Origin of the sequence: Tenacibaculum amylolyticum (assembly GCF_964511145.1) — a bacterium.
GTDB lineage: Bacteria > Bacteroidota > Bacteroidia > Flavobacteriales > Flavobacteriaceae > Polaribacter > Polaribacter amylolyticum.
This window is the reverse complement of sequence record NZ_CAZEFZ010000063.1, coordinates 296098-353768: the sequence shown is the minus strand read 5'-3', so window position 1 is coordinate 353768 and position 57671 is coordinate 296098. Positions and strand designations below refer to the sequence as shown.

At 31.0% G+C, this 57671-nt stretch carries 50 protein-coding genes (1 of these 50 running past the window's edge); 14 read left to right on the top strand and 36 right to left on the bottom strand.

Annotated elements, in window-relative coordinates; translation table 11 throughout:
• The 10 genes from ACKTTC_RS14640 to kynU all read right to left on the bottom strand — a co-directional run.
• Positions 1-350, bottom strand: the 5' portion of a protein-coding gene (locus tag ACKTTC_RS14640) for a 3-hydroxyanthranilate 3,4-dioxygenase (RefSeq protein WP_408040588.1). 166 nt of this gene lie to the left of the window's left edge; the window shows 350 of its 516 coding nt (coding positions 1-350); the start codon lies at positions 348-350; its stop codon lies off the left edge, out of view.
• A 196-nt stretch (positions 351-546) separates the two neighbouring features.
• Complete coding sequence (locus ACKTTC_RS14635) at positions 547-1323, bottom strand: SDR family oxidoreductase (RefSeq protein ID WP_408040587.1); 777 nt, start codon at positions 1321-1323, stop codon at positions 547-549.
• A gap of 410 nt (positions 1324-1733) precedes the next feature.
• On the bottom strand, positions 1734-3176 hold the full coding sequence (locus ACKTTC_RS14630) for an aldehyde dehydrogenase (protein ID WP_408040586.1): 1443 nt from the start codon (positions 3174-3176) through the stop codon (positions 1734-1736).
• Positions 3177-3201: 25 nt separating this feature from the next.
• The gene (locus ACKTTC_RS14625) at positions 3202-3873 is read right to left on the bottom strand and encodes a DUF6090 family protein (protein WP_408040585.1); all 672 of its coding nucleotides are present in this window, start codon (positions 3871-3873) and stop codon (positions 3202-3204) included.
• Positions 3874-3895: 22 nt separating this feature from the next.
• Positions 3896-4606 (bottom strand): phytanoyl-CoA dioxygenase family protein, encoded by a 711-nt coding sequence (locus tag ACKTTC_RS14620; protein WP_408040584.1) that lies wholly within the window; start codon positions 4604-4606, stop codon positions 3896-3898.
• 6 nt (positions 4607-4612) lie between these two features.
• Positions 4613-5017, bottom strand: coding sequence for a RidA family protein (locus ACKTTC_RS14615; protein ID WP_408040583.1), 405 nt, complete (start codon positions 5015-5017; stop codon positions 4613-4615).
• A 3-nt stretch (positions 5018-5020) separates the two neighbouring features.
• Entirely contained in the window at positions 5021-5545 is a 525-nt protein-coding gene (locus ACKTTC_RS14610) for a DUF1697 domain-containing protein (protein ID WP_408040582.1), read from the bottom strand.
• Positions 5546-5583: 38 nt separating this feature from the next.
• Positions 5584-6996 carry an FAD-dependent oxidoreductase gene (locus ACKTTC_RS14605; RefSeq protein WP_408040616.1) on the bottom strand — a complete coding sequence of 471 codons (1413 nt, stop codon included), beginning with the start codon at positions 6994-6996 and terminating at the stop codon, positions 5584-5586.
• A 24-nt stretch (positions 6997-7020) separates the two neighbouring features.
• On the bottom strand, positions 7021-7494 hold the full coding sequence (locus ACKTTC_RS14600; protein ID WP_408040581.1) for a VOC family protein: 474 nt from the start codon (positions 7492-7494) through the stop codon (positions 7021-7023).
• 207 nt (positions 7495-7701) lie between these two features.
• On the bottom strand, positions 7702-8964 hold the full coding sequence (gene kynU / locus ACKTTC_RS14595) for a kynureninase (RefSeq protein WP_408040580.1): 1263 nt from the start codon (positions 8962-8964) through the stop codon (positions 7702-7704).
• Positions 8965-9325: 361 nt separating this feature from the next.
• Between kynU and ACKTTC_RS14590 the strand changes: the two genes are divergently transcribed.
• Complete coding sequence (locus ACKTTC_RS14590) at positions 9326-10690, top strand: hypothetical protein (RefSeq protein ID WP_408040579.1); 1365 nt, start codon at positions 9326-9328, stop codon at positions 10688-10690.
• A 104-nt stretch (positions 10691-10794) separates the two neighbouring features.
• Here the strand turns inward: ACKTTC_RS14590 and serA are convergent, their stop codons facing one another.
• The 5 genes from serA to ACKTTC_RS14565 all read right to left on the bottom strand — a co-directional run bounded on the left by serA (position 10795) and on the right by ACKTTC_RS14565 (position 16399).
• The gene (gene serA / locus ACKTTC_RS14585) at positions 10795-12678 is read right to left on the bottom strand and encodes a phosphoglycerate dehydrogenase (RefSeq protein WP_408040578.1); all 1884 of its coding nucleotides are present in this window, start codon (positions 12676-12678) and stop codon (positions 10795-10797) included.
• Between the two features lie 238 nt (positions 12679-12916).
• Positions 12917-13375 (bottom strand): hypothetical protein, encoded by a 459-nt coding sequence (locus ACKTTC_RS14580; RefSeq protein ID WP_408040577.1) that lies wholly within the window; start codon positions 13373-13375, stop codon positions 12917-12919.
• 276 nt (positions 13376-13651) lie between these two features.
• Positions 13652-15343, bottom strand: a complete 1692-nt coding sequence (gene ettA / locus ACKTTC_RS14575) for an energy-dependent translational throttle protein EttA (protein ID WP_408040576.1) — start codon at positions 15341-15343, stop codon at positions 13652-13654.
• A 73-nt stretch (positions 15344-15416) separates the two neighbouring features.
• The gene (locus ACKTTC_RS14570) at positions 15417-15593 is read right to left on the bottom strand and encodes a CAL67264 family membrane protein (RefSeq protein WP_408040575.1); all 177 of its coding nucleotides are present in this window, start codon (positions 15591-15593) and stop codon (positions 15417-15419) included.
• A 215-nt stretch (positions 15594-15808) separates the two neighbouring features.
• A complete protein-coding gene (locus tag ACKTTC_RS14565) occupies positions 15809-16399 on the bottom strand; it encodes a hypothetical protein (protein WP_408040574.1) in 591 nt (196 codons plus the stop codon).
• Positions 16400-16555: 156 nt separating this feature from the next.
• On the opposite strand from ACKTTC_RS14565, the gene ACKTTC_RS14560 reads away from it, so the two are divergent.
• Positions 16556-17527 (top strand): pepsin/retropepsin-like aspartic protease family protein, encoded by a 972-nt coding sequence (locus ACKTTC_RS14560; RefSeq protein WP_408040573.1) that lies wholly within the window; start codon positions 16556-16558, stop codon positions 17525-17527.
• A 4-nt stretch (positions 17528-17531) separates the two neighbouring features.
• Positions 17532-18494 carry a glycogen-binding domain-containing protein gene (locus ACKTTC_RS14555; protein WP_408040572.1) on the top strand — a complete coding sequence of 321 codons (963 nt, stop codon included), beginning with the start codon at positions 17532-17534 and terminating at the stop codon, positions 18492-18494.
• A 1-nt stretch (position 18495) separates the two neighbouring features.
• On the opposite strand, the gene ACKTTC_RS14550 is transcribed toward ACKTTC_RS14555, so the two are convergent.
• Both ACKTTC_RS14550 and ACKTTC_RS14545 read right to left on the bottom strand, forming a co-directional pair.
• Positions 18496-20523 (bottom strand): oxidoreductase, encoded by a 2028-nt coding sequence (locus ACKTTC_RS14550; RefSeq protein WP_408040571.1) that lies wholly within the window; start codon positions 20521-20523, stop codon positions 18496-18498.
• A 125-nt stretch (positions 20524-20648) separates the two neighbouring features.
• Entirely contained in the window at positions 20649-21590 is a 942-nt protein-coding gene (locus ACKTTC_RS14545) for an NAD(P)H-dependent flavin oxidoreductase (RefSeq protein ID WP_408040570.1), read from the bottom strand.
• Positions 21591-21719: 129 nt separating this feature from the next.
• Here ACKTTC_RS14545 and ACKTTC_RS14540 point away from each other — a divergent pair, with 129 nt between their 5' ends.
• A complete protein-coding gene (locus tag ACKTTC_RS14540; protein ID WP_408040569.1) occupies positions 21720-23483 on the top strand; it encodes a T9SS type A sorting domain-containing protein in 1764 nt (587 codons plus the stop codon).
• Positions 23484-23557: 74 nt separating this feature from the next.
• Here ACKTTC_RS14540 and ACKTTC_RS14535 read toward each other — a convergent pair whose 3' ends face one another.
• The 5 genes from ACKTTC_RS14535 to ACKTTC_RS14515 all read right to left on the bottom strand — a co-directional run bounded on the left by ACKTTC_RS14535 (position 23558) and on the right by ACKTTC_RS14515 (position 26271).
• Positions 23558-24046, bottom strand: a complete 489-nt coding sequence (locus ACKTTC_RS14535) for a hypothetical protein (RefSeq protein WP_408040568.1) — start codon at positions 24044-24046, stop codon at positions 23558-23560.
• Positions 24047-24149: 103 nt separating this feature from the next.
• Positions 24150-24866 carry a pirin family protein gene (locus ACKTTC_RS14530; protein ID WP_408040567.1) on the bottom strand — a complete coding sequence of 239 codons (717 nt, stop codon included), beginning with the start codon at positions 24864-24866 and terminating at the stop codon, positions 24150-24152.
• Between the two features lie 2 nt (positions 24867-24868).
• Positions 24869-25309, bottom strand: coding sequence for a MarR family winged helix-turn-helix transcriptional regulator (locus ACKTTC_RS14525; RefSeq protein ID WP_408040566.1), 441 nt, complete (start codon positions 25307-25309; stop codon positions 24869-24871).
• Positions 25309-25842, bottom strand: a complete 534-nt coding sequence (locus ACKTTC_RS14520; protein ID WP_408040565.1) for an NADPH-dependent FMN reductase — start codon at positions 25840-25842, stop codon at positions 25309-25311. The genes ACKTTC_RS14525 and ACKTTC_RS14520 overlap by 1 nt, the downstream gene beginning before the upstream one ends.
• A 69-nt stretch (positions 25843-25911) precedes the next feature.
• Positions 25912-26271, bottom strand: a complete 360-nt coding sequence (locus ACKTTC_RS14515) for a DoxX family protein (protein ID WP_408040564.1) — start codon at positions 26269-26271, stop codon at positions 25912-25914.
• A 143-nt stretch (positions 26272-26414) separates the two neighbouring features.
• Between ACKTTC_RS14515 and ACKTTC_RS14510 the strand changes: the two genes are divergently transcribed.
• Positions 26415-27368, top strand: a complete 954-nt coding sequence (locus ACKTTC_RS14510; protein ID WP_408040563.1) for a bifunctional helix-turn-helix transcriptional regulator/GNAT family N-acetyltransferase — start codon at positions 26415-26417, stop codon at positions 27366-27368.
• A 201-nt stretch (positions 27369-27569) separates the two neighbouring features.
• The gene (locus ACKTTC_RS14505; protein ID WP_408040562.1) at positions 27570-28475 is read left to right on the top strand and encodes an EamA family transporter; all 906 of its coding nucleotides are present in this window, start codon (positions 27570-27572) and stop codon (positions 28473-28475) included.
• 66 nt (positions 28476-28541) lie between these two features.
• Here ACKTTC_RS14505 and ACKTTC_RS14500 read toward each other — a convergent pair whose 3' ends face one another.
• The 12 genes from ACKTTC_RS14500 to ACKTTC_RS14445 form a co-directional block, all read right to left on the bottom strand.
• Positions 28542-29153: a hypothetical protein gene (locus ACKTTC_RS14500; RefSeq protein WP_408040561.1), complete on the bottom strand. Its 612-nt coding sequence runs from the start codon at positions 29151-29153 to the stop codon at positions 28542-28544.
• Between the two features lie 55 nt (positions 29154-29208).
• A complete protein-coding gene (locus ACKTTC_RS14495; RefSeq protein ID WP_408040560.1) occupies positions 29209-29988 on the bottom strand; it encodes a hypothetical protein in 780 nt (259 codons plus the stop codon).
• Between the two features lie 102 nt (positions 29989-30090).
• The gene (locus tag ACKTTC_RS14490) at positions 30091-31791 is read right to left on the bottom strand and encodes a hypothetical protein (RefSeq protein WP_408040559.1); all 1701 of its coding nucleotides are present in this window, start codon (positions 31789-31791) and stop codon (positions 30091-30093) included.
• Between the two features lie 106 nt (positions 31792-31897).
• A complete protein-coding gene (locus ACKTTC_RS14485) occupies positions 31898-32320 on the bottom strand; it encodes an STM3941 family protein (protein ID WP_408040558.1) in 423 nt (140 codons plus the stop codon).
• Between the two features lie 60 nt (positions 32321-32380).
• A complete protein-coding gene (locus tag ACKTTC_RS14480) occupies positions 32381-32902 on the bottom strand; it encodes a hypothetical protein (RefSeq protein ID WP_408040557.1) in 522 nt (173 codons plus the stop codon).
• A 52-nt stretch (positions 32903-32954) separates the two neighbouring features.
• On the bottom strand, positions 32955-34196 hold the full coding sequence (locus ACKTTC_RS14475) for a DUF6638 family protein (protein ID WP_408040556.1): 1242 nt from the start codon (positions 34194-34196) through the stop codon (positions 32955-32957).
• A gap of 43 nt (positions 34197-34239) precedes the next feature.
• Complete coding sequence (locus ACKTTC_RS14470; RefSeq protein WP_408040555.1) at positions 34240-34863, bottom strand: hypothetical protein; 624 nt, start codon at positions 34861-34863, stop codon at positions 34240-34242.
• 66 nt (positions 34864-34929) lie between these two features.
• Positions 34930-35700: a YwqG family protein gene (locus tag ACKTTC_RS14465; RefSeq protein ID WP_408040554.1), complete on the bottom strand. Its 771-nt coding sequence runs from the start codon at positions 35698-35700 to the stop codon at positions 34930-34932.
• 67 nt (positions 35701-35767) lie between these two features.
• Positions 35768-37726 carry an AAA family ATPase gene (locus ACKTTC_RS14460; protein ID WP_408040553.1) on the bottom strand — a complete coding sequence of 653 codons (1959 nt, stop codon included), beginning with the start codon at positions 37724-37726 and terminating at the stop codon, positions 35768-35770.
• Positions 37727-37855: 129 nt separating this feature from the next.
• The gene (locus ACKTTC_RS14455) at positions 37856-38440 is read right to left on the bottom strand and encodes a hypothetical protein (RefSeq protein ID WP_408040552.1); all 585 of its coding nucleotides are present in this window, start codon (positions 38438-38440) and stop codon (positions 37856-37858) included.
• A gap of 49 nt (positions 38441-38489) precedes the next feature.
• On the bottom strand, positions 38490-39536 hold the full coding sequence (locus ACKTTC_RS14450; RefSeq protein ID WP_408040551.1) for a hypothetical protein: 1047 nt from the start codon (positions 39534-39536) through the stop codon (positions 38490-38492).
• Between the two features lie 89 nt (positions 39537-39625).
• The gene (locus tag ACKTTC_RS14445; protein WP_408040550.1) at positions 39626-40966 is read right to left on the bottom strand and encodes a coiled-coil domain-containing protein; all 1341 of its coding nucleotides are present in this window, start codon (positions 40964-40966) and stop codon (positions 39626-39628) included.
• A 318-nt stretch (positions 40967-41284) separates the two neighbouring features.
• On the opposite strand from ACKTTC_RS14445, the gene ACKTTC_RS14440 reads away from it, so the two are divergent.
• The gene (locus tag ACKTTC_RS14440; protein ID WP_408040549.1) at positions 41285-43987 is read left to right on the top strand and encodes a T9SS type A sorting domain-containing protein; all 2703 of its coding nucleotides are present in this window, start codon (positions 41285-41287) and stop codon (positions 43985-43987) included.
• 181 nt (positions 43988-44168) lie between these two features.
• On the opposite strand, the gene ACKTTC_RS14435 is transcribed toward ACKTTC_RS14440, so the two are convergent.
• Both ACKTTC_RS14435 and aceB read right to left on the bottom strand, forming a co-directional pair.
• Positions 44169-45797, bottom strand: coding sequence for an isocitrate lyase (locus tag ACKTTC_RS14435; RefSeq protein WP_408040548.1), 1629 nt, complete (start codon positions 45795-45797; stop codon positions 44169-44171).
• A gap of 288 nt (positions 45798-46085) precedes the next feature.
• Positions 46086-47681, bottom strand: a complete 1596-nt coding sequence (aceB, locus tag ACKTTC_RS14430) for a malate synthase A (RefSeq protein WP_408040547.1) — start codon at positions 47679-47681, stop codon at positions 46086-46088.
• Between the two features lie 127 nt (positions 47682-47808).
• Here aceB and ACKTTC_RS14425 point away from each other — a divergent pair, with 127 nt between their 5' ends.
• The 7 genes from ACKTTC_RS14425 (at position 47809) to ACKTTC_RS14395 (ending at position 57417) form a co-directional block, all read left to right on the top strand.
• A complete protein-coding gene (locus ACKTTC_RS14425) occupies positions 47809-49293 on the top strand; it encodes a helix-turn-helix domain-containing protein (protein ID WP_408040546.1) in 1485 nt (494 codons plus the stop codon).
• 72 nt (positions 49294-49365) lie between these two features.
• A complete protein-coding gene (locus ACKTTC_RS14420; protein ID WP_408040545.1) occupies positions 49366-51009 on the top strand; it encodes an acyl-CoA carboxylase subunit beta in 1644 nt (547 codons plus the stop codon).
• A gap of 206 nt (positions 51010-51215) precedes the next feature.
• Positions 51216-52526 (top strand): OmpA family protein, encoded by a 1311-nt coding sequence (locus ACKTTC_RS14415; RefSeq protein ID WP_408040544.1) that lies wholly within the window; start codon positions 51216-51218, stop codon positions 52524-52526.
• 151 nt (positions 52527-52677) lie between these two features.
• Complete coding sequence (locus ACKTTC_RS14410) at positions 52678-53109, top strand: hypothetical protein (RefSeq protein WP_408040543.1); 432 nt, start codon at positions 52678-52680, stop codon at positions 53107-53109.
• Positions 53110-53294: 185 nt separating this feature from the next.
• The gene (locus tag ACKTTC_RS14405) at positions 53295-53831 is read left to right on the top strand and encodes a helix-turn-helix domain-containing protein (protein WP_408040542.1); all 537 of its coding nucleotides are present in this window, start codon (positions 53295-53297) and stop codon (positions 53829-53831) included.
• Positions 53832-53943: 112 nt separating this feature from the next.
• A complete protein-coding gene (locus ACKTTC_RS14400) occupies positions 53944-55746 on the top strand; it encodes a formylglycine-generating enzyme family protein (RefSeq protein WP_408040541.1) in 1803 nt (600 codons plus the stop codon).
• Between the two features lie 219 nt (positions 55747-55965).
• Positions 55966-57417 (top strand): serine hydrolase, encoded by a 1452-nt coding sequence (locus ACKTTC_RS14395; RefSeq protein ID WP_408040540.1) that lies wholly within the window; start codon positions 55966-55968, stop codon positions 57415-57417.
• Positions 57418-57671 lie beyond the last annotated feature (254 nt).

Genomic DNA, 57671 nt, shown 5'->3' with positions numbered 1-57671 from the left:
AGCATACCTTCTGCACGCGGATATTCGATTACCAATCCTACAGTATTTTCTTTTCTTTGAGGTGAATGTGGTACTTTAGCAGGTAATAAATAAATATCTCCTTCATTAATTTCTACATCTACCATCGCTCCTTTATCATCTATTATTTTTAGCACCATATCTCCTTCTATTTGATAAAAGAATTCTGGTGTTTCGTTGTAATGGTAATCTTTACGATTGTTTGGTCCTCCTACTACCATTACAATATATTCTCCATTGTCCCACACTTGTTTATTTCCTACTGGTGGTTTTAATAAATGACGATGTTCGTCTATCCATTTCTGAAAGTTTATAGGCTGTACTAAATTCATTTTTCTCTATTTTAGGTTAGGGTATCGCGTATAGATTTTATAAAGTTACTAAAACATTCTATGTAACTTTAATCTTACTTGAACTAAAAATATATACAATGCTAATCTTATATTTGGCATAAAAAAATACTCTCCTTATATTTTTCTTGATAAAAATACTTCGATAGACTCAGTATAGAAAAGCAAAGATCAAGACTTATAAAGATTTTGTTCTTCCTCCGTCTACAGGCACATTAATACCATTGATAAAGCTAGCTCTTTCACTAGCTAAAAACACCACGGCATTTGCTACTTCTTCTGGTTGTGCAAAACGTTTTGCTGGAGAAGCATTTTTCATTATTTCTGAAACTTCTTCCACAGATTTACCTGTCTTTTTCGCTTTGTTATTGATAATTTCATTTAGACGCTCTGTGGCTGTTGCGCCTGGTAATACATTATTTACCGTAATTCCAAACTGCCCTAATTCATTTGCCATTGTTTTAGACCAATTTGCAACTGCTCCACGAATGGTATTAGAAACTCCTAATCCATCTAAAGGCTGTTTTACAGACGTAGAAATTACATTGATTATACGTCCATACCCTTCTGTTTTCATAAATGGAACAACTGCTTGTACCAATACATGATTACATTTTAAATGCATGGTAAATGCTCGTTCAAACTCATCTAATTGTGCATTAAAAACTGGTCCTCCAGCTGGTCCTCCCGTATTATTAATTAGCACATGAAATTTACTTCCTGAAGCTACTAATTTCTCTTTTAAATCTAATGGGTTGGTAAAATCTGCAACAATGTATGAATGCAATTGATTTTCATTTGGCAGCTCTGCTAAAACAGCTTTCAATTTCTCTTCATTACGAGCTACTAAAGTCACATTGGCTCCTTCTGCTGCTAATTGTATTGCCGAAGCTTTCCCTATTCCTTGTGTGCTTCCGCAAACTAATGCGTTTTTATGTTGTAATCCTAAGTTCATTATTTTATAGATAGATAATATTCAAGAAACAAGTAAAGATATTTACTGTTTTCTTTTACTTTTTTATTAATTTAAAGTTACTAGGTAAACAAATATATAACTAACTTCTCTTTCTTTTCCTTGATAAAAAGAAACAAAAATCAAGACTTCGAATAAAAACTTAAGAAAATACTACAGAACCTTCCACTGATAAAAAGAACTCGCTCGCGCTCAAACAACTTTTTATCTTTCAGCCAACGCGACTTCCTTGATTTTCAAAATTTTGATTCAGAGGTCGACTTTTTCAGGGTGCTATCATTTAGATTATCTCTTAAACGAATTAGCGTTAATACGTGAAATTTTTACACTAGATAATAAAACTTATCAAAGACCTCAAATTGATAACATTATACCGTAAATACCCTAAGGCTTTAATTATATTGTATACAAACATTTTTAGGTTCTGTAAAGAATCTTAATGCTTCTAATCCTCCTTCTCTTCCTACTCCACTAGCTTTCATTCCTCCAAACGGTGTTCTTAAGTCTCTTAACAACCATGTATTTACCCAAACGATTCCAACTTGTAATTGCTTACTAAAATTCATTGTTCTATTCAGGTTTTGTGTCCATAAAGTAGCTGATAACCCATACCTAACATCATTGGCCATTTCTAATACCTCTGCTTCTGTTTTAAAAGGCATCATTGTAACCACAGGTCCAAATATTTCTTCTTGATTTAATTTACATTGATTACTCGTAACTTCAATAATGGTAGGTTGCAAGTAATATCCATTTTCAAAATTCTCTACTTCTATTTCTTCACCTCCAAATACTATTTTCCCTCCTTCTTCCTCTGCAATAGCTATATACGATTTTACTTTTTCTAAATGTGCTTTAGAAACTAAGGCTCCCACGTTTGTGTCTGTTTCAAATGGGCTTCCTACTTTTAGTTCGGCTACTTTTTTAATGAAGTCTTTCTTGAATCGTTCATAGATACTTTCTTCAACAAAAATCCTGCTTCCACATAAACAAATTTGCCCTTGATTTGCAAATGACGAACGTACAGTAGTTACTAGCATTTTGTCATAATCGCAATCGGCAAAAATGATATTTGGATTTTTTCCTCCCAATTCTAATGAAAGCTTCTTAAACATAGGAGCTGCTGTTCTAGCAATATGCGCTCCTGTAGCTGTTCCTCCTGTAAATGAAATTGCTTTAATTTTTGGATGCTCTATAATTGCTTGTCCTGTAGTAGTACCTAAACCGTGAACGATATTTAACACTCCTTTTGGTAATCCTGCTTCGTTACAGATTTCACCTATCAAATAGGCCGTCATTGGTGTCACTTCACTTGGTTTTGCAACTACACAGTTTCCTGCTGCGATAGCTGGTGCTATTTTCCATGTAAATAAATATAATGGTAAATTCCAAGGTGAAATACAACCTACAACTCCAATTGATTGTCGTAATGTGAAATTCATTGCGTTTAATCCAACCGTTTCATGTGCTTCCGATGAAAATTGTGTGATTGCATTTGCAAAAAACTCAAAGTTAGAAGAAGCTCTCGGAATATCTATTGCCTTAGCCAGACTTAATGGTTTTCCATTATCTTTCGCTTCTGCATTAGCCAATGCATCTAGTTTTTCTGAGATCTTTTCCGCTATATTTAACAGTATACGACTTCTTTCTGCCAATGTTGTATTAGACCAAGTAGGAAATGCTTTTTCTGCCGCTTCATATGCTTTGGCTACATCTTCCTTTGTTGAATTTGGAATTTGTCCGTATACTTCACCTATAGATGGGTTGTAATTATCAATCCAGTTATCCTTAATTGGTGCTATAAATTCGCCGTTTATGTAGTTTTTTATTGTCAATTGTATTTCTTTTTTGGGATGGCTTTTATTCTGTTTTAGATAATCTTACGATTCCTTTTAAATATTCTTCTAAAGGTTTATTTTTAACCGTGTTTACAATATTTCTTACGTACAAAATTTGTCGTTCTGTTAAGTTTTTAAATTTTGTAGTAGTTACTAGCTCAAGATTCTTAGGGTTTGCCAAGTTTACTAAGTCTCCCTCTTCAATTAAATACGGTTCTATTTTATCTGACCATAATTCTCTCATATAGTACTCGTCCTCAATATAATCATTCAATATATCTTTCCAAGAAATGATATATTTCCTTAAGGTATCGTTTTTAATTAGTTGGTATTCTCCTGAAGAAATTAATGATTCAATAACACCATTAGAAGGTTTAAATTTTGCTCCGTTAAATGCTTTAAAATAATATTTGGCAATACTATCTTTTGCTGCAAAAACATCTTTTTTATGAATATACTTTCTAAATTGAAGTGAATTTGCTAGCGTATTGATGTGAATTACTTTTATCTTATTAAACTGTTTTAAGTTTTCTGTAAAGTCTTTGTGTAATTCTTTTAAAATTGCTTTTTCCTTTGCTTCTTTTTTTATGTTTTCGTTCCAATTATTAATTCTTAACGCAATTAAAATACCTAGAACAACCAGTACAATTTCTCCTATTGCATATTTTATATACTTGGAAGTTTTATTTTCCATAAGAAGTGATTTACGTATGTTTCTAAAAAATTTTATCATTCTCTACTGACTTTCTTTCTAGCCATCCCATGGGAATCTCTTGATTACAAAATTCTAAATGAATCACACTACGATCTGATGCAGATACCGATCGTTGTGAAGCGTGTAATACTAATGGATTCATTAACATTACAGCTCCTTTTTCTACATTACACAAAACCTCTTTTCCTAATGCTTCTTTCTTAAAATGCTCATCAATTCTAATAATTCCTTTTACATGGGATTTAGGAATTACGTGTAAGGCTCCATTGGTTTCGTCTGTGCTATCTAAATGAACTCTAAAAGTAATCGTATTTTTTAAAATACCTTCTGGTGGAATTACGCCCCATTGCTTTTCTTTATATGTCCATTGTACATAGTCTTTTGTAATTTGTTTTTCCTTTGCACTAATACTTAAATCTTGATGATATCCTACAAACCAGTTAGACATTGCTGGTTTATTAAAATATATAGCTTTTGTAAGGAAATAACCTTTTCCACATACTTTTGCATATAATTCTCTAAAGCTCTTTTCTTTAAACAGAACTTCTAAAATTTCTGGCTGTTTGTTTACTAATTGACGAATTGCATAACTCTTTTCTTCTCGATAAACGATCTTTTTCAAATTAACAAGAGTACTTTCAGAAATTAATGGTTTTGTTATTGAATAACCATTAATTTCCAATTGTTCTTTATGCAATTTATAGTCTGCCATTTTAATTTATTGCTTTTTATAAGCCATTACTTTAATTTCTACAACCAAGTCTGGATGTGGTAATTGATGTACAGCAACTGTGGTACGTGTTGGTCCAGTTTCCTTATCGAAGAACGCTGCATATGCTTTGTTATAACCTGCAAAATCATTCATATTTACTAGAAATGTAGTTACGTCTACTACATCTTTTAAGCTTGCTCCTACAGTTTGTAAATTTTTATCGATGTTTTGTAATACTTCTCTAGTTTGTACTTCAATATCTAGTTTTTTAGTATTCATTTCATCTATTAATTCTACACCTGCAATTGTATTATCTGCTCGGCGAGAACTTGTTCCTGAAACAAAAATAAAATCTCCTACAACTTTTACATGTGGATACGCTCCTCTTGGCGTTACTTTTTTAGTACTCATTATTTATATTTCTTTTGCGAGTTGTAATAATTTCCTCGTGGTTTTTAAATTTCTGGTCGTTGCTGTTGTGTTTAGTTTCTTTTCTATAGCAGCATTGGTTAGTTTTGTTTTTCCGAAACCAGATGGACAATATAAATACACTACATCTCTATGTATTTGGTATTGATCTTCGTTAATTCCTTTAATTTCCATTACTGTTTCTGAAGTAGTTTTCTCTAATATCGTAAAAGCTACTATTTTTTCATTTTCTTGCGTAAAAGGATAGTTTTCTAACATTTCTTCCCATTCCTTAGGGGTTCTTGCTATTACTGGAATTTCAAATCCAAATTCTGATGTAATGGCATGATGTATTTTATTACAAACCTCAACTTTCGTTTCTTGTGAATTCAAAATGATATTACCACTTTGAATATAGGTTTGAACATTTTGAAACCCTAAATCATTAAGTATTTTTCGTAAATCTGCCATTGGAATTTTATTTTTTCCTGAAACATTGATTCCCCTTAATAATACGATGTACGTTTTCATGTTTATTATATTACTTCTAACCTCACTGGTAAATTATCTTACGAAAGTCCCGCTATCTTATCTTCTTGTAAAATTTCGTTGGTTTGTTCTTTTACTTTTTCCAAAATAATTTGTAATTCTTCTATGGTCATATTTTCTGACGTGAAAACTTCTTTATCTGCTATTAAATTTAGTAATGCTTTGTCTTGTGCTCTTCCTTTTTCTAAAGCTTCATTATATCCTATATCTTCGTTGAATGTAACTAGTGAATATTTTGAATAGTAGTCTTTTGGAAAGTTTTTCTCCAAATCCATTTCTATTTTTCTTTTTTGTTTAAATAATGGATTTGCAACATGGTCTCTCATTTCATAATAATTATCTACTGCCAAGTCTGCAATAGCATCGGTATCTTTTTTTCTTCTTTCTTGATACTTTTTGAAAACTATTTCCCAATCGCCTTCAAACTCATCTAAAATCGTATCAAAAATGGCAACATCTTCAAAAGAGGCATTCATTCCTTGTCCGTAAAACGGTACAATTGCATGGGCTGCATCTCCCATTAACAAGGTTTTATTTTGATACATCCATGGAGAGCATTTAACAGTTCCTAATGCTCCTGTAGGGTTGTTAAAAAATTCATCTTTAATACTTGGAATTAATGCTAGTGCATCTGGAAATTGTGTTTCAAAAAATTCAGTGACTGCTTCCTCTGTTGTTAAGTTTTTAAAATTATAGGTTCCTTCTTCATAACTCAAAAACAATGTCACGGTAAAACTTCCATCTAAATTAGGCAGCGCTATTAGCATATATTTTCCTCGTGGCCATATATGTAAATGCTCTTTACTTATTTGATGCATGCCTTCAGCATTTGCAGGAATTTCTAGCTCTTTATAACCATGCGTTAAATATTCTTGACTATAACTAAACAGAAACTTTCTTTCTAAATAGTAACTTTTACGCAGCACTGATCCCGCTCCATCTGTTCCAAAAATAATAGTTGCATTTACAGCGAATTCTTCTTCTGTTTCATAGCTTTTAAAATGCGCGATAGTATTCTCAATATCTATATGAGTACATTTACTATTAAAATGTAGACTTACATTTTCATGTTTTTCTGCTTCATCTAGTAATAAAGCATTTAAATCTTGTCTAGAAATGGAATTGATATATTCTCCTTCTCTTCCAGAATAACTAGAAGCAAATGTATTTCCTTCTATATCGTGCATTAATCTTCCATACATAGGAATGCATAATTCTCTAGCTTTTTCATCGACTCTTGCCAAGCGTAGTGCTTTAAAACCACGATCTGATAATGCTAAATTGATAGAACGTCCTGCAGAAATATCGACCTTACGTAAATCTGGTCTACTCTCGTATACAGATACTTCATGCCCTCTTTGCGCTAATCTTAATGCTAGCAAACTTCCACATAAACCTGCTCCTACTATTACTATTTTATCTTTTTTCATTATAAATTTATTTCCAGTGGATTCAAACTATTCTTTGGTTATCTTAAAATCTGGATTATATATTAAACCAATAATATTTCCGTATGGATCTTTAACAGTAGCTGTCATAATAGCACCTCCTACATTATACGGTTTTTCATGTTCTGTAGCTCCTAATTTAAGTAACCTAGCATACATTTCTTGAATATCTGTTACTTCCCAATAGGTTACTACACTTTCTGATTTGTTTGTAACTGATTCTTTTTCTGGTTGTAAACCTAGTTCATATCCTCCAATATTGAATCCTACATAAAATGATTCATCAAAATAAGGTTTTGTTTCAAATGCTTTCGCATACCATTCTTTTGCTTCTGTTATATTCCCTACTTTATAAATTGTAGTTCTTAATCCAAGAAACTTTGATTCCTCCATTATTGTATTCTTTTCAGATTTAGATATATTTTGTGTAAATCCAATATGTATAAAAACTACTAAAATTCCAGTTAAAACTTTTGTTTTCATTTATGCTATTTATGATGTATTGAATATCTGTATCGAGTCATAATTACTTTTTTAACCTCATTCTAAATTTATTTCGGAATCTCATCATGCCTTTAAACAATGATTTGGTATGAGAACTTGAAACAAGTTCAGGTTAACATTTGTTACTTATTTATCTATTACGGATAATTTTTATAATTTAAATACGACATACTCTACCAATTCATTTTACACTAGTGTTTTTAAAATTTCTACCATTCTAAAAACGTCTTCAAAACTATTGTACATTGGTACTGGTGCACAACGAATCACATCTGGTTCTCTCCAATCTGTAATTACATGTTGTTCCATTAGTTTTTCGTGCAAACTTTTATCTGCATTTTGTACTTGTATGGATAATTGACACCCTCTTTCTTTTGGATTAGATGGTGTGATAATTTTGATTCTGTCTGTTGCTATTTGATTGATTAAGTACTCAAAATACCCCGTTAACTTTTCTGATTTCTCTCTTAAAGCAGTCATACCTACTTTTGCAAACATATCTAACGACGATCGTATGGCTGCCATTGATAAAATAGGTGGATTTGATAACTGCCAACCTTCTGCTCCTGCCATAACATCGAATGGTTGACGCATATTGAAGCGCGTTTCTTTATTATGATTCCACCAACCTGCAAATCGAGGTAACTCTTTATTATATGCATGTTTTTCGTGCACAAATAATCCTGATAAACTTCCTGGTCCAGAGTTCAAATATTTATAGGTACACCAAGCAGCAAAATCAACACCACTATTATGTAAATCAGGTTGAATATTTCCTGCACCATGCGCTAAATCTATTCCTACAATACAATTTTTAGCATGTCCTATTTCAGCAATACGTTTTATATCTAAATATTGTCCTGTATAATAATTAACACCACCAATTAATAATAAAGCTATTTCATCTCCTTGCTCTTCTAGAATTGTTTCTAAATCTTCCATTCTTAACAATTCTTCTCCTTCTCTTGGTCTCCATTCTATTAATCCTTCTTTTGCATCAAATCCATGAAATTGTAATTGTGATTGTACTGCGTATCTATCCGATGGAAATGCATCACTTTCAATAACAATTTTGTATTTCTTTTTTGTTGGCTGATAAAACGAAACCATTAACAAATGTAAGTTCGTAGTTAATGTATTCATCACTACAACTTCAAGAGGTTTGGCTCCTACAATTTCTGCCATTGTTTTGGTCAGAAATTCATGATAAGGCAACCATGGATTTTGGGCTTCAAAATGCCCTTCTACTCCATACTTTGCCCAATCGTCTAATTCTTGTTGTATGTATTGTTGTGTTTGTTTAGGCTGTAACCCTAATGAATTTCCTGTAAAATATAACCAGTCGTTACCATGTGTATCTTTTGGAACATGAAACTCTTTACGTACGTGTTGTAACGGATCTTCTTTGTCTAACTGCTGGGCAAATGCCAACGAATTTTGATAGTTCATCAAACAATTAATTGATTTTACCTCAAATATAACAAACTATCTTTGTTTATAATCTTCTCCTCTTATTCTGTGTTTTATTTTCAAAATATTTATCACTTTTTGCTACTTACTTGCAAATTTAATTGTAGATTTATGGTATTAACTAACCGAGCTTTTTATAAAAGCAAACTAAAAAGGCATCTAAATTACTTTGGATGTCTTTTGCTTTCTATAAGTATTAACTTCATAAAAGTTATAATATTCTTATTATTAAATACTATTACTTAGTTCCAATTTTTATAGGACTTGTTCCTTTTTCTCTCTTATACTTTTGAATTGAATTATAATTTTAAATCATTAAGAATCATTAAAATTTAAAATTATGAAGACTGATACCCAACTTTCTATGTATGCAATTGCATACTCTAACTACAAAAATTTACTTGATAATACTCTATTGGCTCCTCTCCCTAATTATTGGCAAGCTGGTTGTATTTTTGATACTGTATTAGACTTTTTAGCGCTTGCTACCTCTAACGATATAGATACTCCTGAGGATTTACATTTTATTACTAAAATTGAAGCACAACAGGCAGTATCTTCTGTTTTAGCAAAATATAATTATGATACAATTACTAGTTTAAATGGGGAACAAGTACCTGCTAATGTATATCGTGATGGCACTAGTTATATTCCTTATAATAATTATGTACAATGTGCTAACTGGTATGACGATGCTGGTTGGTGGGGAATTGCTTGTGCTAAAGCTTACGATCCTTTTTATCAACATTTGTTTACTCCAGCCTCTAAAACCAAAGCTCAAGGTATTGCAAAAGCTTGTTGGACTGCTATGGAAAAAGGTACGTATACTCAATATAAAGGTGCTCCTAATGTTTATGAAACTGCAAAAAATCAAAATAACCCATATGTCAATCAAACAGCTCCTAGATATGAAGGTGGAGTTTGGCAAGCTAATTTTGGGGACCCTTTAACCGCTAAATTAGGGCCTTTTCAAGATAGTGTTGTAAATGGTTTATGGTTTACCTTATGTACAAGATTATATAATATGTCTGACGATACTGATTTACAAAATAGTATCACTCCATATATTAGCTCTTTTGTTTCTTTCTTTAAAAATTGGGTTGATGATACTGATTATAGTATTTTGTTTGAAACTGGACCCGAAGCTGCATTAATTAGAGAACGATATCCTGCATATAATAATAGTGTTGTAAAAAACGGAGGAGAAATCTTGGTTAACCCTAGTTCTTGGTACAAAGCAAATACTTGTTGGGCTGGAGATCAAGGTTTATATTTAGGTGGGTTATATGAATTTTCGACCATAGAAATGGCTGAAAAGAGTTTTGTAGACAACACCATGAAGCGAATTTTAAATGGAATTCCAAGTATGATCACAAGTTCTCCTATAACTCCTTTACAAACAGACATTATTGCTCCGTGGTTTCCTTATACGCTTGATAATGGTTTGTATCTAACAGACTCAGGAGATTATGCTTCTGGTTCTGGGATTTGCATGCGCTATTTGTTATATGGGTATTTAAAAGGGGGAAATCCTATTTCAGAAAAGCTTTTAAATACAAACGATTTGTTGTATCAACTTATTCAAACATCTGCAGATGCGTGTGTAGATGGTTCATATCCGCAATTTAGTAATGCTTCTTTCGATCAGTTTAATAGTTTATCTATTTTAACTCTTGCCTTGGTTTTGAACATGAATAATAATTGATTTAAAATAGATGACTTTATTATATCTTTAATTTACACAAAAAACCTTGTCTACTTTTATAGACAAGGTTTTGTTCTTTTATAGAATTTAAGTTCTTAAAACTACTAGTACAATACTCTAAATCGTATGGTTCCTTCTACATTTTTAAGCTCTTGTATTACTTCTTGGTTATAATCTTTATCTACATCTGTAATTACATACCCTACTTTAGGATCTGTAGATAAGTATTGTCCTACAATATTCAATCCGTATTCTGCAACAACTTTATTAATATTTGCCATTACTCCCGATACATTTTCGTGAATGTGTAAGAATCTGTGTGCATTTTGTTGTTTTGGCAAGCGAATATTTGGAAAGTTTACTGCATCTACTGTATTTCCTGAGTTGATGTACGCCATAATTTTCCCTGGTACAAAATCTGCAATATCTCTTTGCGCTTCTTCTGTACTTCCTCCTACATGCGGAGTTAAAATTACATTTGATAACCCTTTTAACTCAGTGATAAAATCTCCATTTTTCCTTGGCTCTTCCGGATATACATCTACAGCAGCCCCAGCCAATTTGCCTGATTTTAATGCGGCAGTTAACGCAGGAATATCCACCACAAATCCACGTGATAAATTCACTAAATGTGCACCGTCTTTCATTTGAGAAATTTCCTTTTCTCCAATGTAATTTTTATTCAATGCATTATCATCTACGTGTAAGGTAACCACATCTGAAACAGCCAATAAGTCTGCTAAAGAATTTAGTTTTGTAGCATTTCCTAATGCTAATTTATCTTCTACATCATAGTAATAAACATCCATTCCTAAAGCTTCTGCTAATACTGATAATTGCTTTCCAATGTTTCCGTATCCTACAATTCCTAGTTTCTTTCCACGAACTTCTCTGGAACCTTGTGCTGTTTTATTCCATTGTCCGTTATGTAACTCTGTACTACGCTGAAATACACTACGCATTAGCATAATGATTTCTCCTATGGCTAGCTCAACAACCGATCGTGTATTACTATATGGAGCATTGAATACTACAATTCCATTTTCTTTACAAGCGTTTAAATCTATTTGCTTCGTTCCAATACAAAAAGCTCCTACAGCTAATAATCTTGGAGCATTTTCTATTACTTTTTGTGTTACTTGTGTCTTGGAACGGATTCCTAATACGTGTACATCTTGAAGTTTTTCTATCAATTCTTCTTCTGATAAACTTCTCGATACAGTTTCTACAGTAAATCCGTCTGTGCTAAATTTTTCGTACGCATCTGCATGTATATTTTCTAGTAATAACATTTTGATGCGGTTTTTTGGATAAGATATGTTTCTTGGCAAATCGTTAATGTATAAAAATTCGTCTAAATTCGGGGTAATATGATCGGCATTTTGGATGGTTTTTTCACGTTGTACATTTTCTGTATATGCAAAAAACTTGTGTGCTACGCCAGCTTCTTTAGTTACATAATCGCTGTAACCATCGCCAATCATTTGGATTTCTCCATCTAATTGTAAGTTTTGTAAGCACTCTATTTTTCCATTGTGTACCGATAATATATTATCTCTGTCGAAACCTATGATCTCTCCTGACGCACTAAACTCAAAAGTATTTGCAAATACTCTATCTGCAGGAATATTATACTCTGCAACAATAGGTACTATAAACTCTTTAAACCCAGCCGAGATTACATAGATATTATCTGAAAACGTTTCAAAAAATTCTTTATTACGCTCTATGGAAGGAGACACACGCTTTTTTAAAGCTTTTATCAACAGCTCTAAATCGGATCGTTTTGCATTTAGTAGTTTTATACGTCGTTCTAACGATTGTGTAAAGGAAATTTCTCCATCGATTCCTAAATTGGTAATCTTGATGATTTCCTCAATAATTTCTTCTTTTCTCGGATTATTAGCTAGCGTTATTTCAGCTAATACGTCTAACGCTTCTACTTTGGTAAGCGTACTATCGAAATCGAAAATATAGTATTTGCTCATGGGTGATTAGATTGTCGGTTGAAAACGTGGAAAATACAACCTATTTTGTAGAAACAAAACTTATTTACTTGAAAGTTTCACTTTTTTAAAAGAGTGATAATTTGAAGGCTGTGTTTTTGAGGATTTATAAAAAGGGAACCACATAACATTTTAAAATATTATGTGGTTTATACATTAATCATTGTTTTTACTTACTAGTTACACAATATTCGGAAGAAATTGAGGAGTAGCAAGTTATTTAATAAGATGATTTATTCAAAACTTTGTCTAATTCTTTAATTAAACTTTCTATTGTTTCATCTATTTTTTCTTTACAATTGAACTTTATTAATCTACCTTCATTTAACCTAAGTTTAAAAGACGGAAAATTCTTATGTAAATATTTATTATATCTATAATCAATAACATCCTTAAGATGTGCTTCTATTTTAATATTTTTATCTTTTTCTATTGAAATTATATCTCTAGATATTGAAACCTTAATTTCATTCAAATAAAACTTCTTTGTAATATTTATAACTCTAAAGAATATAACTATTGAAAATAAAATGAATATGCCCCAAATAAATTTAAAAGAAATAAAATAGCTCAATAAAACAATCATTATCAATGATATAAAAAATGACAATATCAATGATAATATTATCATAAAATAATACTTATTTAAACTTATTGTAGAAATAACATATTTTTTCATTTCAATTATTTTTATTTATCAAAACAGTATCACCTCCTGATACCTTCTTTACCCTATCTATAAAAAGAGTTACACATCACTAATTTATAAGTACGCCAGCCCCTAATTATTTTATCAAATTTTCATTCACTTATCTTTCTTTTCTACTTATCTCTTTCTTACTCTTCTTTATTTCTAAAATATCAAAAAAAAGCGCATTTATTTTAATTCCATATTAAACCTAATAAAAAAGCTAGCAAATATTTTTTGCTAGCTTTTTTATATTTCCATAAAGAATTATCTAATTAACTTCTTGTATTTAATACGTTTAGGCATTAAATCTCCTCCTAATCGTTTCTTTTTGTTTTCTTCATATTCTGAGAAAGATCCTTCAAAGAAATATACTTGTGAATCTCCTTCAAAGGCTAAAATATGTGTACAAATCCTGTCTAGGAACCAACGATCATGCGAAATAACTACAGCACACCCAGCGAAGTTTTCTAATCCTTCTTCTAAAGCTCGTAATGTATTTACATCTAAATCATTTGTTGGCTCATCTAATAATAATACATTTCCTTCTTCCTTTAAAGTCATGGCTAAATGTAAACGGTTACGTTCTCCTCCAGATAATGTATTTACTTTTTTATTTTGTTCACTTCCACCAAAATTGAATCGGCTTAAATATGCTCTAGAGTTTACTTGCTTCCCTCCCATCATGATCAAATCTTGTCCTTCTGAGAAGTTTTCCCATATAGATTTATTTGGATCAATATTAGCATGTGTTTGATCTACATAGGCAATTTTAGCTGTTTCTCCTACTGAAAACGTTCCCCCATCTGGAGTTTCTTCACCCATAATCATTTTAAATATGGTTGTTTTACCTGCACCATTCGGACCAATAATTCCTACAATTCCAGCTTGTGGTAAATTGAACTCTAAATTCTCATATAGTAGCTTTTCTCCAAATGCTTTAGATACTCCTGTTGCTCCAATTACATTTGTTCCTAAACGTGGTCCATTTGGAATATATATCTCTAACTTTTCTTCTGTTTGTTTTTGATCTTGGCTCATTAACTTTTCATAGTTCTTCAAACGTGCTTTTTGCTTTGTTTGTCGTCCTTTAGCTCCTTGACGTACCCATTCTAACTCTCGTTCTAATGTTTTTTGACGTTTTGAAGCTGTTTTACTTTCCTGAGCTAATCTCTTTGCTTTTTGATCTAACCAAGATGAATAATTTCCTTTCCAAGGAATACCTTCTCCTCTATCCAACTCTAAAATCCATCCTGCTACGTTATCTAAGAAATAACGGTCGTGTGTTACTGCAATTACAGTTCCTTTATATTGTGCTAAATGATGCTCTAACCAGTGTACAGATTCTGCATCTAAATGGTTTGTTGGCTCGTCTAATAATAAGATTTCTGGTTCTTGTAACAATAAGCGGCATAAAGCTACTCTACGCTTCTCTCCTCCAGATAATACTCCAATTTTCTTGTCTGGTTCAGGTGTACGTAACGCATCCATAGCTATTTCCAGCTTTGTATCTAATTCCCAAGCATTCGTTGCATCTATCTTGTCTTGTAACTCTGCCTGACGATCCATTAATTTTTGCATTTTATCTGGATCTGAATACACTTCTTCTAAACCAAACATATCGTTGATTTTATTGTATTCATCTAAGACTTCTACAACTTCTGCAACACCTTCTTTTACTACTTCTAATACAGTTTTTTCATCATCTAGTTGTGGTTCTTGCTCTAAATAACCTACTTTATATCCCGGAGAAAAAACAACATCTCCTTGATAATTCTTTTCTACACCTGCAATAATTTTTAATAACGTAGATTTTCCAGATCCATTTAAACCTAGAATTCCAATTTTAGCTCCATAAAAGAAGCTTAAGTATATATCTTTTAAAACTTGTTTCCCTGTTGACTGATAGGTTTTAGAAACCTTATTCATCGAGAAAATTATCTTCTTATCGTCTGACATTTGAGAAGTAAATTAATATAGTTAGTTAATTCTTTGATTGAAAAATAAGTTTGGGCTATTTCTAACAAGAAATTTATACCCTACCTTTTAGAGCATTAAATACCCAAGCGATTGCAAAAAATCCCAATGCTACTGCTCCAAATCCATATCCTGCAATTTCATCATATTTAAATATTGCTAGAGATACTAGCAGTATTCCCATGATTACCATAATTAATGTTGCGTATGCTAATACTGTATTTTTGTTCATTGACATATTTCTTATTTTAGGGTGCGACTGCCACAAGCGTGGTTGGTTTCATGATTAAACACACTATAGTTGAGTTTAAAACTTCATAATACCTTGCGCAAAAAATGAGCTACAAATATCGAGAAATATTTGAATTAACAATAAGTTTATTTATAACAAAAAACTTATTGTAATAATTATACCTAATAATATTCAAAATGTTTTCTGCTTATTTATTAGTTTCTACGATTTACTTGGTTCCTTCCCCTAGTTCGAGTAACACCTATATTTCTGTTATTATTAGGACTAAACTTATCTTTTATTTTCTTTTGATACTTCATCCATTTTTTAAGCTGTTTTTCAGTAAGAGTTTCTTTTAGTTTTTTGTTTAATACTTCTTCGGCTTCATGTGCTTCCCTTCTTGCATTAGGAATTACTTCTTTTAATTCTTTATTATCGTTAAATAATTCTTGAAAAGGTTTTCTACGTTCTGTTTCAGGAGTTGTTTTCAAAAACATGTCTATTTCATCAAAATACTTTGTATTTAAAAAAGTAATCTCTCCTATTCTATCATTATACTTTTTAAGTGCTTTATATACTATAGCTTTATTTTTTTCATCTTTTACTTTTATTTTTTTTACTACTTTTTCTTCATCATAATAAAATAATCCAGCCATTTCAATAGCTTTCATTTTTTCAACTGTTTTATTCGTTCTTGGCGGTGTTTGTCCTCTTCTTGCATTTCCTCCCATCTGTCCTCTTCCTCTCATTTGTCCAAAGAACAAAGTGCTCTGTAAGATTGTAATGATTATTAAAACGTTTCTCATAAGTATAGTTTTAAAACAAAACTACGTTTAAAGTTTACACTGAATAGTTAATAAAGAATTAAATTCGGCTTGTAATATATTGCCATTTTGCAATGAATTCTTTTATAAATAGTTTTAAAAAACGTAACAAAGCTTTATCAGATCGGTCTATTTAATATGCAGAAAGCAGTTTATATAATACTTTTTTTATTTTTTAGTCAGTTAGCTTTAGCTACTAATGATGATGGAATTCTTATCAATTCAATTCCAATTCATTTTAAGGACGCTAAAATTATAAACAAATATTCTACTCGAATTCCTTTTAAACTTGTAGATAGACTTATTGTTATTGAAGGTGGTATAAAAGATCAAAAAGGAAATTTTATTATCGATACTGGCTCAGAAACTATGCTTTTGAATAAAGTCCATTTTAAAACCTATCCTTTTGAAAGAAAACAAAAAAGTACGACAGGTGTCATAGACTTTGTAGATAACCTTTTTGAAAAGAAAATAAACAAATTATCTCTAAAAGAATTCACTTTACACAATAGAAAATCAGATATAATTGACTTGTCGCATATAGAAAAGAGCAAGAAAATTAAACTTTTAGGAATTATTGGCTTTAGTATTTTAAAAGATTATGAAGTTTTTATAGATCTTTATTTGAACCAAATTACGCTCACAAAAATTGATTCACTTGGAAACACTTTAAGTAAAGAAGTTTATTTAGAAAAAATAGTTGACAGTATTGATTTTAAGCTAAAAAAGCATACTATTGTTATTAGTGGTTATATTGGAAATGAAAAAGTGAAATTTGGTTTAGATTCTGGTGCAGAATTTAATCAAATACATAAAAGAGTAAGTAAAAAGGTTTTGCGTTATTTTTATCCTAAAAAACGGGTAAAATTAATTGGAGCTAGTAAAAGGAAGATTGAAGTTTTATACGGAAATTTGTCCAGAGTAAAACTCAGTGACAAAACCTATTTTGGTCCAATGAAAACAATACTGACTAGTCTTTATAATATGAATAAAGCCTTTGGCACACATTTAGATGGTATTCTAGGACATGATTTTTTTCTTCAGAAGAGAGTTATTATTAACTACAAAAAAGAAAAACTATATTTTATCAAATATCCATTAGTTAGATAGTTATATGAAATATAAATTAAACATAGTTTTATTCTTACTTAGTTTTATAAGTTACAATGTTTTTCCTCAGAAAAAAACATTAAAAGGTTATAGAATTGAAGGTGATTATGTTGTATTTACATTTGACAAAAGAGACTATACACAAGCTACGGATGAAAAAACTCAAAAAAGACTTGAGTTTGATGATTTTAATATTGAAAATGTTGTTGTTTCTGGTAATTTTAATTCATGGTCTAGAGATAGCTGGAGCATGTCTAAAGTCAACGATAACATATATGAACTAAGAAAAAAAATTACAGATTTTAAGGATGAATTTGATTGGGAGTTCAAGTTTGTTATTAATAATAGAATTTGGGCTGAACCTAATGAAAGTACCAGCAATATAGTACCTGCAACAGAAGGTCATAAAAATTACTATACCTATAATTTAAAAATGTATAATGCGTATCCCAGTAAAAAAGGGAATACAAAATTTAAACTTAAAGGTTTTAGAAACGCAAAAAAGGTAATTATTACAGGTTCTTTTAATAAATGGCATGAGCAGCTTTTTGAGATGGAAAAAACCAATGATGGTTGGGAGTTAACTCTTCAAATGAAACCTAATAAATATGAATATAGATTTATTATAGATGGCTACTGGATTGAAGATCCTGAAAATCCTTTTAAAGTTCCAAATGAATTTGGGGAATATAATTCTGTAATTGATATTACTGCCAATGTTGAATTCTTTTTAGACGGTTTTGACAATGCTGAAAAAGTAATTTTAGCTGGATCTTTTAATAATTGGTCTGAAGATTCTTTTCAAATGAAAAGAGTAGATAACGGTTGGACTTATACAATGAAATTACCTTCTGGTAAACATCATTATAAATTTATTGTTGATGGAAAATGGAAAGTAGATCCATCAAACCCCATAAAGGAATTTGATGGACATGGTAATATTAATTCTGTAAAAATGGTTAAGTAGCTTATAGTTTTGCTGCTAATCTACTTCCTTGGTCTATTGCTCTTTTTGCATCTAGTTCTGCAGCTACATCTGCACCTCCAATAACATGTACTTTTACACCTTTAGCTTCTAAAGGAACTAGTAACTCTTTAAAAGGTAACTGTCCTGCACAAATCACTATATTGTCTACAGGTAGCACTTTAGCTTCTTCATTTTTTATATAATGTAAACCTTCATCATCTATTTTTGTGTACTGAACTTCATTAATAAATTGTACATTTTTCTTTTTAAGGTTTGTTCTGTGGATCCATCCTGTAGTTTTTCCTAAATTCCCTCCAAACTTTCCTTTACTTCTTTTAAACATAAAGATTTCTCTTGGTGATGGATGTATTTCTGTATCAACTCCTTCTATTCCACTTCTTGCTTCTAAACTCTTATCTATTCCCCATTCATTTAACCAAGCATCTATATTTTGTGAAGTACTTTCTCCTTCGTGAGCTAAATATTCAGAAACATCAAATCCTATTCCTCCTGCTCCAATAACTGCAACACGCTTTCCTACAGGCTTTTTATGCTTCAGTACATCTATATAACTTAATACTTTTTCATGTTCTATTCCTGTAATTCTTGGTTCTCTAGGACTAATACCAGTAGCTAAGATTACTTCATCAAAACTTCCTTCAACTAAATCTTCTGCTGTTACTCTTGTATTGAGTTGTAAGTTTACATTATGTAGCTCTATTTGTTTTCCAAAATAGCGTATAGTTTCATAAAACTCCTCTTTTCCAGGGATTTGCTTTGCAATATTAAATTGTCCTCCTATTTCAGCTTCTCCATCAAATAAAGTTACTTCATGTCCTCTTTGCGCTGCAACTGTAGCTGCTGCTAATCCTGCTGGACCAGCTCCAACTACCGCTATCTTTTTCTTTTGAGTTGTTGGTTCGTAATTTAATTCAGTTTCATGACAAGCTCTTGGATTTACCAAACAACTTGCGATTTTCTTTTCAAAAACATGGTCTAAACATGCTTGATTACAAGCTATACAAGTATTGATTTCATCTTCTCTTTCCTCTTGAGCTTTATTTACCCATTCTGGATCTGCTAAAAATGGACGTGCCATTGAAATAATATCTGCATGCCCTTCCGATAATACTTGCTCTGCCGTAGCCGGCATATTAATCCTATTAGTTGTAACTAAAGGAATTGTAACTTCTTTTTTCATTTTTTGCGTAACCCAAGTAAACGCCGCTCGTGGTACCGATGTAGCTATCGTTGGTATTCTAGCTTCGTGCCATCCTATACCTGTATTAATAATTGTTGCTCCTGCTTTTTCTATTTCTTTTGCCAATGCTACAATTTCATCCCATGAACTACCATTTTCTACCAAATCTAACATTGATAAACGGTAAATAATGATAAAGTTTTCTCCTACTTTTTCTCGCGTTTGTTTTACAATTTCTATGGGCAAGCGCATTCTATTTTCGTAGCTGCCTCCCCAATCGTCATTTCTTCTATTGGTACGTTTTACAATAAATTGATTAATTAAATATCCTTCAGAACCCATAATTTCTACGCCATCATATCCTGCTTCTTTTGCTAATGCTGCAGATTTCACAAAATCTTTTATGGTTCTTTTAATTCCAGATTCTTTTAATTTAAAAGGCTTAAATGGATTAATTGGTGCTTTAATTGCTGATGGTGCCACACTTAATGGATGATATGCATAACGTCCTGTATGTAAAATTTGCATGCATATTTTTCCTCCTTCCTTATGTACTGCTTCTGTAATAACCTGATGTTTTCTTGCATGTTTTTTTGTGCTCATTCTCCCAGAAAATGGACTCGTCCAACCTTGAATATTAGGCGCTACTCCACCAGTAACGATTAGTCCTACTCCTCCTTTAGCTCTCTCTGCATAATAAGCAGCCATCTTCTCATAACCATCTTTTTCTTCTTCAAGTCCTGTATGCATAGATCCCATTAAAATTCTGTTTTTAAGAACTGTAAAACCTAAATCTAATGGTTCAAAAATGTGTTTGTATTTTGTCATTTTGTTTGTTAGTTTTTTAAAATTTATTATGCATGCATAACAAAAACAATATACGTCTTTTTTAGAAAATAAAAAAAGCTGCCACTAATGACAGCTTTTAGAAGGACTTATAAAATTATAGTTGATTAAACAAGACCCATCACAATTTCTTGTACAGGCTGTATTGATCTTGTATATTCTATACTAGGACCTGCTACCCATACTGTTTTATATGTAGCTTTCATTGCTGCTTTTTCAGTTGCTTTCATTCCCATAGAAAAACGGATCATCTTTACCCATTTTTTTAGCTTTCTATTTTTATTTAAAATTTTCTCTAACCAAGTTTCTTCTGTTCCTATTTTTTGAACATAAGGTGTATTAATAACTGTACAAGGAGTTCCAGAAATTCTTTTTGTCATTATAATATCATCAGCTCCATAATTTACACACGCTTCTTTATATTCTTGTGTTACTCCTGCTTCTTCTGACGCTATAAAAGGACTTCCTATAGAAACTCCTACAGCTCCATATGATAACATTTCATCTAATTGTTCTTTATTTCCAACTCCACCGGCAGAAATTACAGGGATATTACAATTAGTTGTTAACTCTTCTATTAATGCTTTTGGAGATAAGTTTCCTCGATGACCTCCTGCCTGATTATTTACAGCGATTAATGCATCTGCTTTTAATGATTCTACTTTTTTAGCAAAATTTAAATCTGTAACATCACAAAAAACTTTAATTCCAACTTCATGTGCCTTACGAATAGTTTCTTCTGGACTTCCTAAAGAAGTAATAATAAAATCGACACCTTCTTCACATAGAACATCTAATTGATCTTTATATTTGAGATTAGATTTATTAACTATTAAATTAAAACCAAATGATCCGCCAGCTACCTTATTCTTTTTAAGTTCATGTATTGCCGCTCTAAGTTCTTCTAAGGTTCTATAATTTAATGCTGGAATACAGCCTGCAACTCCAGCTTTCATTCCTTCTATAACCATTTTCGTGTTAGAAACCAAGAACATAGGAGCCATGATTATTGGATGTTTTATATCTAAAATTTCTGTGAGATGTGACATATTTTTTCTACTTTAATTTATTATGCATGCATAATAAATTGCAAGATAATTCTATTTTTTGGATTTTAAAATCTTAACTTTCATTTAAAGTCATTTTTTAAATAATAATACACTAAAACCCTAAATTAGATGTCCATTTATTCTGAAATCATGAAGAATTTGAACAACTACTATTACTACTTATTCTTTAGTATATTTATAACAACTTTACATGCTAATGCACAGTCTGCACCTATCACTATTGATGGAATCTTTAATGATTGGACTTCTAATCTTACTACATTTACAGATACCAATGAATCTAAAGACGGTATAGATTTATTAGAGTTTCAAGTTACGAATGATGCAGAGTATCTTTACATAAGAGTAAAAGCAAATAAAGAATTTGATTTAACTGGCGATGATCCTATTCTTCATAATTTTTTCTTGTATTTAGATACTGACAACAATGCTAATACCGGATTTAAAGTAAGAGATGATTATGGAGCTGAATTATCTATTGAATTTGCTAATCGTATTCTTTATAATAATTTTTCGGGAACTCCTAATCCACAAGTAAAATTTGCAGATATTGATTTTTTTTCTGCTCCCACAGTTACTTCTAATGAATTTGAAATTGCTATTGGTCGTGATGCCATTCCAGATGGAATTAACCCTTTGTTTCCTAACTCTAGTATAAAAATCTTACTTCGCAATAGAGAAAATTTTGATTGGCTTCCAAATTTAAATACCGTTTTTACGTATACATTTGATGATACTCCAGTTCCTTCATATACGCCTATTGATTTTGATAAAACGAATACTTCTTTTATTAGAGTAATGGCATACAACACATTACAAAATAGTCTTTTAGATTCTAATAAATTACTGTCGTATGAACGTATTTTTAAGGCTGTTCAGCCAGACATTATTGGTTTGGTAGAGAGTGCTAATACAACAACAACGTATATTAAATCTCTGTTTGATAATTGGTTGCCATTAGGTAATTCAAATGGTTGGTATGTAGCAAAACATGGTGGTGAAGTAACTGTTTCTAAATGGCCTATTTCTCAAACATGGAACAATCTTACACGTCAGTTTCCTGTGTTAATTGATTTACCTGAAAGCTATGGTACCGATTTATTATATACGAATGCACATTTAAATTGTTGTGGAGCAGATGCTGCTAGACAAGATCAAGTAGATCAATATGCTGCCTTTATTTTGGATGCAAAATCTCCTGGAGGAACTGTTACTCTCCCTCAAAATACACCTATTATTTATTCTGGTGATTTGAATTTAGTTGGACTCTCTCAACAATTAAATACCTTGATTACTGGTGATATTCAAAATACAAACACTTATGGAAATGGTGGTCCTTTAGATTGGGACAATAGCAATATGAAAGAAGAAAATGCTTTACAAAGTGATATTCGTATGAATTATACTTGGCGATCTAATGGTTCTGCTTTTCCTCCAGGAAAATTAGACTTTATTATTTTTTCTGATTATACCCTAACTTCAGAAAAATCGTTTATAATACAAACAGAAGTAATGTCGAATAGTAGATTAAACTTATACAATTTACACCCTTTTGACACTGCTACTGCTTCTGATCATTTTCCTGTAATAGCAGATTTTTCTATTGATAACACGCTTAGTAGTTCTGAAGAAACAATATTAACTAGTTTCGCATATCCAAATCCAGTATCTGATATTATTAATTTAACTTTTGGCAAGTTCAACACCTATTCTATTATTATTTATAATCATATAGGCCTACAAGTTTTATCTACTAGTATTAAAGAAATTAATCATAAAATTGACATAAGTCACTTAGCTAGCGGAGTCTATTATTTGAAAATTCAAGATAAAGAGAGCAAAACAAAGATTCTTAAAATAATTAAGAAGTAAATAAAATACATACTACTAGAAAAATTAAACGCCCACTTAGAAAAGTGGGCGCTTAATTTAAAATTGTTGTATTCTTAAAAAATCAGAATAATTACCATTCCATTACTACAAACAATTATTATAATTGTTACAAATCTTTCTCCTGTAACTAGTTCTCCATCTAATCTATATACAGATTGGTTGTCATATCTGTGAGGAACTTGAATTACATTACCATCATCCATTCTATGTTCAGCTAAACCTATTCCGGAGAAGGAAGATTTACTAATTCTATAATTAGCTATCTCTTCTTTTCTTATATCAGATTTCTCTAGAAATTGTTCTAATGTTGGTTCTCCTTGAACTCCTTTAGGGTTCATAGGAAACTCATTAGCTTTAACTACTCCATATTTTTCATGATAGTCTAATCTGATATCTTTTGTTTTTCCTTCTTTAGAAATTGTGACAACTTCAGTTTTCTCTAATCCAGAATTTACATCTACTCCATCTGTAGTAGTTTGGTTACATGATATAATCATCAAAGAAAATATCAAAAACGGCATTAGTTTTTGTAATTGTTTCATAATATTAATTTAAAAGGTTAATTGTATTACAAAACTACTTACAATCAGCTCACAAAAAACAAGGTAATAACCTGATTTTAAAACGAATACTATTTTTCATTAATTATAGAGGTATTTCAATTAACAACAGCTCTGAAACCTCTTCTGATTTAATTGTAAATTCTGTGGTTCCCAAAACTCCTAATGCATCTCTAGTATCTAGTTTCTCATTTCCTATAGAAACTTTACCTGATATATTCATCAAATAGACTCCGTATTTTTCAGATTTTAGTTTATATGTAAAATCTTGATTTTTATCTAAATCTATCCTTGATAATCTTGCATCTTGATGAATTTTTAAACCATTTGTTTCTTCATCATGAATATAACTAACCAAGGTTTGTAGTTTATTTTTACGTTCTTCTGGGTTAAATGCTTGTTGATTATATCTTGGTTGTACTCCTTCTGCTTCTGGTATAATCCAAATTTGAAATAAACTTAAATAATCGTCTTTAGAACCATTCATTTCTGAATGAGAAATTCCTGTTCCAGCAGACATTACTTGTACTTCATTAGGTTTTACATACAACCATTCATTAGACATACTATCTTTATGCTTTAACACGCCACTTAATGGAACTGTAATAATTTCCATGTTTTGGTGTGGATGTGTGCTAAATCCCATGCTAGGTGCAATTAAATCATCATTTAAAACACGTAACATTCCAAAATGCATTCGTTCAGGATTATAAAAGTTTGCAAAACTAAACGAGTAATTTGCTTGTAACCATCCATGATTTACAAAACCACGTGAACTGGCTGGATATTTTTTTAAGTTCATAACTATCTAACTTTATCGAGTAAATCACTCAGTATTTTAGATTCTTCTTCAGACAAATTTCCTAACAAATCTAAACCTGGAATTGTTTTATCTATTTCGGAAAGTAATAACAACCCTTCTTCTGTAATATTTACATATACTACCCTACGATCATCTTTACATCTACTTCGCTCAATTAGATGTTTTTCTATGAGCTTGTCCATAAGTCGAGTAACATTTGGTGCGCGCTCTACCATCCTATCTTTTACAATTTGCACCTTTGTTTTCTCAACCGCTCCTCTTAAAATACGCAGAATGTTGTATTGCTGAGGTGAAAGTCCGTACGGTTTAAAATATTCTACTTCTTGGGTATTAATCCAATTAGCAGTATACTTAATATTTATATATGCTTTTAATTTTTGGCTATCAAAACTTGTGTTTATGTCTTTAGAAATATCTCCCATTAACTCAATGATTTTTCAAATGCTGCTGTTGCTGATTCCAATGCTGCTGTATACTCATCGTTTGCTAATTTTCCTTCTTTAAAATTATCGTAGAATTTTGGTAATGAAAATTCGCTTGTGATGCTTGCTCCCATGTGTGGAAAAGTAGCTTTTCCTGCTGCTAATACGGTTGCTCCTCCTCTTCCTCCTGGAGAGGTTGCCATTAACAAAACAGGTTTATTTCTGAATACTTCTCTGTTTTTTCTAGAAGCCCAATCAAATAAATTTTTAAAAGCTGCTGTATAAGATCCATTATGTTCTGCTAGAGATACAATAAACCCATCATACTGATCTAATGTTTCGTTAAATTTTGTTGCTCCTTCTGGATATGCACTTCCTTTTTCTATATCTTCACTAAAAACAGGTACTTCATAATCGTTTAAATCTAACACATCATAAGCTATGTTATTTACTAAACCTGCTGCGTAAGTTGCTAACTGTTTATTAATAGAGTTTTTACTAGTACTTGCTCCAAATACTCCTATTTTCTTCATAAAATTTTAATTTAACACCTTTGTAATAAGGTAATTTGTGGAATAATTTTAAAAATCTTATTTACTTTTTTAATGCTTTCCTATCTTTTTACCAAAAACATAAGAAACTGATAAGAAAATAAAAGCTAATAATGCTCCCATCTGTTCTCCGTCTCCTATCATTACGTGTGCAAAAAAGGCTAATAGAAAATTGAAAAAGAATCCTGCGTATGCCCATTCTTTTATTGTTTTATTATTTACAAACCATAATGCAATTAATCCTAAAATTTTAGCTGTTGCTAATGGATAAATAACATATGTTGGGTATCCAAAACTTTTAAAAGCTTGCACAATTGCTTCGTGATTAAACACATACATACTTGCTGAAAACAGCATTAATAATGTTAATAATCCTGTTGCTACATAATAAATGATTTTGTTTTTTTTCATGATAGTTTTATTAAGATTATGATACAAAGATACAAAATATCTTCCATGGAAAATAAATTTATGGAAAATACTTCTTTTTTCAGTATTTAGAAAATAGTTATACATTTGCATAAGTACTTATATAAATTAATATATTAAAACAAATGGATGCGTTACAAGGTATTGGTGAAGTTGGTTTAGGTTCTAGATTGAAAAGGCTTAGTGAGTATATGATGAAAGAAACTCAAATAGTGTATGATACACTACATTTTGATTTCGATCCTTATTTATTTCCTACACTGAAAGTTATTATTTATAAGAAACAAGTTACAAATACTGAAATCAATCAAAGTTTGAAAACTTCTCAGCCTGCAACAACTCAAGTGATCAATAAATTGGATAAGAAAGGCTTAATTGTATTGAAAGAACATCCATCAGATAAAAGAAAGAAAGTAATATCTCTTTCTAAAAAAGGGGAAAATTTAGTTGAAAGAATTCAACCTTTATGGGAAAGTATTGAGCTAACGATAAAAGAATTTACTCGTATTAGTTCAGACTCTTTAATTGAACATATAAATGTATTAGAAAAAAAATTTAGTAAACAATCTTTTAGTGAAGCTATTATGGAACATTACGCAATTAATCATAAAACACAATTAGAAATTATAGATTTTAAAAATGAGTATGCATCTAAATTTTACGATTTAAACATTGAATGGTTGCAAACTTATTTTTACGTAGAACCTTATGACGAAGAGGTACTAAGCAACCCTGATAAGTATATTATAGATAAAGGTGGTTATATCTTCTTTGCTAAATTGAATAATGAAATTGTAGGTACAGTAGCCCTAATGCCTTTTGATGAAGACGGTGGGTTTGAGTTGACAAAAATGGCGGTATCTCCTGAACATCGAGGACATAAAATTGGGCAGAAATTAATGACGAAATGTATTGAATTTGCCAAAGAACATTCATTTTCTAAGCTTTTATTATACTCGAATACTAAATTAGAAAACGCCATTTATATTTATAGAAAATATGGTTTTGTAGAAGTTCCTATAGAAGAAGGTGCTCCTTATAAAAGAGGGAATATTAAAATGGAGTATAAAGGTTTATAATTACACTTTTATACTACGTATTTTTATATTATTAACTCTTGTGTTAAACTACTATACAAGGGGCTGAAGCCCCTTGGTTTTTAATTTTAGGATATAAATCCATAAAACTATGCTGATCTCACAGTATTTATAATTTAAAAACGTTACTTAAATCATCCTTAATTACTAGTTTTGCCGCTTGAAATTTTTAAACGCAATGGTATGTGGATGTATTTAGGACTTTTAGCGGCTTTGTTTTTAGGATTACACAATCTATGTAAAAAGCATGCTGTTCAAAATAATGAAGTCTACCCAGTGCTTTTAGGAACTTTGATTAGCGGACTTTTAGTATTACTTCCCTTCTATTTAGGCTCGCATTTTTTTCCTGAAGCAACCTTAAAAGCTGGTTTTTTAATTGAAGATATTCCTTTACAAAAACATGGTTTTATTTTTATAAAATCTATGATTATGTGTGGTTCTTGGGTATTGGCATATCAGGCATTAAAACATTTACCAATTACTATTGTAACTCCTATACGTTCTGCTGGACCTTTTTTTACGTTTATTGGTGCTATTTTCTTGTATCAAGAGCGTCCTAATTTTTGGCAGTGGATTGGTTTCTTTTTAATCATTTTTTCGGTGTATCTATATTCTCAAATAGGAAAAAAAGAAGGTATTATTTTTAAGAGTAATCGTTGGATTTATGCAATTATTGGTGCTACTTTTTTAGGAGCTTCTAGTGGTTTATATGATAAATTTTTAATTCAGAAAATCTCCTTAAATCCACAAACATTACAATTTTGGTTTTGCTTTTATTGCATTCTTATTTTACTATTCATTTTGAGCTTTATTTGGTTTCCAAATGCTGAAAAACGCAAAGCTTTTCGTTGGCGTTGGTCTATTCCTGCTGTAGGTATTTTGTTACAAACAGCAGATTATTTCTACTTTAAAGCGCTACAAGATCCTGAAGCTCTAATTATGTTATTATCTGCTATTAAAAGAAGTCAGTTAATAATTGCCGTTGTTATTGGTGGAATTTTATTTAAAGAGCAAAATAAGCGAAAAAAGCTGCTTCCACTTGCAGGAATTATGATTGGAGTTGCTTTGATTTTGTATTCGAATTCTTAGTTATCAACCTCTTACTTTTATTTAAAAAGATTCTTGTTTTCGCAAGAATGACAGATGAAACTAGTTCTACCTTATTATTTTATAAAACTCTTCAAAGTAGTATTTCTCTTTTGCTTTTCTTTTTTTAAATAATGTTAGGATTTCTTCTTTTTCTTCTAATGTTAGCTCTATTATTGGAGGGTTATATTTTGGTGGCGCTTGATGATCTATATTTGTAATAAAATTAATTACATAATCAGACAGCATAGCTCCAGATCCAATACACCCTGAACGATAATATACGAAAGCTAAGGTATCATTTAGTGATTTCATGAACAATGGGTATTTCTTCACTTTATTATTATACATTAAACCTTCATAAGCAACAGCTTTTACTGTTCCATTTGGGTAGTCTAATAATTTATAAAATTCTAAAGGTTTTACATTTTCAATTAACCACTTATGAATAAAATAACTATCAAGTCGATATCCATATTGGCTAATTGAATCCGAACTAATTTCACCTATTCTATCTAATCGTTGTACTGAATCTTTCACCTCTTTTCGAATTCCTTTCCATTTAAAATTCCACTTTGGAGTATAAGAATTTGAAATAATAAATAGAAAACCAACCATTAGAAAAGTTAGTATCGGTAATAAGTAAGGTAGTTGTTGAGTGTTATGTTTTTTCTTTTTCATTTTATTATTATCTACAATTTATAATAATAACTCTATCAAAAACTATACCTGTATACTAATACTGTCTTTTAGCTCTTGAATACCAAACTAAATCTATTTTATCTCTAATAATTTCTATATAACCTCTAATTGAGTAAGGCTTTCCTAGGAATAAAAATAAGTGGTTTTTTCCAAATTGAATTAGGTTAAATTGACTCCAAATACTTTTGTTTGAAAGTAAACCAATCTCTATTAGTCTACCTTTTTCTAATCGTGCCAAATACGTTTTATCTTCTTTCTCAACCACATGATATAAAACATCATCATAAACAAAACTAAAGTTTATCATAAAACCTCCATAGTCGCTCCATAATGTCTCTACTCCTTTTCTAGACTTACTCTCTAAATCTTCTAAGTAATATGGTGGCTTTATAATTTCTTCTCTAGGCTTAGGCTTTAGAAAAACTTCCATCTTACTGGGATCTTTGATTTTAAGAATACTTGAACTTCCAGAACCATGCCATAAAGAAGCTGTTATAATATAGCCCCCTTTGTATTTATTTATCGATTTCACACAAGTAGCTGCACAAGAATATTCTATTCCTGTCATATTATTTGTAAACCAAACAGAACCTCCCCATTCTCCTCGACAAGTGATTCTAACAGAATACTTCTCATCTTTATAAAAAATTTCATTATCGTATTTTTTATAATCCTGTAGTAGATTATGTAGTGTATACTGCAAAGACTTATATGGTACTTCCCGTTCTAATATCTCAAAAACATTTATTTCTTGAGAATACGTTTTATTGAAGAAAATTAAAAATGCTAAAAAAATAATATACTTCTTTTTCATATCTAGCAATTTAAAAAACAGGTAACTAATTGCTTCCGCTCCCTTCGACTGAGCTCAGGGAACGTTAGCAATAACACTAATAATTTCTTTTATTTCGAAAGCTTATTCTTCTTTCTCCAAGGCTTTTAAAGAATCTATTTTTCGTTGAAATTCTTCTATTTGCTTTTTATTTTTGTTCTCTTTGAGTTTCACATTAATTGAATCAATCTTAGCTTTCATTTGGTCTTTAAACACACTTGAATTGATCTTAAAATAATCATTCGATGTTTCACTTTCTTTCCAAGCTTCTCCTAATTGCTCAAAGATATTTACATCCCATTTACTTGGATGTTTTGCATCTATCCAAACTACATCTCTATACTCGCTATCTACCAAAGCTAAATCTGGAGTTGCAGAACCATCAAACTGACGTGATTCATCTCTTATAGCAGAAATCGTTCCTAAAAAGAATAAACGTTTTCTTCCGGCAATTTCTTTAATATAAGGTCTAAATTCTACAGGTTTATTTACAGACCAATCGAATTCTTTTCGAGATTCTTTAACTTTTAATGGCATGGCAGAAACTCCTGCATATCCCTGTTTTTTAGAAGCATGATCGTAGTAATAAAACTTATCTGTACCATCTGCAGGAATAAATACGCTATAAGTTAAACTCGTTCTTTCGTCTCCTACAGGTTCTAAACCAAACCAATGATACAATCCAGAATATGCATCTGATTTCGTATCTGAAAAGTCGAAATCTGTTACAAAAGGTTGCTGATTCTGATCTTCAGACAAATCTGGAATTTTTACAGCTGTTTTCATATTCCAAGGTAATGGATCGCTAAAACCTCCTAAGAACTTTAAAGATTCAGCTTGTAAACGTGAAACCTTTTCTGCTAACGTATTTTGACGTGTTAAATACGGATAGTTTTTCATTTCACTTGGCGAAATATACGTTCCTTTTCCAAATAAAATACGTTCTATATAATCATTAAAATCGTGTGCTCCATTTTCAATAACCATTACTCCACCAAAAGTTGGATACGGAAAAAAGAATCCTTTCCATTTGATCAAACTTACTACTTGTACCCAAGCTCCTTTATCATTTTTCATATAATAAGTATCACTTGGTTCCATATTAAATAATTGGAACAAATTGAAGCGTTGTACTACAGCATTATAAGTATTTCTACTAAATCGTAAAGATTCTCCAATAGAAAAAGTTACTGGAATTCTATTCTCACTAGAAAACCTTGGAAATGGCGTTGTACTAGATACGGCAAAAACCTCTTCTGTATTATCTGTCATTCCTTGCCAAGCATATTTTTCTGTAGGCTGAATAGCCATTGTCCATTTATTTACAGAATCGATTCTTACTAAGTGTGGCAAAGAAACATCTTTAGTTTCTCCTACAGATTCATTCGCCATAGAGAAAATATTCATTAACGGCTGAATTCTTTCATTACGCGTTAATGGTAATTCTTCTATTTCAACTTTGTTTAAACTATTGAATACATTATACGTTTTAACATAGTCGTACATTTTTAAATGCCATCCTACATAATATAAGATTCCAAAAAATGCTGTGATTCCTACTAAAGTAAATAACCTTCCTCCAGTACTTGCTGTCCTTCTGAATTTTCTAAGTCCAAAAAACAACACTGCAAAGCTTAATAATATGATGAATATATATTTTCTAATAAATAGTAAGCCTGGTTGAAAATCGTCTCGTAAGATGAAAAGTGTTAATAATAATATTAAGCTGATGATTATTACAATGAACTTTTGTTTAGTTCCTTTTCTCCAATAGTTTTTAATCATTTTAGTTACTTTTTAAGTACTTTATATTTTTGATAAGTTAGTTAATGTATTTGAAATAACTATTTTATTATCTATTAAAAGTCGTCTCTTTTATTCTTCCTTTTTATTAATTTTTTGAAACACTTTTAAATTTATATTCTATCATCAATTGTAGCAAATCATCTACTGAAATGTTATAAATTGACTGTATTGCTCCTTCTTTTCCTGATAAAAGTTTTGCTATTTTTTTCCCTTGATCCCATTTCTTATGTTCCTCAGTATAATCAAAAAAAATCATTTTATTACTATGAATAGTTCCTATTCTAAAGTCTTTAACGTGTGACCATTTTGTAAAATTAGTTCGAAACATACTTTTTACTTCAAATCCATCATCTGTTAATTTTAAGTATGATGCATTTGGATAAAATTGAATTAAGGATACAACGCTCCCTAATCCAAAAAATATAATTCCTAACCATGCTTTTAATGGTTCTTCTTCTAACATTAGAACTCCTAAAACAACAAACACAGCACTTATTAAAAGTAACATTATGTTTTTTAGCATTTTAGGTCGAAATATTCTATATCTCTCTTCCATAAATTTCTATTCTTATAAATACCCTTTATCTTTTAATCGATCTCGGGCACTTTTTTGCTCTTCTTTTGGCTTTTCTTCAACTTTCTTTACTTCTTCTACAGCTTCTTTCTTTTCTACTTTTAAGTCATCTATAAAGTCTCTCCCTTTTTCTAAAGTTTCTTGTACTATCTCTCCTAAAGAATCAGAATGTTCATCTATAATTTTTCCTGATTTAAAAATAAATCCTGCTACATAAGTTCCTGCTAATGTTCCTACAATCATAGACATAAAGATAGAAACTGTAGCTAAACTAATTGGTAATATAAATTTTGCTATTACAATAGCAATTAAAAATAAAGCAGTAATAAACACCAAACGTAACAAGAATGATTGCTGATATAAAAAACCTTTTGTATCTGTTGTTTTCATTTGTAGCTCTTTCGAGTACATAATTTTATTAAAGAATCGATAGAGCTTATTTCCTTGCGACTCTCTCCAGTATAATACTATTCCAAATAATACAGCTGCTATAAATAAAATAAGTTCTAGTGTCATGGTTTGTTTTTTAGTAAGTTTCTATTATTTCTTTTATCTGCATTTAATGCTATTAATTCCCTACACCTTTTTGAATCGTGTCAATCACCCAATCTTTCATGGAATCTCCCCAAGTTTGATACAATTTGTAAAATATCTCTTTATCGTACCAGTATAAAAATAATACATCTTTTGGCGATATGCTTACTAAGAGTTTCCAAACTAAATCTTGATCGCTAGGCTTTAAGGAAGTATGCGGACTGTGTAAAGCTACATATACTTCTCTATCTAGTAATTCTGTTGCTTTTATTGTTGGGTCTCCTTTTTTCTTTTCTAAATATCTATCTAACCCCATTACTTTCTTTCGAGCTGTAATGTCTATTTTATTTAAATAGCTTTTGAAAAGTATAGGATCGTTTAATACTTCTTTTACAGAATGTGTTTCTTGATTTATAAACTCTGAAAGCAAGAACTTTTTAATGCGATTGTAACGCTGTAATGTTATTTCAGAATCTAAATCAAGTTCAATCATTAAATGTGAAGTTAATTTTTCTATTAATTCATCGTGTGAAATATGATACATTAACACATCATGACTCGTATCTTTTATAGCTTCTTTATAAGCTTCCATGTTTTCAAACACCAAGATTGGCGATAAAAAACTCTTAAGCACATAAATTCCGCCAAACGCCTCAGTATAAAAAGATTCTGTTTCGTAAAGAATATCACTTAAACTAATCTCTCTATCTCTTAAATCGCCATACTTATTTGCTGAATCTAATAATTGTTGATGAATACTTTCATCTATAAAATTATTGTCTTTTTTAAACAATTCAATAAGTGCTAACTGTTCTTTTTTCACTTTATCTAAATCATCTAACAAGCGAAATTTTACAGTAATATTTTTATATTTCAGCACATCTAGAGGCTCATAAAACACATCTATATCTTGATCAAAATCGATACAAATTGCTGAGTCTCTTGTAATATTTTCTATTCTACTTTGATGTTTTTTGAACACTTGCTTCATTAACTCACGATCGAAAGAATGAAACGGATTGTAAATAGGCAATCCTTTTTGCAAAGGTGTAATGATGATACCGTGTGGATTTGCTTCACCATTATTTAAATAATGAATTTCATTCTTTTCTTCTGCAACTTCAGGACTCCAACCTATACCATCAATAAAAAACGAGTCGAGCTTTGTTGGTGTAAAACCTAGCTTTTCCAAACATTTATTATAACGTTCTACTAACTTTCCGTTGATTGGAATTAGTTCTCCTTTGTATAAATCTGCTTCTTGTAATTTTTGCATATTACCTCTTAACTGTTAGCGACAATTATCTCTTTTAAAGTTTTTATTCTTTAATCTTCTTAATCAATTTAATATTTCCTTCTATAGGAACAATATTAATATTCGTTTCTTCTTTGGTTACATAAAACACATACGAACTATTTTTACCTATTATTTTTATAGGCTTACTCTCTCCATCTTCAAATGTTATTTGATGCGAATATTTATAGTTAAAATTATTAATTCTATCTTTTATTTTTCCGCTACTTCCTACTCCTAACCCAATATACATACAAACCATCATTGTTGCCATGAAAGGTAAAACAGCGTTCTTTCTATTAAAACCTTCTAAAATCTTATCTAACTTTTCTTTCTTTTTACCTCTTTGATATTTTTCTTTTTTAGCTAGCTTGTTATAATAAATCTTCATTAATTTAAAATATCCAACCATTAAAATTGAAAGTACAATAACAGTTACTAGAATTATCCAACTTTCACTTAACACAGCCACAGGGCTTAATAAAACATCTAAAACAGAGGTATATTCAAAAATATTAACACCTAAACGTCCGTAGTAAATAGTTTGATTTATAACTCCTAGTATTAATAAAAAAGCATATCCCATAGACATATAATCTTGTATGCCATAGTTATTAGTTTCTACATTTATTGTTTCTTTATTTTCCATAATTGTAGCCTCATGTGTTTTATATTGCTATTTATAATATTTCTTAAATTCTATATTATACATTGATTAACAACAATCCCAGTAAAAATAAGCTTTTGTAAAGTCTTTTTTAATCAAGTTCTCTTTGTCTATAAAAATATGTCCTACTCCACTATCTCCAAACATTATTTCATCATCAACATCAATTTGAAGTAACTGTATATCTTCTTTTTTCCCTATTTCATATTCTCTTGGATCTGATTGTGTAAATTCGGCATAACCTCCTAACTTATGCCCAGTAGCATCAATATAATCTGCTAATTTTTCTTCATCTTCCTCCGAAAGTGCTTCTGTAAACTCCCAATAATCTAATCCTCCAAAAGAAAAATCAAATTGTGAATCTTCTGAAGCCCCTCTATCTATATCTTTTTTAAAAGATAAACTATGTATTTTAAAAATTGGAGATTCATCATAATCCTTCTCTGTTAAAAAAGAAAAATCTTCAATACTTTCCTTAATTAATTCTTCTTTTGAATGATATACTATTTTATACTCATCTTCATACCAATCTTCTGAAAATAAAAATAATTGAAGAATTCCATCTTTCGGAAAATGCTCAAGATGAGGTATTTCTTCAAAATTTATTTGAGCTATTAATATTAAAGGTTTATCATTATGATCTTTAGGGTATTCCTTATCTTTTGGAAAAAAAGGTTTTCCTAAAAACTTGCTTTCTTTTATTCCAAGGCTATCTTCAAGAATAAGATCTTTTGTTGGCATAGCATTAATTCTTATAACCTCTCGCTCATATTTTCTTAACTCAGATTCGTATTTTTTTAAAAACTCTGGTATCATCATTCTATTATTTCTTTTTCTTAGAGTTCCTTATTAAAACTGACCTATTAATTCTAATAAAAAATCATTTTTATCTTTTATCAAATTGCTCTCTTGCCTCTAGTTCAATATTCATTTGATTGATACGTGCGTCTACTTTACGTTTAAAGTCAGTATCCGCAATCGTAGCTACATTATCTAAATAACGTACTACTTCTTGCCTTCTAATTTCAGAAAAATTCAATCCTTTCATATTCGCTTTCATTAGTTCTTGTAACATATTGAATTTCGTTTCATAATCTTTCTTGAAATAGATCTCTGGATTGTCGAACCAATCTTGTTCTAAATCAAAATCTGTTAAACGTAATGAAATCGCAGATTGAATATTACGTACATCTCTTGAAGAGAAAAACGGAAATATCTTCTGTATTTCTTTATACAAGCTCGCAAAGAACATATGCTGATTGGTTTCATATTGTTGCGCTACCCTATCGTATACTTCATGTACACGTTCCTCTGTAGGTTTTTCAACACTTTCTAAAATGTCTCCCATGTTTTTAGCTAACCCTTGATCTGCTAAATATTCGTATGCTGAAGGCCCTTGCATATTTACAAAATCAGGCATGGTTTTTTCTAGCTTTCTCCACCAAATATGATCTTGATCTAAGAAGTCATTTTCTGTCCTCGCTCCATCAATTTTAAATCGTCCTTGTACACGAGAAATAACCGCTTTATCTAACATTTCTGGTAAATTAGTAAATAATCCTATAGAACTATTTCCATAATTTACTGCATAGGCACCTTCCGTATAACGTAAAAATACTCCTATTACTTCCTTTACTCCGGCAGAAACTCCTTGAGCTGTTCTTTCTTGTAAATTATTCTCTGCATCATCTATAGGTGCAAAAATCAATTTTGTTGGATCTTGCATTGGCTTCATCCATTCTACCATTTTTTCTGCAGAACCTCCTTGAAATGTAGAGATTAAGGTATCTGGCATTGGATGAAACAAAAACGGTATTTCTAAGTTATCGCAATACTCTTTTAATCGAGTAGCAATCGCTGCTATTAACATACTCTTTCCTGTACCAGGAATTCCATATCCCATAAACACAGGCATAAAACCTCCTAATTCTTGAAAAGGATTTTTTTGAGCTTCGAAATCGTAACTCAACATTCGTTCTGTTAAACGACGTGCAAAGTGTTTTGCATCTTTATTACCTACAATTTGCTCGAATTTAATTTTATTAAACTCAACACTTTTTGCCGTACCGCTAAACGTATTTTCCCAACCAGAAACCGCAAAATCTGAATTCTCTAGTTTGTAGGTTCTATCTGTAATCGTTTCAGTGTATTCTAAACTACTTTTTCGTAAGTTGATTTCATCTATTAACGCTTCAAAATACACTACTGTAAAATCAATTACATCTTTATCTGATGTAATAATTTCTGGGTGTGATAAGTACTTATCGTAATAATATAAGCAGCACGAAATTCCTTTTAATGGTGAAAAGAAAGACACTTCTGGAATGCCTGCAAACTTTTGCTTCATTACCGATAAATCATCAGAAGCATGTGGTTTTAAATCGTGTAAAATTTTATACGCTGTAGCAAACAACTGAAAAGCTGTTGCTGTTTGCATTTTACTTTCAAATTCACGTTTACCATTAGCATCTAAAGCTGCTCTCTTTTCTGCTAAACTCGATAAACCTGATGCGTCCGTATAACTATCTTTAATCCAAATTCCTAATGTTAACCCTTCTTGAACAGCAAACAGTGTTTGATTTAAGAATACTGGTAATGCTACTGAATCTGGTAATAATCTCTTTTTTAAGGCTAAAATTGTTTTGGAAACTGAAGTAATTTCTGAAGCTCCTCCTCCTTTAGCTCTAGACAAAAACAATAATATGGATTCGTCTTTTGCATCTTTATCTTTATTCTTAGCACGTTGACTTTGTTCCCATTGAATACTTTTTAAATATCCGCTAGCTTCATCGCGAAGCATGTCTAATTCATTTTTCTTTATTGGAAATGTTGAATTGTGTTCCATAGTTTTATTTTTTTATGTCATTATGAATTAAAATACTTTCTCTCTACTAATCCATATCCGATAGTACAAATAATTATATTATTTCAATTCTAATCATGACATTTTAAATACTTATTTTATTTAAAATTCTTATGTTTTAATCTCTACTTTTTTTTCTTGTGAACGATCGTTATGTTTTTCTTTAAAACTATCAAATCGTGTTTCTATGTCTTCTTCTTCTATTTTTCCTTTTTGATACGCAATTTCAAGTTGTAATAATTCTGCAATTTCTTCTAAATAGGACTTATAATATGTTACTGCATTGTAATGTGTTAATTTTCTTAAATTTAAAATACTGTTAAATAAATAATTATAAGAAAACTCTGATACATTCTTTGCTACTAGTTCATTTGATATAATGGTTTCGAAGGCTTCAGGATAGGGAATTGGATTATCCAATTCTAGTTTATCTATTGCTTCATCATTATTATACTTTATTGAATCTTTCACCAGCTTATCTACTGCTTCTTTCATACTTTGAGCATACTCACCTGTACCCAATACTATAGATTTTGCAGACTGTAAAAGTTTGATTGTATCTTTTTTTTCTTTTTCTTTAATTCCTGAGTTTGTTAACGATATTGCTAAAAAGACACCTACTAGAGTTGCTATAAGTGTTAATGTAAACGACACCCATTCTTTTTTATCAATTTTTATAAGTTTTACTTTTTTCATATAAAATATTTAACTTCTTAATATTCCTTAATAATAATGTATAATAGCACTACATTTTAATTTTTAAATCAGAAGTTTGTATCGGTTCTTTGGCTAATTCATTTAAAACGGAAGATGCTTTATTATACAATAACTGTATAATTCTGTGTGGAGCAAATACATATTTTCTATGATCTACTTCATTCCATTTTTGTAAGGTTTGTTTTGAAAAGAATCCTCCTTCTGTAAATGTACTTCCTGAAAAAACTTCATCTGTTTTAAAAGACAATGCATACGATTCTAATGGTATCTCTTTCTTCCCGATTCCTTCTAAAATAGTATGTGTAATGAGGTTTTCATCTTTAGCAAATACATTATGCAATGGACCTAAATCAATTCTTTTTATATACTTAGGGTGAATATCTGGAAGTTTTCTATCTATATTATATGCCATCGTATCTAAAGGCATATTTCTATAGGCGGTATCTTTTAAAACCTGATATAAGTCTTCTTTGTACAACTTACTCTTTTTTCCTTCGTAATTGAAGTACATAAAACACACGTAAGGTCTATTATCTGATACATCATAAAAACTCCAACTTGTCAGCAATTCAGCTGGACTATTTTCTGGTGCTTCAATAATTTTCCCTTGTACAAATCGATTGAAAATATATTTAGGGTTTACTGAATTATAATATACAATTGAAGCTGCTTGGAATAATCTTCTTCTTTTAACGTGTTGCTTTTTTCTTAGCAGAACATCTAAGAATTCCTCTTTCAAATCTTCTACATTTTCTAGTTTACTGATGTACTCATTTTTGAGTTCTAAGTCGTTCACTAGATATCTAAATTCTAAATAATTAGGAAATCCAGATTCAGTAAGATCTATTTTCATATTGTCTTCTTCATCATACATATACTTAATACGCATGGCTTCAATAGAATACAAAAACAAGTCTGTATACTGTTTAAAGACAACTAATTCTTGACTGCTACATAAATTTTGTTTCTGAATATTTACTATTAATTCTTTTAGAACAAAATCTAGCATTTTATGGTAAAAGACATATTGTTCTTTGGAATCTAATATTGCAGAATCTAAAGGTGTTACAATCATATATACTTATGAAATAATTGCGTTAAAGGTTCGTTTAAATTGAATTGAGATTTAAAGAGACGGTAAAATACCGCCTCTTTTATAATTCATTATGATAATAAGTCATCATCGTTCGACTCTGGCTCAGGATCATTATTAGTCGGTTCATCGTTATTTGGAGCAGCACCATCTACTTTGTAATAATCTTCAAATAATTCTTTCATATCGATTCCGTAACGATCTGCAAAATTCTTTTGAATCTTTGAATCTTTCTCACGGATTTCTTGCAATGCTTCCGCATAAGAACTATATACTCCTTGCATTACTTTTTCATGAACTGGAATATTATCCATCATTTCCTGACGTGCTTTAGCACTTGCTGTATGCATAGCTGCTAACGTTTCTCCAATATGTTCATCAGTTTTTACACCTAAGTGCTCTAAAATAGCCGCAAATTCTTGATCTGTTCTAGCTTTTAACGCTACTACATATCCATCGTAATACTTTAAACGTTCTTCAGTATCAGATTTTAATTTAGCTCTATGCGTTTGTAAGTTACTACGTAAAGACGTTAATACTTTAATTGTTAAGTTATGCTTATGCACAAAACTGTCTTTACTTGCCGCTAATGTTGTATACGCGTTCTTAAGACCTTCTAGCTCCTCTACTTTTTGCTCTAACTTGGTTACTTTTCCAATTGCTTGTGCATACTCTGTAGATTGTTTATCAGCTATTTCTTCTAATTCCTGACGTGCTTGTTTTAATAATGCATATTGCTCTTCTAATTGTGCTTCTACTTCTTTCTTCTTTTCTAGAGCTTTTGTATGATTTTTAGTAGCTTCTACAATCGCAACTTGCAACTTATCTTCTACTTCTTTAATCTCTACTTCACGTTCTTTTAAACGTGTTACTGCTGCTTGTGATTTATACGATAATTCACTTAATAAAGTTTGAACATCGGCGCTTTCTATACGCTCTTGGAACATAGCTTTTGCTTTGTTATCTGCTCCTGCACGTACTTTTTCTGCTTCTTTTAATTCTTGTTCAGCTTTTGCAATTTTACTTTTTCTTCCCCAAAGATTATTCCACCATGTGTCTGGTTTATTTTCTGCATCTTCTAATTCGATTCTTGCTCTCTCTAAAGCTTTTTGAGCATTATCTATAATCTTTTGCTCATCTGCATTTAATGAAGAAAACTTCTCAAATATGATTCCTACTTCATCTTGATAATCTGTTAAGTCTTTAATAGCATCTAAAAGCGTTGTTCTATCTTTCTCTGCCATATTTACAACATCATCTAATGTTGCATTTAAAATTTTCTGTCTAACCTGTGGATCATCTTCTTGTGCAAGCTTAGATTTCATGCTATCTATAGCTTTTCCCCAGTTAACATCTACTTTTTCTGTTTTCTCGTTTGAATTCGTTTCTAATAAATCAAAATCGTCAGACATCTTGTGTAAGTTTTTATAGTTGTACAATTTTTAAGAGTAGCAATTTCGTCAAAAAAAATTATTTACAATAATTATTACTCAAATATATGTGTGTCTTTTATTTAAAATGTTACAAAGCCGCTATAAAAAACAGAAAATTGACCACATCTACAACCTGCATAAAGTAAAAAAGGGGAAAGTCCTATTTTTTTAATTTATAGAGAAATTCACCCGAAAAAGGTGAGGGATTTATTTCTCGAACTAGTACTTTAGGGCGTTTTTTAAGCTATTTCAAACCCCGAAAAATCAAATGAAACAAAAATTGAAAACAACACTATTATGAAGACAAAGAAAGTTAAACACTTAAAAACACAAACCACTACACACATTAGAAAAAACATGCTTACTAAATCTTATCTTTTTCTACTTGCTTTATTCACTTATTTATCTACACAAGGACAAATTACGGTAAACGGGAATGCTCCTTTTAAATGTAAATCTACAATCATTTTACAAGCACCTAATTCAGGAACCAACCTGATATATAAATGGGTTGCTTCTGGACCTGTTCATCTAAGAAAACCTGGAACCTCAGGAAATGGAACCAATGTTGTTAGTATTGTAGGTAACAATCAAGTAGAACTTATTGTAAAAGGAAACGGCGATGTTTCTGTAGATATATTTAATGGAAATAATTTAGTAGGAAGTGAAACAGTTACTATTGAACCTAGCAATAATGATTTAAATCCTACTTATGCTATTGCACATGGAAGTTTACAAGCTCCTAATAATATCCAAACTCATCACCCTTGGATTCCTATTGATGCATCTCCTAGTGGTACCCCACAAACAATTACTGTTACAAACCACGAACCTTTCGATATACTATGGTCTGTTGGAGGTGGAGTAACAATTCTGAATAGAACAACTGGAAATGTACTAGTAGGAAGCGAATACCAAGCTCAAGTTACACTTATAAGTGATGGAACAGTTAACAAAGGTTTTATTAGAGGAAGCTTTATAGATTCTTGTACAGGACTTTGTGGTAATAGCACCTATTTTAATTGGGAAATATTAAAAACGATTCAACCTAATAATATTGATGGTGTAGTTTGCTTAAGAGATGATAATCTTGACAGCTCTAAAACTACAGTATACAGTATTCCTGACGAGTTTGCTGGAAATGCAATTTTTGAATGGAGCATTTTAAATGAAGACAACACGCCATTTGATCCTTCAATACTTCAAATTACATCTGGTATTCTTTATGGAAATGCTGCTACTGTTAAATACTTAGGCAATCACACTCCATCTACAGTAGGTAATTTTAAAATAAGAGCTACCAATGTTGTAGGTCGTAATACAAATAATGTTTACAACCAACCTTTTCAAGAAAAAGTAATTACTGCAGCTCCTAAAACTCCTACAACAGGGCAAACAACTTATTGTGCTAGCGCTAATATTGGAGCTACAACCACAATTTCAATTCCAAATCCTCAACTTGGAATTTCATATACTTGGTCTCAAGACGAAGATCCTCAAGGAAATCCTGTAACAGATTGGAACATTATTCCTAACACAGATGGTACCTCTATAGATATTGTATTTAATGATACAAAAAGTGGTATCTTACATATTACAGGAAGCAATAGTAATAGTGACGGCACGTTATGTAATAGTGCCAGTACTATTGTATACATTAATCGAGATAGTGCAGATAATATTACGATAACTGGTCCTAATTGTATTCCATTTGGTAGTACAGATACATTTACTTTTACTGCAACTCCTTTTGCAAGGTACGACTGGGATACATCTTCATTACCTTCAAATTGGTTGATTCAAAATAATGGTAACTCTTTAGTAATACAACCAGATCAAGGAAACTTTACAGAAACAGGAGATTATACTATTTCTGCCTCTTTAGCAGGAAACTGTAATTCAAATACAAGCAGCAATTATTCATTTAGTGTTGCTCCTGATACTCCAACAATTCAAGGAGAAACTTGTGCTGGAATTGGAGAAAACAAATCTTATACTATTACATCTGTTGGTGCATCAACTGCTCTTGTTACCTTTAACGGTAGTAACCAAACAACTGTAAATTTAACTGGAGGAACTGGAACATTTAATTTTGCTCCACAAGAAAATACAACTATTGAAGTGACAACTAGCACTTCTAATAGCTGTAATTCTACCATTACTTCATTAAACATAAATGCTAAACCAATAGTAACTAGTATTACACATGGAATAATAGGCTGTGGTAACACTCCAGTAACATTTAAAGCTAACACTAATGGAACCGCTACAAACTACAACTGGAGATTCCCTACAGATTGGACAGAAATAAGTCGTACAGGAAACACGATAACTTTAGACTTAAACAATACTTCAGGTGAAATAGGAGTTACTCCATCTAGTAATGGTTGTACTGGAAATGAAACAGTTTTAAACGCCGTAGTTAATTCATTAGATATTGATTTTGATAGCACATCAAAACCATTTCACATTATAGCTACACCAAGAAATCAAGCTACATTAATAATGAATTGGTTTTTTACAACCAATCAGAATGATTTAAATGAAACACTTTGTACAGGAGGAACACCTTTTGATAACGACTCTAATCCTAGAGCTTCAACTGAAGTTCCTGCAATTCCTAATTTAAGTGATTGGGTACGATTAGAAGTTACAGATCCTGCTACTGGATGTACTAGATGTTATGTGTTTAAAATCACTAATGTCCCAGCAAGTAGAAGCGCAGCTATACAACCAAATAAAAACTCTTTTTCTGTTAATACTAATTTAGTTGTTAAAGCTTATCCTAATCCGGCAAGCACTATATTAAATGTAGAAATACCAACTAAAGAAAGCATACAATTTATGGCACTTGTAAACCCGCAAGGGAAAATAGTACACCAAAAAACAAAAATTAACCATAACGAAGCTATTGAAGTTACTAAATACACTAAAGGAATCTATCTTTTATATGTATTAACCAAAAAGGGGTATATTACTAAAAAAGTAATAATTAAATAACATTCATAAATAGCTTAAAAAACACTTATTAAAGCTACCTTTTTTAGGTAGCTTTTTTTATTCATTTTCAATTAAGCACACCACATAAAAAACCGCTTTTTTTAAAAGCGGTTTTTTTCAAACTAGAAATATATGTAAACAAACAACTAACTAAAACTAGTATAGTCTCAGTATGTGTATTTTAAAGAGCTACTGAAGTTTTTTCTTCAACAACTTCCTTAGCACCAGCATCAAACTGATTTGATGTATTTTTAACTCCACCTGCTTTTAAAGCATTGTCTCCAGAGAAAAATGTTTTATGATCATCTCCTAAATCTGACCCTGCCATTCTTTGATGTTTTACACAAGAAACTCCTTTTCTAATTTCTTGCCTTTGTACTCCTCTTACATATGCTAACATTCCTTGTTCACCAAAATATCCTTCCGCTAAATCGTTCATATGTAACGCTGTTGTATGATATGTTGGTAATGTAATTAAATGGTGGAAAATTCCAGCTTCTCTTGCTCCATCTACTTGAAATGTTCTTATTTTTTCATCCGCTCTGTCTGATAATTCTGTACCATCATATTTTGCATTCATCAAATTATCTCTATCATATGCAGATACATCTTCTCCAGCTTCCAGCATAGCATCATACACCTGATTTCGGAAATTTAATGTCCAGTTAAATGAAGGTGAATTGTTGTACACTAACTTTGCATTTGGTACTACTTCTCTCACTCTATTTACCATGCTTGCTATTTGCCCAACATGTGGTGTAGGTGTTTCAATCCATAATAAATCCGCTCCATTTTGAAGACTCGTAATACAATCTAGCACCACTCTATCGATATTAGTTCCTTCTCTAAATTTATACAACCCGTTCGCTAATCTTACAGGACGTACTAACTTGCCTTCTCTTTTTAATAAAACTTCATTATTAGAAACTTCATCGATAGAAACCTCTTCACATTCTACAAAATCTAAATATTGTGAAGCTAAATCTCCAGATTCTTGACTTACTGGTAATTTTTGTGTTAAACCAGCACCTTCAGAGTCAGTTCTTGCAACAATAACCCCTTCTTCTACTCCTAACTCTAAAAACGCATATCTAACTGCATTTAATTTTGCTATGAAATCTTCGTGTGGCACTGTTACCTTACCATCTTGATGCCCGCATTGTTTTGCATCTGATACTTGATTCTCAATTTGAATAGCACAAGCTCCTGCTTGAATCATTTTTTTAGCTAATAAATATGTCGCTTCTTCGTTTCCAAAACCAGCATCTATATCGGCAATAATTGGCACAATATGCGTTTCAAAATTATCGATTTGATCTTGCACATCTTCACCATTTTCTAATCTTCTAAACAAGTCATTTAACTCAATTGCGTCTGCCTGACGTAAGAAATCGTAAATTTCTTCAATCAATGCTGGAACTGCAGTTTTTTCGTGCATAGATTGATCTGGTAATGGTCCAAATTCTGAACGCAATGCCGCAACCATCCACCCTGATAAGTATAGATATTTTTTATCTGTTGTTTTATTATGTTTTTTTACTGCAATCATTTTTTGTTGTGCTACAAACCCGTGCCAACATCCTAATGATTGTGTATAGTTCGCTGAATCAGCATCATATTCCGCCATATCTTTTCTCATAATAGCTGCAGTATATTTTGCTATATCTAATCCAGTTTTAAAACGGTTTTGCACAGTCATTCTAGCCGCATTTTCTGGACTAATAGAATTCCATGTGTTCCCAAACTTTTCTTTTAACATGATTACCGTTTCTAGCGCTGAACTATAACTCCCTTGTGGTAAATTTTTCATAATTTTGTTTTTCTTTAATAAGTTATTGAATTATTAATGACTTGCCCTTTAAATGTTGCCGCATTTTTGGGGTTTTTTTTGTTTTTATTCAATGGGTTAAATCCCATTGGTTGTATTTATTCTTAATTTGTTCGTGTAAAAATTATTACTTAATAAACTAGCACAATTATTCTTTATGTTATGTTTTACTTCAATAATAATTATCTCCTATACAATGGGTTGAAACCCATTGATTATGTTTCATATTAATAATGATTCTTTTCTATACAACGGATTGAAAATCATTGGTTATATGTATTGATAAGCTGATAATGTTAAGAACTCTTCAAAATTTTCAGACAATACTAAATCATCGAACAATTGGATTGCCAACTCAAAACGTCTACTTTCAAAATACGGCACTCCAACCATCGCTTTAATTTTTCGCACCTCTTCTTTTCTAAGTTCTTGATACATTTCTAAGTCAAATGTTCTTCCATCTTCTAATTGCACATTTTTATGCAACCATTGCCAAACTTGCGTTCTTGAGATTTCCGCTGTAGCCGCATCTTCCATTAGGTTATATAAAGCTGCTGCTCCGTTTCCAGATAACCAACTTTCTATGTACAGGATTCCAACATTGATATTCTTACGAATTCCTTCTTCAGTAATCGTACCTAATGGTAGCTCCACTAATTGAGTTTCTGTAATAGCTAAATTTTCTCTTTTATTATCTATTTGATTTGGCGTTGGCATTGCTTCATTAAAAATATCCATAGCTACTTTTACCAAAGCTGGATGCGCTACCCATGTACCATCGTGACCGTTTTCTACTTCTTGCTGCTTATCTTTTTTCACTTTAGCATATGCTATTTCATTAGCCTCTTCATCATTCTTAACAGGAATTTGTGCCGCCATTCCTCCCATAGCATGTACTCGTCTTAAGTGACATCGTTGTACTACCTTTTGAGAATACGCTTTCATAAAAGGAGAACTCATTGTTACTTGATCTCGATTTGGCACTAAAAACCCTTTATGGTTTCTAAACTTTTTAATGTACGAAAAGATATAATCCCAACGTCCGCAGTTTAATCCTGCCATATGATCTTTTAACTCATAGATAATTTCATCTAACTGAAAGCTTGCAGTAATTGTTTCAATAAGAACAGTAGCTTTAATTGTATCTTGAGGAATTTCAAGATATTCTTGCGCAAATACAAATACATCATTCCACCATCTTGCTTCTAAATAATGCTCTAACTTAGGTAGATAAAAATAAGTTGCAGAATCTTGTTCCAATAACACTTTAATATTGTGAAAGAAATACAATCCAAAATCTACTAACGATCCAGACATCTCTTCTCCATCAACTAAAAAATGACGCTCATTTAAATGCAATCCCCTTGGTCTAACCAACAATACTGCTGTTTCATCATTTAAGCTATACGTTTTATCTTTTGCTTCGTTATAATACGAAATCGATTTCGTATTTGCATCTAATAAATTTTGTTGACCGTTTAATATATTCGCTATTGTTGGCGAATTACTATCTTCAAAATCGGCCATAAACGTTTTTGCTCCAGAATTCAATGCATTGATAATCATCTTACGATCTACTGGACCTGTAATCTCCACTCTTCTGTCTAATAAATCTTGTGGTAATGGTTTACATACCCAATCTGAATTTCTAATTGATGCTGTTTCTTCTGGAAAAGAAGGAAAATTACCTTGATCGAAAAAAGCCTGCGTTTTGACTCTTTCTTTTAGCAACTCTACTCTTCTCTTATTGAATTTGACATGTAACTCAATTAAAAAAGCCTGCGCCTCTGGCGTTAAAATTGACTGATAAGATTCGGTATTTACTCCTGTAAACTGAATCTCTTTAAGAATTGCTTTTGCTTCCATTTTCTTCTTTTTTAAATAATTACACCACAATGTTATAAAATATTTTTGAACTCCACAAGCGAACGTTCGCTAAATTTTAAAATTTCACAATTTTTATATGTTCGCTATTATTTTTAACTTTGGTTTTATGATTATAGAAGACGAGTATATCCGCCTTATTTTTGGGCTAAAGCTGAAACAAATACGAACAGAAAAAAATCTTTCCTTATTTGGTTTAGGAAAACTTACAGGATTATCAAAATCTTACTTAAATGAGATTGAAAAAGGAAAAAAGTATCCTAAAACAGATAAAATTGCAATTCTTGCAGAAAGTTTAGATGTTCCTTACGATCATTTAGTGTCTCTAAAGCTAGATAAAAACTTAGCTCCTATTGGCGAGATTTTACAGTCTAAGATTTTAAAGGAAATTCCATTAGACTTATTTGGTATTCAAGAAAACAACTTAATCGACATTGTTGCCAATGCTCCTGCTAAGGTTAATGCCTTTATAAGTACTATTATTAAAATATCTCAGAACTATAATTTAACCCGAGAAAGTTTTTTCTTGGCTTCGTTACGTTCATATCAAGAAGCACATAATAACTATTTTGAAGATATTGAGGAAAGTGTAGAGAAATTTGCAAAGTTGTACCACATCAATCTAGAAAAAAGAATTACATCCGATGATTTAGAGGAAATTCTTATAGAAGAATTCAATTATATTATCAATACCGAAGAGTTAGCAAAACATAGTAATTTAACTGATTTACGGAATATTTACATTCCTAATAAGAATACACTTTTATTGAGTAATGAAATTACTGAGGCTCAGAAGACTTTTATTTATGCGAAAGAAATTGCTTATAATTTTCTGAAGATAGAAAATAGATTATACACGTTCCCTTGGATTAAGTTTGATAGTTTTGATCAAGTTTTAAATAATTTTATTGCTTCTTATTTTGCAGGTGCATTAATTATACCTAAGAAAACACTAGTAACTCAGCTAAAAGAATTGTTTGCTTTGAAAGAATGGCAACCGTTGCGTTTACATAAAATCATTAGAAGTTATAATTGTTCTGACGAAACTTTCTACCAGCGTTTGACAAACATACTTCCAAAAACATTTAACATTAAAAATTTATTCTTTCTACGCTTTACACATAAAGAAGGTTCACCAGTGTATCGTTTAAGCAAGGAACTACATATAACTCAGCAACAAGCACCGCATGCGAATAGAAATCAGGAACATTATTGTAGAAGATGGATTTCTTTAAAGACAATTCAGGATTTCGAACAGTCTTCTCAAGAACGTTCTGCTTTTGGAATTCAAATTTCTTCATACGAAAATTCCTCTAATGAATATTTAGTATTGTCTGCAGCAAACAAAGATCCTTTTAAAAAAGACATTTATAGAAGTATTAGTATTGGTATGTTATTATCTCCTCATTTAAAGCGAAAATTTCAGTTTTTTAAAGAAGATACTTTCGATAAACAAATTGTTGGAGTAACCTGCGAAACTTGTTCTGTAAAAGAATGTACTGAAAGGGTTGCAGAACCTTGGCGACTTACCAAATTGGAGCGTTATAACGAAGTAGAAGAAACCGTAAAAAACATTATTAACTCCTTCCAATAATCACAATGTATGTGTGCGCTGATTTTATTATTTTAGCAATCGCAAAACAAACAGCAAAACAAACAATCAACCATGGATATTAACTTCAACAAAAACGAAGATCGCAATAAATTATTAGCCTCCGAATTAAAGCAAAAACTTAAAAAAGTTTACTTAGGAGGTGGCGAAAAAAGAATTCAAAAACATCATGAGAAAGGTAAAATGACCGCTCGTGAGCGTATTGATTATTTATTAGACGATGCTGAAAAAGCTATAGAAATAGCTGCTTTTGCTGGTGAGGGAATGTACAAAGAACATGGCGGATGTCCTTCTGGAGGTGTTGTTGTTAAAATTGGTCATGTAAAAGGAAAACAGTGTATTGTTGTTGCTAATGATGCTACCGTAAAAGCCGGAGCTTGGTTTCCTATTACTGGAAAAAAGAATTTAAGAGCGCAAGAAATTGCCATTGAAAATAAATTACCAATTATCTATTTGGTAGATTCTGCTGGTGTGTATTTACCTATGCAAGATGAAATTTTTCCAGACAAAGAACATTTTGGACGCATTTTTAGAAATAATGCAGTTATGAGCAGTATGGGAATTACACAAATTGCTGCTGTAATGGGAAGTTGTGTTGCCGGTGGTGCTTATTTACCAATTATGAGTGACGAAGCTCTAATTGTAGACAAAACGGGTAGTATTTTCTTAGCTGGAAGTTATTTAGTAAAAGCTGCTATTGGTGAAACGATTGATAATGAAACTTTAGGTGGAGCAACTACACATTGTGAAATTTCTGGAGTTACAGATTATAAAGCTAAAGATGATAAAGATGCTTTAGATCGTATTAAAAATGTAATGGACAAAATTGGAGACTTTGAAAAAGCTGGATTCAACAGAATAGAAAGCAAAGTTCCTGCAAAAGATCAAGATGAAATCTTTGGTATTTTACCAAAAGCACGTCACGAACAATACGATATGATGGAAATCATAGAGCGTTTAGTTGATAATTCTGAATTTGACGAATATAAAGCTGGATATGGACAAACAATTATTACGGGGTATGCCAGAATTGATGGTTGGGCCGTAGGAATTGTAGCGAACCAAAGAAAAATTGTAAAATCTAAAGGTGCGAAAACCAAACCTAGCGAAATGCAATTTGGAGGCGTTATTTATTCAGATTCTGCTGATAAAGCAACTCGTTTTATCGCGAACTGTAATCAAAAGAAAATTCCTTTAGTATTCTTACAAGATGTTACTGGTTTTATGGTAGGAAGTAAGTCTGAACACGGTGGAATTATTAAAGATGGTGCTAAAATGGTAAACGCTGTAAGTAATTCTGTTGTTCCTAAGTTTACAATTGTAATTGGTAATTCATACGGAGCAGGAAATTACGCTATGTGCGGAAAGGCATACGATCCTAGATTAATTGCAGCTTGGCCAAGTGCTGAATTAGCAGTTATGAGTGGAAGTTCCGCAGCTAAAGTTTTATTACAAATAGAAACTGCTGCCTTAAAGAAGAAAGGTGAAGAAATTACCAAAGAAAAAGAAGAAGAGTTGTTTAATAAAATTAAATCGAGATACGACGAACAAATTTCTCCGTATTATGCGGCTGCTAGAATTTGGACAGATGCTGTAATTAATCCGTTAGATACTAGAAATTGGATTTCTACTGGAATAGAGGCAGCAAATCATGCGCCAATAGAAAAGCCTTTTAATTTAGGAGTTATTCAAGTATAATTCTATTTATTATAGAAACTATAAAAAAGCTATTTATATCTAATGTATAAATAGCTTTTTTCTTTTATCAAATATAACCTAATAATGAAGCAATAACAATTTGGTTTACAATCAATTTTGATTAAATTAGCATAACTTCTTAAGCTATAAGATATAAAGTCATATTCTCCCCTGAAATTAACTTAGCAATCTTAAAATATAGCACTATGAACCAAATAATCAAGACACTATTTATTTGTCTTTCATTTTTCTTTACCAATTATTCAGTAGAAGCTCAATTCTGGAAAAAACTCAAGAAAAAAGCAGAAGATACTGTATTGGAAAATGCTGAGGAAAAAGTAGAAGACGTACTCAACAAAAAAACAGAAAAAAAACAGGAAAAAACGAGTAAAAAGGAGCAACAAACTTCGCCAACAAAAGGTATTGATAAAGTAAAAAAAACCGAACAAGAAACCAATCCTACAAGCTTATACAGACATTTTAAGTTTATTCCAGGTGAGAAAGTTATTTTTTATGATGATTTAAATTACGAAGAAATAGGAGAATTCCCTTCTAAATGGGACTTATTAAAAGGCGGTGCAGAAATAGCTATATTAAATAACGAAAAAGTTATTATTCCTACTACAGATGATGCATACGATGCTAATATTATAGTTCCTTTATTTAGTAGCATCGATTATTTAGGTAATGAATTTACTATTGAGTTTGATATTTACATTGACAATCTAAAGGACAACTATGACGAGCAATTATTTGGTATATTCTTTAGTGGCAATAGTTCTAAAATTAAAGAAAATAGTAGATATAGCTTTAGCTATCCTGATATTAAGTTTGAAATAGCTCAAAAAGGCTTAAAAGGTATTGTGTATAAAGATTTAGCGAATACAGATGATGAATTTCCTTTAGAAAACATTGCAAAGAACAACATAAAACTAAATACTTGGCATCATATCTCTATTTCTTATTATAAGAGAAAATTAAAAGTATATTTTGATGAAAAACGTGTAGCTAATTTGCCAAATTTCCCAAAAGCAATTAATGGATTTGCTATTAAACTATTAAAGCCTCTAGATTATTCTGAGCAAAACGAATCTTTAGGCAGTAACTCCTTAAAAACTGGTGTTAAAAACATTCGTATCGCTCATGGTGGCGGACAACTGTATAAACGAATTATGAGTGATGGCAAGTATGTTACTAATGGAATTTTATTTGATTCTGGTAAAGCGATTATTTTACCTCAGTCTATGGGAATTATTAATAAAATGGTTAACATCTTAAAAGAAAAAAGCGATTGGAGTTTTGAGATTGTTGGTCATACAGACTCTGATGGAAACAAAAATGCTAATCTAGAGCTCTCTAAAAAACGTGCACAAGCAGTAAAAGATGCTATTATTTCTCAGGGAATTTCACCTGACAGGTTGTTTGCTTCTGGAAAAGGTACATCAGAACCTTTAAATGCAAATAGCAATGAACTTGAAAAAGCTAATAATCGTAGAGTAGAATTTATTCGTAAATAAAAAACTAATATTGATTACTTTCAAACGAGATATATTTAATTTACATTTGGTATATAAGAGTATCTAGAGGTAATCATTACACACCATTATGGCTATATAAACATACCTTTGGTACGTATATAAATAAGTTACCTGCAAGCTGAAGAAACCGATGAACATTCCAAAAACATCAGATGATTTTCAAAATGAATTTTATGCGTCTATTGACTTAATGGATAAAATTGGAGATTTAAGAATTCGACAATTCACGGACAAACTGAATAAAGTTTCTGATGAAATAATAGTGGACGGAATTGTGAAAGTGTTTGAAAACAAAAAAAGACCTGAAACGGAATATGTTGACCAAAAATACGCTGGAAAAATTTTAGACGTCCTTAAACCGAAATCAGAAATTGATTTAAGCTTAATTCTAAAATCGACAATCGGAAATTGGAATAAAAGCGTTGAGGAATTCCCATTTTGGATAAAAGAAAATTACGGAATTGAATCTGTGAAAAATAAATTGACTGAATTAGAAACTCAAAATCTGACAGAAATTGAATTTGACAAATTGAAAACGATAAAATGGTGGCTGAAAATATAAATCTGAACAAAAGCCAGAAGGTAACAATGTATAACCTCAATCACGGCGGAAGTCTATTAATTGAATTTATTTTCCTACACAAAAATCATAGCCAGCGGAAAAAAATGTAATTTTAAATCCACAACTGACGGTTACACAAGAGCATTGGCAATAATTTCACACATTGGAAAATAAATCAACTACACATGAATCTTAAAGCCATAAGAGACAAAAAGCATTTAACCCAAGAAGAGCTTGCTGAACAATCTGGGCTTTCCATACGAACCATACAACGCATAGAAGCTGGCCAAGAACCAAAAGGTCATACAGCCAAAGTACTTGCTAAAACTCTTGGTTTAGATTTATCTTCCTTAAACAAATCACACGAAATAACAGATACTATTAATTATTCATTGGTAAAACGAATAAATCTTTCTTCAGCATTTGTCAGTTTTATTCCTCTCTTAAATATTGTTTTACCACTAATCCTAAACCGTCGATACAAGCAAAACAATCATCTAGTAAGAGAAATCATTACTCTTCAAATTTTATGGAGCATTATTTCCACTCTTGCATTCTTCATTGCAGGGTTTCTTAAACTGACTTTTGACCTTCATCATCAAACCGCTCTTTGGATTTCTATTTTTCTAATTACACTAAACCTAGTTATAATCCTTGTCAATTCCGCAAATATTGATAAGCATAAAGAACTGTACTTCAAGTTAGGATTTAGTTTGATCTAATTGAATTTCAGTAATTTGAATTTACTGTCAGGATATTGTCAGATTATTGTCGGGGTAATTTCACAGAATAACTATCTCCTTTTTAGAATTTTTACTGAAAAATAATTCAATAATGAAGACAGTAAAATTTACAACAATAAATGAAGTCAATTTAGATGCTTTAATCATTAATAATTGCGAGCAAATCAAATTAAGGTCTAAACATATAAATATGTTATTAGTTTTTCTTGTATTTACATCATATTTAGCAGTAGCTCAAAATTATATTGTGCCACCAATGGTTACTATACCTGAAAGTGAGTTTACCATGGGGCATGAAACAGACCCAGCTGCAACTCCTTTACATAAAGTAAAAGTGAAAAGTTTTGATTTGGCAAAATATCCAGTAACCGTTTATGAGTTTAGAAAATTTGTAAAGGAAACTGGTTATACTCTTGAATCTAACTGCAACGACTTTATGGATAAGGAAGGAATGAGAGGACCTACATTTAAAGGAACTGGAATATGGGATAAGCATAGATACTCTTACAGCGATTTTCAACCTGTTACTTGTATCTCCTGGAATGATGCACAAAACTATATAAAATGGCTGAACAATAAAACAAGAGGTACATATCGTCTCCCAACTGAAGAAGAATGGGAGTATGCAGTTAAAGGAGGAACACATACACGTTATTTTTGGGGAGATGATCTCAATTACTCACAAGCCCATCTTTATGGTAACCTAGCAGATAAAACAGTAGAATATACTACAAATAATTCCTATGGATATAGTAGTAAGGGCTTTTTACCTATGATTTTAAATAATGATGGTGAAGCTTTTAATTCTATTGTAGGAATGTATAGACCAAATCCATATGGACTGTATGACATGCATGGAAATGTAGCAGAAATGTTGAATTCTTGTTATTACAGTAGTGGTTATCACATAAAAGAGGAAATGGAAACAAACCCTAAAAAATGTGAATTCATTGCTATTAGAGGAGGAACATGGCATTACCCTCCAAAACCTTATTTTACTAGAGGAAGATATAAAAGAGAAGGATGGAGTGTAGCGGCAACCATAGGATTTCGTTTAGCATCAGATGCAACAAATCGTTTAAACCCTCATCCAACCACTCAGCAATTTGAAAAAGAGTTAAGAAATGCAATTGATTATAGGATTAATAATAGAAATGAAATAATTGAAGCCCCAAAAAAACTCTCTTTAAAAAGAGTTAATAAAGAAACTTATAACCTTACTTGGCACCTATCTACCGATTCCAGAGTAAAGTCGTACGAAGTATATAAATCAAAAACTCCTTATTCATATTTATCAGGAGGTTACTTTAAAAAGTATTATGACAAAATAGAAACATTAGATTCGAAAAGTAAATCATTACATGTGAAGATTACAGAAAAAGGCACAAGTTTTATTGTTGTCGCTGTTTCTGAAAAAATGACAAGTTTACCAAGTAAAGTAGGAATAGAAATAGAAGCAAAAGATGTAAATATTCCAGGAAAAATTTCTGTTCAAGAGTTTTCGGAAATAGAAAATGTTCCTTTATATCATATCCCAGCAAAAAAAGATAAACCTGAAGACTTTTTTCTTTTTAAAACAAATCTAGACTTTGAAAATAAACAGTCGTCTATATCATTTAAAGTGAATGTAAAAAAGAGTGGTTGGTATTGGTTTAATTATAGAGGAAGTAGTTTTATTAAAGATAAATTTTTTGATCTTTGGTTAGATAATAAATTAGTAAGTACCATAGAGTACGACCCTAAAAGGAATGATAAAATATCTCTCCATAATAAACTATATCTAAATGAAGGAAAACATTCGCTACAATTAACAATAATGAAAGAAGAATTTGATCGTTGGTCGCTAACATGGCTTAAATTTTCTGAAGTGAAGAACCAACCTTCTTTTGAGTAGATTTCTATTTTGCTAATTGTACTAAGCTTTGTTCTAACACCTGTCAATACAGCAAATATTGATAAGCATAAAGAACTGTACTTTAAACCATCACTCAATCTTATCAAACTTATTTTAAACACATTAAAGCAATCGTCAGATTATTGTCAGATTATTGTCAGGCTAATTTTATGGCTATAATCATTGCTTTCTTAGAGTTTTGTAAAAAATAATTCAACAATGAAAACAGTAAATATTTTCACAATCCTATTTTTAATTTTAGCACATAGTAATTCGTTTGCTCAAAATAAACATCAATCATCAATTAATTCCAAAATAAACACCTATTTAGAAAATGGAGTTGAAAATGGTTTTTCCGGAGCCATAGCCATTATAAAAGACGGAGAAGTTGTCATTAATCAAGGGTATGGTATAGCAAATAAAAACACTTCATTACTAAACAATCCGAATACAATTTTTGATATTGGTTCTAATACTAAACAGTTCACAGCAACAGCTATTTTAAAATTGGTAGAAATGGGAAAGCTAAGTGTAACCGATTCGTTGTCCTTATTTTTCAAACATCTACCAAAAGACAAGCAAAATATTACCATCCATCAGTTATTAACCCATACATCGGGTTTTATGGATGTGATTGGAAATGATTTTGACAACATCACACCTAAACAATTTTTTGATACAGTTTTTGACAGTAAGTTGTTATCAAATCCAGGAGAAAAATTTAAATATTCCAATGTTGGTTATAGTATTTTGGGTAAAATTATTGAGTTAACATCTGGATTAGAATATGAAGCGTTTTTAAACCAATACCTGTTCCTTCCAGCAGGAATGAGCCAAACGGGATACCTGCTACCAAAATGGAATAACGAACAAATCTCTCGAAGTTATAATCGAGGGGTTTTAGAAGATGAGTCGTCAATTGTAAAGTATCAAAAAAATGGCACTATTAGTTGGAATTTAAAGGCCAATGGCGGGATCAATTCAACACAAAATGATATGATTCTATGGTACAACGCACTAAAATCCAATAAGATTATCACGAAGAAATCATTTGAAAAAATGACCACAGCTTATGCAGACTATCCAGATAGCAAACTAAACTATGGTTATGGTTGGACAGTAAAGAAATTGGATGGTAGCGCTAAGCGTATTACACATAATGGGTCAAACGGCGCCTACTCACATTCTCTAATTTGGTATCCTAAAAAGAATATTTATATTGTTTATGCCACAAATGCTAATAGCGAAAAGGTTGAGTACCTTGCCTATGTAGTAGCCAAAATGATCTTGGATGAAACATATACCCCAAAACCCATAGAAAACAATGTTTATGCTTTTGCTCTTGGCTATATGGAAAATAACAGTAGCGATAAATCCGAAGAACTCATCGCTTTACTAAAAGAAAAATATGCTGAAAATTTTACAAGCTCCAGATTGTTAAATTCCATTGGAAACATTTTGCTCATGCTTAACCAACATAAAGATTGGGCTGTAGCATTATTTGAAAAAAATGTTGACCTTTATCCTAACGATGGAAACCTTTGGGATTCTTTAGGTGATATCTATAAAGCAAATAATCAAAAAGAAGAAGCTACAAAGAGCTATAAAAAAGCAATTGAACTGGGTTATGAGGATTCTAAAGGAAAGTTAAATGATTTAGTAAAAAATTGAAACGAAAACCAATAAACTAATTACAATTTTAAAACTCTTACCTTTCTCAATTTTGTAGAGAATTTAAATTTTTTATAAAAAATGAATACTGTAAATCCTGTTTGTTGGTTTGATATTAATGTATCAAACATAGAACGTGCTAAGAAATTTCACGAAACTAAAAAAGCATAAAAAAACTATAATTCATAGAGTTAAAACACTAATCAGAATACAACAAATGACAGAACAAAATATTGAAAACACCATTCAAAATT

Excerpts from the sequence above, each read along its gene's own strand:
- ACKTTC_RS14495 (WP_408040560.1), bottom strand. The coding sequence starts at position 29,988 with ATGAAAAAGAAGTATATTATTTTTTTAGCATTTTTAATTTTCTTCAAT.
- ACKTTC_RS14475 (WP_408040556.1), bottom strand. The coding sequence starts at position 34,196 with ATGCAAAAATTACAAGAAGCAGATTTATACAAAGGAGAACTAATTCCA.
- ACKTTC_RS14440 (WP_408040549.1), top strand. The coding sequence starts at position 41,285 with ATGAAGACAAAGAAAGTTAAACACTTAAAAACACAAACCACTACACAC.
- ACKTTC_RS14415 (WP_408040544.1), top strand. The coding sequence starts at position 51,216 with ATGAACCAAATAATCAAGACACTATTTATTTGTCTTTCATTTTTCTTT.
- ACKTTC_RS14435 (WP_408040548.1), bottom strand. The coding sequence starts at position 45,797 with ATGAAAAATTTACCACAAGGGAGTTATAGTTCAGCGCTAGAAACGGTA.
- ACKTTC_RS14620 (WP_408040584.1), bottom strand. The coding sequence starts at position 4,606 with ATGGCAGACTATAAATTGCATAAAGAACAATTGGAAATTAATGGTTAT.
- ACKTTC_RS14625 (WP_408040585.1), bottom strand. The coding sequence starts at position 3,873 with ATGGAAAATAAAACTTCCAAGTATATAAAATATGCAATAGGAGAAATT.
- ACKTTC_RS14505 (WP_408040562.1), top strand. The coding sequence starts at position 27,570 with ATGTGGATGTATTTAGGACTTTTAGCGGCTTTGTTTTTAGGATTACAC.
- ACKTTC_RS14530 (WP_408040567.1), bottom strand. The coding sequence starts at position 24,866 with ATGAACTTAAAAAAATATCCAGCCAGTTCACGTGGTTTTGTAAATCAT.
- ACKTTC_RS14510 (WP_408040563.1), top strand. The coding sequence starts at position 26,415 with ATGGATGCGTTACAAGGTATTGGTGAAGTTGGTTTAGGTTCTAGATTG.
- ACKTTC_RS14555 (WP_408040572.1), top strand. The coding sequence starts at position 17,532 with ATGAAATATAAATTAAACATAGTTTTATTCTTACTTAGTTTTATAAGT.
- ACKTTC_RS14500 (WP_408040561.1), bottom strand. The coding sequence starts at position 29,153 with ATGAAAAAGAAAAAACATAACACTCAACAACTACCTTACTTATTACCG.
- ACKTTC_RS14420 (WP_408040545.1), top strand. The coding sequence starts at position 49,366 with ATGGATATTAACTTCAACAAAAACGAAGATCGCAATAAATTATTAGCC.
- ACKTTC_RS14520 (WP_408040565.1), bottom strand. The coding sequence starts at position 25,842 with ATGAAGAAAATAGGAGTATTTGGAGCAAGTACTAGTAAAAACTCTATT.
- ACKTTC_RS14615 (WP_408040583.1), bottom strand. The coding sequence starts at position 5,017 with ATGAGTACTAAAAAAGTAACGCCAAGAGGAGCGTATCCACATGTAAAA.
- ACKTTC_RS14445 (WP_408040550.1), bottom strand. The coding sequence starts at position 40,966 with ATGTCTGACGATTTTGATTTATTAGAAACGAATTCAAACGAGAAAACA.
- ACKTTC_RS14525 (WP_408040566.1), bottom strand. The coding sequence starts at position 25,309 with ATGGGAGATATTTCTAAAGACATAAACACAAGTTTTGATAGCCAAAAA.
- ACKTTC_RS14480 (WP_408040557.1), bottom strand. The coding sequence starts at position 32,902 with ATGACACTAGAACTTATTTTATTTATAGCAGCTGTATTATTTGGAATA.
- ACKTTC_RS14540 (WP_408040569.1), top strand. The coding sequence starts at position 21,720 with ATGTCCATTTATTCTGAAATCATGAAGAATTTGAACAACTACTATTAC.
- ACKTTC_RS14460 (WP_408040553.1), bottom strand. The coding sequence starts at position 37,726 with ATGGAACACAATTCAACATTTCCAATAAAGAAAAATGAATTAGACATG.
- ACKTTC_RS14570 (WP_408040575.1), bottom strand. The coding sequence starts at position 15,593 with ATGAACAAAAATACAGTATTAGCATACGCAACATTAATTATGGTAATC.
- ACKTTC_RS14515 (WP_408040564.1), bottom strand. The coding sequence starts at position 26,271 with ATGAAAAAAAACAAAATCATTTATTATGTAGCAACAGGATTATTAACA.
- ACKTTC_RS14600 (WP_408040581.1), bottom strand. The coding sequence starts at position 7,494 with ATGAAAACAAAAGTTTTAACTGGAATTTTAGTAGTTTTTATACATATT.
- ACKTTC_RS14405 (WP_408040542.1), top strand. The coding sequence starts at position 53,295 with ATGAATCTTAAAGCCATAAGAGACAAAAAGCATTTAACCCAAGAAGAG.
- ACKTTC_RS14490 (WP_408040559.1), bottom strand. The coding sequence starts at position 31,791 with ATGATTAAAAACTATTGGAGAAAAGGAACTAAACAAAAGTTCATTGTA.
- ACKTTC_RS14635 (WP_408040587.1), bottom strand. The coding sequence starts at position 1,323 with ATGAACTTAGGATTACAACATAAAAACGCATTAGTTTGCGGAAGCACA.
- ACKTTC_RS14560 (WP_408040573.1), top strand. The coding sequence starts at position 16,556 with ATGCAGAAAGCAGTTTATATAATACTTTTTTTATTTTTTAGTCAGTTA.
- ACKTTC_RS14545 (WP_408040570.1), bottom strand. The coding sequence starts at position 21,590 with ATGTCACATCTCACAGAAATTTTAGATATAAAACATCCAATAATCATG.
- ettA (WP_408040576.1), bottom strand. The coding sequence starts at position 15,343 with ATGTCAGACGATAAGAAGATAATTTTCTCGATGAATAAGGTTTCTAAA.
- ACKTTC_RS14565 (WP_408040574.1), bottom strand. The coding sequence starts at position 16,399 with ATGAGAAACGTTTTAATAATCATTACAATCTTACAGAGCACTTTGTTC.
- kynU (WP_408040580.1), bottom strand. The coding sequence starts at position 8,964 with ATGAACTATCAAAATTCGTTGGCATTTGCCCAGCAGTTAGACAAAGAA.
- ACKTTC_RS14535 (WP_408040568.1), bottom strand. The coding sequence starts at position 24,046 with ATGAAACAATTACAAAAACTAATGCCGTTTTTGATATTTTCTTTGATG.
- ACKTTC_RS14485 (WP_408040558.1), bottom strand. The coding sequence starts at position 32,320 with ATGTTACTTTTAATAAGTGCTGTGTTTGTTGTTTTAGGAGTTCTAATG.
- ACKTTC_RS14580 (WP_408040577.1), bottom strand. The coding sequence starts at position 13,375 with ATGAAAAAATATGTTATTTCTACAATAAGTTTAAATAAGTATTATTTT.
- aceB (WP_408040547.1), bottom strand. The coding sequence starts at position 47,681 with ATGGAAGCAAAAGCAATTCTTAAAGAGATTCAGTTTACAGGAGTAAAT.
- ACKTTC_RS14425 (WP_408040546.1), top strand. The coding sequence starts at position 47,809 with ATGATTATAGAAGACGAGTATATCCGCCTTATTTTTGGGCTAAAGCTG.
- serA (WP_408040578.1), bottom strand. The coding sequence starts at position 12,678 with ATGAGCAAATACTATATTTTCGATTTCGATAGTACGCTTACCAAAGTA.
- ACKTTC_RS14465 (WP_408040554.1), bottom strand. The coding sequence starts at position 35,700 with ATGATGATACCAGAGTTTTTAAAAAAATACGAATCTGAGTTAAGAAAA.
- ACKTTC_RS14400 (WP_408040541.1), top strand. The coding sequence starts at position 53,944 with ATGAAGACAGTAAAATTTACAACAATAAATGAAGTCAATTTAGATGCT.
- ACKTTC_RS14590 (WP_408040579.1), top strand. The coding sequence starts at position 9,326 with ATGAAGACTGATACCCAACTTTCTATGTATGCAATTGCATACTCTAAC.
- ACKTTC_RS14410 (WP_408040543.1), top strand. The coding sequence starts at position 52,678 with ATGAACATTCCAAAAACATCAGATGATTTTCAAAATGAATTTTATGCG.
- ACKTTC_RS14450 (WP_408040551.1), bottom strand. The coding sequence starts at position 39,536 with ATGATTGTAACACCTTTAGATTCTGCAATATTAGATTCCAAAGAACAA.
- ACKTTC_RS14610 (WP_408040582.1), bottom strand. The coding sequence starts at position 5,545 with ATGAAAACGTACATCGTATTATTAAGGGGAATCAATGTTTCAGGAAAA.
- ACKTTC_RS14470 (WP_408040555.1), bottom strand. The coding sequence starts at position 34,863 with ATGGAAAATAAAGAAACAATAAATGTAGAAACTAATAACTATGGCATA.
- ACKTTC_RS14550 (WP_408040571.1), bottom strand. The coding sequence starts at position 20,523 with ATGACAAAATACAAACACATTTTTGAACCATTAGATTTAGGTTTTACA.
- ACKTTC_RS14395 (WP_408040540.1), top strand. The coding sequence starts at position 55,966 with ATGAAAACAGTAAATATTTTCACAATCCTATTTTTAATTTTAGCACAT.
- ACKTTC_RS14455 (WP_408040552.1), bottom strand. The coding sequence starts at position 38,440 with ATGAAAAAAGTAAAACTTATAAAAATTGATAAAAAAGAATGGGTGTCG.